General features: G+C 67.3%; 38 protein-coding genes and 1 pseudogene (1 of these 39 running past the window's edge). 24 read left to right on the top strand and 15 right to left on the bottom strand.

Features of this window, described 5'->3' with window-relative positions; translation table 11 throughout:
• Nucleotides 1-95: 95 nt before the first annotated feature.
• The gene (locus EZ216_RS07525) at nucleotides 96-3,569 is read right to left on the bottom strand and encodes a transglutaminase family protein (RefSeq protein ID WP_135249068.1); all 3,474 of its coding nucleotides are present in this window, start codon (nucleotides 3,567-3,569) and stop codon (nucleotides 96-98) included.
• A gap of 77 nt (nucleotides 3,570-3,646) precedes the next feature.
• On the opposite strand from EZ216_RS07525, the gene EZ216_RS07520 reads away from it, so the two are divergent.
• The 5 genes from EZ216_RS07520 (at nucleotide 3,647) to EZ216_RS07500 (ending at nucleotide 10,471) form a co-directional block, all read left to right on the top strand.
• Entirely contained in the window at nucleotides 3,647-6,043 is a 2,397-nt protein-coding gene (locus EZ216_RS07520; RefSeq protein ID WP_135249067.1) for a DNA internalization-related competence protein ComEC/Rec2, read from the top strand.
• 40 nt (nucleotides 6,044-6,083) lie between these two features.
• Complete coding sequence (locus tag EZ216_RS07515) at nucleotides 6,084-7,580, top strand: circularly permuted type 2 ATP-grasp protein (protein WP_135249066.1); 1,497 nt, start codon at nucleotides 6,084-6,086, stop codon at nucleotides 7,578-7,580.
• A 2-nt stretch (nucleotides 7,581-7,582) separates the two neighbouring features.
• On the top strand, nucleotides 7,583-8,542 hold the full coding sequence (locus EZ216_RS07510; protein WP_135249065.1) for an alpha-E domain-containing protein: 960 nt from the start codon (nucleotides 7,583-7,585) through the stop codon (nucleotides 8,540-8,542).
• A 2-nt stretch (nucleotides 8,543-8,544) separates the two neighbouring features.
• Nucleotides 8,545-10,095, top strand: coding sequence for a tetratricopeptide repeat protein (locus EZ216_RS07505; RefSeq protein WP_135249064.1), 1,551 nt, complete (start codon nucleotides 8,545-8,547; stop codon nucleotides 10,093-10,095).
• A gap of 94 nt (nucleotides 10,096-10,189) precedes the next feature.
• On the top strand, nucleotides 10,190-10,471 hold the full coding sequence (locus EZ216_RS07500; protein WP_135249063.1) for a DUF2059 domain-containing protein: 282 nt from the start codon (nucleotides 10,190-10,192) through the stop codon (nucleotides 10,469-10,471).
• A gap of 4 nt (nucleotides 10,472-10,475) precedes the next feature.
• Here the strand turns inward: EZ216_RS07500 and EZ216_RS07495 are convergent, their stop codons facing one another.
• The 5 genes from EZ216_RS07495 to EZ216_RS07475 all read right to left on the bottom strand — a co-directional run bounded on the left by EZ216_RS07495 (nucleotide 10,476) and on the right by EZ216_RS07475 (nucleotide 16,154).
• Nucleotides 10,476-11,105, bottom strand: a complete 630-nt coding sequence (locus tag EZ216_RS07495; protein WP_135249062.1) for an HD domain-containing protein — start codon at nucleotides 11,103-11,105, stop codon at nucleotides 10,476-10,478.
• The gene (gene mltB, locus EZ216_RS07490) at nucleotides 11,102-12,187 is read right to left on the bottom strand and encodes a lytic murein transglycosylase B (protein WP_135249061.1); all 1,086 of its coding nucleotides are present in this window, start codon (nucleotides 12,185-12,187) and stop codon (nucleotides 11,102-11,104) included. Before mltB ends, EZ216_RS07495 begins: the two co-directional genes overlap by 4 nt.
• Nucleotides 12,184-14,190 carry a transglutaminase TgpA family protein gene (locus EZ216_RS07485; RefSeq protein ID WP_135249060.1) on the bottom strand — a complete coding sequence of 669 codons (2,007 nt, stop codon included), beginning with the start codon at nucleotides 14,188-14,190 and terminating at the stop codon, nucleotides 12,184-12,186. Before EZ216_RS07485 ends, mltB begins: the two co-directional genes overlap by 4 nt.
• Nucleotides 14,184-15,149 (bottom strand): DUF58 domain-containing protein, encoded by a 966-nt coding sequence (locus EZ216_RS07480; RefSeq protein ID WP_135249059.1) that lies wholly within the window; start codon nucleotides 15,147-15,149, stop codon nucleotides 14,184-14,186. The genes EZ216_RS07485 and EZ216_RS07480 overlap by 7 nt, the downstream gene beginning before the upstream one ends.
• An 84-nt stretch (nucleotides 15,150-15,233) precedes the next feature.
• A complete protein-coding gene (locus EZ216_RS07475) occupies nucleotides 15,234-16,154 on the bottom strand; it encodes an AAA family ATPase (protein WP_135249058.1) in 921 nt (306 codons plus the stop codon).
• A gap of 41 nt (nucleotides 16,155-16,195) precedes the next feature.
• Between EZ216_RS07475 and EZ216_RS07470 the strand changes: the two genes are divergently transcribed.
• The 3 genes from EZ216_RS07470 to EZ216_RS07460 all read left to right on the top strand — a co-directional run bounded on the left by EZ216_RS07470 (nucleotide 16,196) and on the right by EZ216_RS07460 (nucleotide 19,329).
• A complete protein-coding gene (locus tag EZ216_RS07470; protein ID WP_135249057.1) occupies nucleotides 16,196-17,155 on the top strand; it encodes a histone deacetylase family protein in 960 nt (319 codons plus the stop codon).
• Between the two features lie 111 nt (nucleotides 17,156-17,266).
• The gene (locus tag EZ216_RS07465; RefSeq protein ID WP_135249056.1) at nucleotides 17,267-18,049 is read left to right on the top strand and encodes an enoyl-CoA hydratase; all 783 of its coding nucleotides are present in this window, start codon (nucleotides 17,267-17,269) and stop codon (nucleotides 18,047-18,049) included.
• Nucleotides 18,050-18,060: 11 nt separating this feature from the next.
• Nucleotides 18,061-19,329: a mechanosensitive ion channel family protein gene (locus EZ216_RS07460; RefSeq protein ID WP_135249055.1), complete on the top strand. Its 1,269-nt coding sequence runs from the start codon at nucleotides 18,061-18,063 to the stop codon at nucleotides 19,327-19,329.
• Here EZ216_RS07460 and EZ216_RS07455 read toward each other — a convergent pair.
• The 4 genes from EZ216_RS07455 to EZ216_RS07440 form a co-directional block, all read right to left on the bottom strand.
• On the bottom strand, nucleotides 19,302-20,033 hold the full coding sequence (locus tag EZ216_RS07455) for an ABC transporter ATP-binding protein (RefSeq protein ID WP_135249054.1): 732 nt from the start codon (nucleotides 20,031-20,033) through the stop codon (nucleotides 19,302-19,304). The two genes, EZ216_RS07460 and EZ216_RS07455, sit on opposite strands and share 28 nt — an antisense overlap.
• Entirely contained in the window at nucleotides 20,030-21,841 is a 1,812-nt protein-coding gene (locus EZ216_RS07450; protein ID WP_135249053.1) for a branched-chain amino acid ABC transporter ATP-binding protein/permease, read from the bottom strand. The genes EZ216_RS07455 and EZ216_RS07450 overlap by 4 nt, the downstream gene beginning before the upstream one ends.
• Complete coding sequence (locus EZ216_RS07445) at nucleotides 21,838-22,893, bottom strand: branched-chain amino acid ABC transporter permease (RefSeq protein ID WP_135249052.1); 1,056 nt, start codon at nucleotides 22,891-22,893, stop codon at nucleotides 21,838-21,840. The genes EZ216_RS07450 and EZ216_RS07445 overlap by 4 nt, the downstream gene beginning before the upstream one ends.
• Nucleotides 22,894-22,962: 69 nt before the next feature.
• Nucleotides 22,963-24,108, bottom strand: coding sequence for an ABC transporter substrate-binding protein (locus EZ216_RS07440; protein WP_135249051.1), 1,146 nt, complete (start codon nucleotides 24,106-24,108; stop codon nucleotides 22,963-22,965).
• A gap of 266 nt (nucleotides 24,109-24,374) precedes the next feature.
• On the opposite strand from EZ216_RS07440, the gene EZ216_RS07435 reads away from it, so the two are divergent.
• The 5 genes from EZ216_RS07435 (at nucleotide 24,375) to EZ216_RS07420 (ending at nucleotide 29,055) form a co-directional block, all read left to right on the top strand.
• Complete coding sequence (locus EZ216_RS07435; RefSeq protein WP_135249050.1) at nucleotides 24,375-25,124, top strand: electron transfer flavoprotein subunit beta/FixA family protein; 750 nt, start codon at nucleotides 24,375-24,377, stop codon at nucleotides 25,122-25,124.
• Between the two features lie 94 nt (nucleotides 25,125-25,218).
• Nucleotides 25,219-26,151 carry an electron transfer flavoprotein subunit alpha/FixB family protein gene (locus tag EZ216_RS07430; RefSeq protein WP_135249049.1) on the top strand — a complete coding sequence of 311 codons (933 nt, stop codon included), beginning with the start codon at nucleotides 25,219-25,221 and terminating at the stop codon, nucleotides 26,149-26,151.
• Between the two features lie 11 nt (nucleotides 26,152-26,162).
• Nucleotides 26,163-26,306, top strand: a complete 144-nt coding sequence (locus EZ216_RS21605) for a hypothetical protein (protein WP_205959626.1) — start codon at nucleotides 26,163-26,165, stop codon at nucleotides 26,304-26,306.
• Nucleotides 26,303-28,093, top strand: coding sequence for an acyl-CoA dehydrogenase (locus EZ216_RS07425; RefSeq protein WP_135249048.1), 1,791 nt, complete (start codon nucleotides 26,303-26,305; stop codon nucleotides 28,091-28,093). The genes EZ216_RS21605 and EZ216_RS07425 overlap by 4 nt, the downstream gene beginning before the upstream one ends.
• A gap of 2 nt (nucleotides 28,094-28,095) precedes the next feature.
• Complete coding sequence (locus tag EZ216_RS07420) at nucleotides 28,096-29,055, top strand: NAD(P)H-dependent flavin oxidoreductase (protein WP_135249047.1); 960 nt, start codon at nucleotides 28,096-28,098, stop codon at nucleotides 29,053-29,055.
• 139 nt (nucleotides 29,056-29,194) lie between these two features.
• On the opposite strand, the gene EZ216_RS07415 is transcribed toward EZ216_RS07420, so the two are convergent.
• Genes EZ216_RS07415 through EZ216_RS07405 form a run of 3 tightly spaced genes read right to left on the bottom strand, consistent with a single transcriptional unit; the run spans nucleotide 29,195 to nucleotide 32,178 of the window.
• Nucleotides 29,195-30,205, bottom strand: a complete 1,011-nt coding sequence (locus EZ216_RS07415) for a cytochrome d ubiquinol oxidase subunit II (RefSeq protein WP_135249046.1) — start codon at nucleotides 30,203-30,205, stop codon at nucleotides 29,195-29,197.
• 11 nt (nucleotides 30,206-30,216) lie between these two features.
• Complete coding sequence (locus tag EZ216_RS07410; RefSeq protein ID WP_135249045.1) at nucleotides 30,217-31,599, bottom strand: cytochrome ubiquinol oxidase subunit I; 1,383 nt, start codon at nucleotides 31,597-31,599, stop codon at nucleotides 30,217-30,219.
• Between the two features lie 3 nt (nucleotides 31,600-31,602).
• The gene (locus EZ216_RS07405) at nucleotides 31,603-32,178 is read right to left on the bottom strand and encodes a GbsR/MarR family transcriptional regulator (protein ID WP_135249044.1); all 576 of its coding nucleotides are present in this window, start codon (nucleotides 32,176-32,178) and stop codon (nucleotides 31,603-31,605) included.
• Between the two features lie 92 nt (nucleotides 32,179-32,270).
• On the opposite strand from EZ216_RS07405, the pseudogene EZ216_RS07400 reads away from it, so the two are divergent.
• The 5 genes and pseudogenes from EZ216_RS07400 to EZ216_RS07380 all read left to right on the top strand — a co-directional run.
• Nucleotides 32,271-32,516 (top strand): annotated as a pseudogene (locus tag EZ216_RS07400) (PA0069 family radical SAM protein); the annotation flags it as partial.
• A gap of 254 nt (nucleotides 32,517-32,770) precedes the next feature.
• Nucleotides 32,771-33,445 carry a hypothetical protein gene (locus EZ216_RS07395; protein ID WP_135249042.1) on the top strand — a complete coding sequence of 225 codons (675 nt, stop codon included), beginning with the start codon at nucleotides 32,771-32,773 and terminating at the stop codon, nucleotides 33,443-33,445.
• 341 nt (nucleotides 33,446-33,786) lie between these two features.
• Nucleotides 33,787-34,218 (top strand): HU family DNA-binding protein, encoded by a 432-nt coding sequence (locus EZ216_RS07390; RefSeq protein WP_135249143.1) that lies wholly within the window; start codon nucleotides 33,787-33,789, stop codon nucleotides 34,216-34,218.
• Between the two features lie 164 nt (nucleotides 34,219-34,382).
• The gene (locus EZ216_RS07385) at nucleotides 34,383-35,258 is read left to right on the top strand and encodes a hypothetical protein (protein ID WP_135249041.1); all 876 of its coding nucleotides are present in this window, start codon (nucleotides 34,383-34,385) and stop codon (nucleotides 35,256-35,258) included.
• Nucleotides 35,259-35,347: 89 nt separating this feature from the next.
• A complete protein-coding gene (locus EZ216_RS07380) occupies nucleotides 35,348-35,977 on the top strand; it encodes a hypothetical protein (protein ID WP_135249040.1) in 630 nt (209 codons plus the stop codon).
• 11 nt (nucleotides 35,978-35,988) lie between these two features.
• Here the strand turns inward: EZ216_RS07380 and EZ216_RS07375 are convergent, their stop codons facing one another.
• Nucleotides 35,989-36,468, bottom strand: a complete 480-nt coding sequence (locus tag EZ216_RS07375; protein WP_205959625.1) for a helix-turn-helix domain-containing protein — start codon at nucleotides 36,466-36,468, stop codon at nucleotides 35,989-35,991.
• Nucleotides 36,469-36,547: 79 nt separating this feature from the next.
• On the opposite strand from EZ216_RS07375, the gene EZ216_RS07370 reads away from it, so the two are divergent.
• Both EZ216_RS07370 and EZ216_RS07365 read left to right on the top strand, forming a co-directional pair.
• A complete protein-coding gene (locus EZ216_RS07370; RefSeq protein ID WP_135249039.1) occupies nucleotides 36,548-37,006 on the top strand; it encodes a hypothetical protein in 459 nt (152 codons plus the stop codon).
• A gap of 285 nt (nucleotides 37,007-37,291) precedes the next feature.
• Entirely contained in the window at nucleotides 37,292-37,489 is a 198-nt protein-coding gene (locus tag EZ216_RS07365; protein WP_135249038.1) for a hypothetical protein, read from the top strand.
• A 191-nt stretch (nucleotides 37,490-37,680) separates the two neighbouring features.
• On the opposite strand, the gene EZ216_RS07360 is transcribed toward EZ216_RS07365, so the two are convergent.
• On the bottom strand, nucleotides 37,681-39,585 hold the full coding sequence (locus tag EZ216_RS07360) for a hypothetical protein (RefSeq protein ID WP_205959624.1): 1,905 nt from the start codon (nucleotides 39,583-39,585) through the stop codon (nucleotides 37,681-37,683).
• 125 nt (nucleotides 39,586-39,710) lie between these two features.
• Here EZ216_RS07360 and EZ216_RS07355 point away from each other — a divergent pair, with 125 nt between their 5' ends.
• The 4 genes from EZ216_RS07355 to EZ216_RS07340 all read left to right on the top strand — a co-directional run.
• Entirely contained in the window at nucleotides 39,711-41,066 is a 1,356-nt protein-coding gene (locus EZ216_RS07355) for an AlbA family DNA-binding domain-containing protein (RefSeq protein ID WP_135249037.1), read from the top strand.
• Between the two features lie 192 nt (nucleotides 41,067-41,258).
• The gene (locus EZ216_RS07350) at nucleotides 41,259-41,591 is read left to right on the top strand and encodes a hypothetical protein (RefSeq protein WP_135249036.1); all 333 of its coding nucleotides are present in this window, start codon (nucleotides 41,259-41,261) and stop codon (nucleotides 41,589-41,591) included.
• Entirely contained in the window at nucleotides 41,555-42,094 is a 540-nt protein-coding gene (locus EZ216_RS07345; RefSeq protein WP_239024287.1) for an HAD domain-containing protein, read from the top strand. The genes EZ216_RS07350 and EZ216_RS07345 overlap by 37 nt, the downstream gene beginning before the upstream one ends.
• A 581-nt stretch (nucleotides 42,095-42,675) precedes the next feature.
• Nucleotides 42,676-44,238: the 5' portion of a KAP family P-loop NTPase fold protein gene (locus EZ216_RS07340; RefSeq protein WP_167772844.1), read on the top strand. It continues 24 nt past the right edge of the window; only the first 1,563 of its 1,587 coding nucleotides appear in the window; the start codon lies at nucleotides 42,676-42,678; the stop codon falls past the right edge of the window.

The following is a 44,238-nucleotide window of genomic DNA, read 5'->3' as shown; positions in this document are numbered from 1 at the left end:
GTCTCCCAGCGCCTTCCCTCCATCTCCTCCCAGCGCCAGCCTTCAAACCCGCTTCCCGATTCCGGACAGCAGTGCGCCTTCGCGGGATTGACGCATCAAATTTTCGGCGGCGTCCGCAAATCCAGCGTAAACGGAAACTCCCGGCTCGCCGCCACATCGATCGTCGCCGCCGGCACCTGCAGCTTCCCGGGCGTGTGCCCCATCCGGAAGAACCGCGCGAGGCGGCGGCTCTCCGCTTCGTACGCATTCACGGGGAAGGCGACGTAGTTGCGGCCGCCCGGGTGCGCCACGTGGTACTGGCAACCGCCCAGCGAACGGTTCATCCACGTGTCCACGATGTCGAACGTCAGCGGAGCGTGCACGCCGATGGTCGGGTGCAGCGCCGAAGGCGGGTTCCAGGCGCGGTAGCGAACGCCGGCCACGTATTCGCCGGCGGTGCCGGTGGGCTGCAGCGGCATGGCCTTGCCGTTCACGGTGACGACGTAGCGGCTTTCGTTCAGGCCGCTGACGTGCACTTCCAGCCGTTCCAGCGACGAGTCGACGTACCGCACGGTGCCGCCGATGGCGCCTTCCTCGCCCATCACGTGCCAGGGCTCCAGCGCGTTGCGCAAGGTGAGCTCGATGCCCGCGGCCTGCACCTGGCCGACCAGCGGGAAGCGGAACTCGAAATGCGGTGCGAACCATGCCGGGTCGAATTCGTAGCCCGCATCCCGCATCTCCTCCAGCACGTCGTGCAGGTCGGCTTGCACGAAAGAAGGCAGCAGCCAGCGGTCGTGCAGTTGCGTGCCCCAGCGCGTGGCGGGCGCCTTGTACGGCGCGTTCCAGAACCGCGCGATCAGCGCGCGCAGCAACAGTTGCTGCACGATGCTCATGCGCGCGTGCGGCGGCATCTCGAACGCGCGCAGCTCCAGCAGGCCCAGGCGGCCGGTGGTGGAGTCGGGCGAGTACAGCTTGTCGATGCAGAACTCGCTGCGGTGCGTGTTGCCGGTGACGTCGATCAGCACGTTGCGCAGCATGCGGTCCACCAGCCACGGCGGCATGTCCTGGCCGTGGACCTCGCGGTTGCGCTCGATCTCGCGAACCGCGATCTCCAGTTCGTACAGCTGGTCGTTGCGCGCCTCGTCGACGCGCGGAGCCTGCGAGGTCGGGCCGATGAACAGGCCCGAGAACAGGTACGAGAGGGAAGGGTGGTTGTGCCAGTACAGCAGCAGGCTGGCCAGCAGCTCGGGCCGGCGCAGGAAGGGCGAGTCGGCCGGCGTGGCGCCGCCCATCACGAAGTGGTTGCCGCCGCCCGTGCCGGTGTGGCGGCCGTCGGTCATGAACTTCTCGGCCGACAGGCGCGTTTCGAAAGCGGCCTCGTACAGGAACTCGGTGTGGTCCACCAGCTCGGCCCAGTCGTGAGCGGGATGGATGTTGACCTCGATCACGCCGGGGTCCGGCGTCACCTGCAGCAGCTTCAGGCGCGGGTCGCGCGGCGGCGGATAGCCTTCCAGCACGATCTTCACGCCCAGCGATTTCGCCGAAGCTTCCACGGCGGCGAGCAGGTCGAGGTAGTCGCCGAGATGGGCCAGCGGCGGCATGAAGACGTACAGCACGCCGGATTTCTCGCCGACGCGTTCGGCTTTGGGACCGTTCGCGCGGCGCGGGTCGCGCACTTCCACGCACAGCGCGGTGCGCGTGATCTCGTGCGCCGACTGGAAGCGGCCGGGCGCGCGGGTGGCGAAGTCTCCGGGTTCGGGCTGGCCGGACGTCCGCGCATGGCCGGGCGTTTCGTAACGACCGAGCGGGTCCTGCTGAACACGCGGTGCCTCGGCCGGCCGCGGCACCGCGGCTTGCGCATACCTCGCCTGGTACGCAGCCGCCTGGGGCAGGCCGCTGCGCGGCGCCATCGGGTCCTGCTCGACGAGGTACGGGTAGTCGCTTTTGCTCACCCAGGGCAGCGAATCGAGCGGCAGGCGGTATCCCATGGGCGAATCGCCCGGCACCAGGTACATGCGCTCGTCGCGGAAGAACCAGGGCCCGGTGGACCACACCGGGCCGGCCAAGCGGCCTTCGTTCTGCGGCCCCGCGGCCAGCGGCAGCACGTAGCCGACGGCCGTGTCCAGCTTCTGCTCGAACACGCGGCGTAGGCGCGCGCGTTCCAGTTCGTCGTCCAGGCGCGAGTCGAACGGGTCCACGTTCACCGGCAGCCGGCGCTCGCGCCACAGGTAATAGAAGACGTCTTCGTAGCCGGCCTGGATGTACTTGTCCGTGACGTTCAGGCGCCTGGCCAGTTCGCGGATGAAGCGGCCCGCATCCTCGCTGGTGCAGCGGTGCGGGTCGCGCTCGTCGGCGAAGAGCGAAGGGTCCTGCCAGCAAGGCTGGCCGTCGGCGCGCCAGCAGATGGACAGCGCCCAGCGCGGCAGCTGCTCGCCCGGGTACCACTTGCCCTGGCCGAAGTGCAGGAAGCCGCCCTGGCCATAGCGTTCGCGCAGCCGATGCACCAGTTCGGTGGCGTAGCCGCGCTTGGTGGGGCCCAGCGCGTCGGTGTTCCACTCGGCGGCGTCGCGGTCGGTGGTGGCGACGAAGGTGGGCTCGCCGCCCATGGTCAGGCGCACGTCGCCGGCACGCAGGTCGCGATCCACCTTGTCGCCCAGGCGCAGCACGTCCTGCCACTGCTCGTCGGTGTACGGCTTGGTCACGCGCGGCGATTCGTGGATGCGCGTCACCTGCATCTGGTGGCTGAACTCCACCTCGGCTTCGTCCATCAGGCCTTCGATGGGCGCGGCGCCCGAAGGCTGCGGCGTGCAGGCCAGCGGGATGTGGCCTTCGCCCGCCAGCAGGCCCGAAGTGGGGTCCAGGCCGATCCAGCCGGCGCCGGGCAGGTACACCTCGCACCACGCGTGCAGGTCGGTGAAGTCCACGGCGGTGCCGCTGGGGCCGTCCAGCGCCTTCACGTCGGGCGTCAGCTGAATGAGGTAGCCCGAGACGAAACGCGCGGCCAGCCCCAGGTTGCGCAGCAGCTGCACCAGCAGCCAGCCGGAATCGCGGCAGGATCCGCTGGCGTTCCGCAAGGTCTGCTCCGGCGCCTGCACGCCGGGCTCCATGCGGATGAGGTAGCGGATGTCCTGCTGCAGCTGCTGGTTGACGGCCACCAGGAAATCGATGGTGGACTTCGGCGTGCGGTCGATCTTGTCCAGGTACGCCTTCACCAGCGGCGTGAGCGGGTCGCAGGCGAGGTAGGGCGCCAGCTCCTCGCGCACGGCGGGCTCGTACCGGAAGGGGAACTTCTCCGCGCTCGGCTCCAGGAAGAAGTCGAACGGGTTGTAGACCGCCATTTCCACCACCAGGTCCACCGTGACCTTGAACTCGGTGGTGGGCTCCGGGAACACCAGGCGAGCCTGGTAGTTGGCGAACGGGTCCTGCTGCCAGTTGATGAAGTGCTTCGCCGGCTCCACCCGCAGCGAATAGGACAGCACGTTGCTGCGGCTGTGCGGGGCGGGACGCAGGCGCACCACCTGGGGTCCCAGCCGCACCGGTCGGTCGTACTTGTAGTGGGTGACGTGGTTCAGCGCGGCGTGGATCGACATGGCGGGGCATCCTAGCAATTCCGGGGCCCGCGCAGGGCGCTTGTCGGCGGCGAAGGGGCCCGCGCCGTTAGCCGCGCATGCACAAGCCGGTGACGCCAGGCCAGCGCTGGGCGCCGCTGCTCGCGGGCCTGGTGCTGGGCGCCGCGTTGCAGTTGCGGCAGGCGGAGCTTTGGGCCGCGTGGGCTTACGCGGGGCTGCTGGCGGGCGGCGCCTTGGCGGCCGTCGCGTTGCGGAGCGTGCGCTCGCATGGGGTCGCGTTCGTGGCGGCGGCGGCGATGGCGTTTGCGCTCGCGGGCTGGCGCGCGGCGGTCTTCGCCGCGGATGCGTTGCCTCCCGACATCGAGGGACGCAACCTGCAGGTCACCGGGGTCGTGTCTTCCTTGCCGCAGGCGGGCGAACTGGGCGTGCGTTTCCGGTTCGAGGTGGAAGCGGCGCGCGAAGCGGGCGGTGGGGAGGTGCGCATCCCCCCGGCCCTCTCGCTGGCGTGGGGCACGGGCGCCTGGGCGGCGGGCAGCGGGCCGTTCGAGCTGCAGCGTGCCGCGGGTGACGTGCGGGCGGGCGAGCGCTGGCGTTTCGCGGTGCGGCTGCGCGCGCCGCACGGCAACCTGAACCCGGACGGCTTCGACTACGAGCTGTGGCTGTGGGAGCAGGGGCTGCAGGCGACGGGGTACGTGCGCTCGGGGCCGAACGATCCGCCGCCGCAGCGGTTGGGCGCCACCTGGAACGCTCCCATCGCCCAGGCGCGCCAGCAGGTGCGCGAAGCCATCGTCGCGCGCATCGCCGACCGGCAGGCGGCGGGCATCGTGGCCGCGCTGGTGGTCGGCGACCAGAACGCCATCGACCGGGCCGACTGGGACGTGTTCCGCGCCACCGGCGTCGCGCACCTGATGTCGATCTCGGGCCTGCACGTGACGATGTTCGCGTGGCTGGCCGCGGCCCTCGTGGGCGCGGGCTGGCGCCGCAGCGCGCGCCTGTGCCTGGCCGTGCCGGCGCCGCAGGCCGCGGTCGTCGGCGGGGTGGCGCTGGCCACCGCGTACGCGCTCTTCAGTGGCTGGGGCGTGCCGGCGCAGCGCACGCTGCTGATGCTGGCGTCGATCGCCTGGCTGCGGCTGTCGGGCCGCCGCTGGCCGTGGCCCGTGTCCTGGCTGTTCGCCTGCGCGGTGGTCGTGACGGCCGATCCCTGGTCGCTGCTGCAGGCGGGCTTCTGGTTGAGCTTCGTCGCGGTGGGCGTGCTGTTCGCCACCGATGCGGGCGCGGCGCCCGTGGGCTGGGTGCAGCGGGGCACGCGGCTGCTGCGCGAGCAGGCGGTGGTCACGGTGGCGTTGGCGCCGCTGACGCTGCTGCTTTTCGGGCAGGTGTCGGTCGTGGGGCTGGCCGCCAACCTCGCCGCCATCCCGTGGGTCACGCTGGTGGTGACGCCGCTGGCGATGGCCGGCGTGGCGTGGCCGCCGGTCTGGGACCTCGCGTCGTTGGCTGTGCAGGGACTCACCTGGATGCTGCAGGCACTGGCGGCGATGCCGTGGGCGGTGTGGGTCGCGCCGACGCCTCCCTTGTGGGCGGCCGCGACGGGCCTGGCCGGTGGATTGCTGCTCGCGATGCGCCTGCCCTGGCCGGTGCGCTCGCTGGGCGTTCCGCTGCTGCTGCCGGTGCTGCTCTGGCAATTGCCGCGGCCCGCGCCGGGCGAGTTCGACCTGCTGGCCGCCGACATCGGCCAGGGCAACGCGGTGCTGGTGCGCACGGCCACCCACGCGCTGCTCTACGACACCGGCCCGCGCCTCAGCCCGGACAGCGACGCCGGCCAGCGCGTGCTGGTGCCGCTGTTGCGTTCGATCGGCGAGCGGCTGGACCGGGTGGTGGTGAGCCATCGCGACAGTGACCACACGGGTGGCGCGGCGTCGGTGCTGGCGGCGCAGCCTTCGGCGGCGCTGGAGGGCTCGCTCGAAAGCAGCCATCCGCTGCGCGCCATCCGCGGCATGCAAGCCTGCCTGGCGGGCAGGCGCTGGTCCTGGGACGGCGTGGACTTCGAGTACCTGCACCCCACGGCCGCCGATGTCGCGGCGGCGACGCGCCCGAACGCGGTGAGCTGCGTCCTGCGCATCTCCAATGCCCGGCGGTCCGTGCTGCTCACCGGCGACATCGAGCAGCCGCAGGAAGCGGCCTTGCTGGCGCGCGGCACGCTGGCGCCGGTGGACGTGCTCCTCGTACCGCACCATGGCAGCAAGACGTCGTCCTCCGAAGCCTTCCTCGACGCGGTACGCCCGCACTGGGCCCTGGTGCAGGCCGGCTGGCGCAACCGCTTCGGCCACCCGGCGCCGGTGGTGGTGGAACGCTACGCCGCCCGGCAGGTGCAGTTGGTGGACTCGCCCCATTGCGGCGCCGCGGGCTGGTCGTCCGCCGACCCGGACCACGTGCGCTGCGAGCGCGAGGTTTCCCGGCGCTACTGGCACCACCTTTTGCCGCCGCCGGATCCCTGAACAGGGCCCGGTTATTGCTATCCTGTGGCCGGAGCCCCCCATGCAGAAATTCGACGAGATGTTCCGGCAACTGCCCGATTCGGGCCCGTTGCAGTTCCAGACCCAGACCCTGGGCGGCATGACGCAGTCGCAAGGGCAGGGCGTGCGCGACCATTACCAGCGCTACGCGTCCTGGCTGGGGCGCCAGCCGCAGGACGCGATGGCGGCGCGGCGCGAAGAGGCGGAGATGATCTTCCGCCGCGTGGGCATCACCTTCGCCGTGTACGGCGCCAAGGACGAGGACGGCAGCGGCACCGAGCGGCTGATCCCCTTCGACCTCATCCCCCGCATCATCCCGGCCCGCGAGTGGGCGGACATGGAACGCGGCCTGGTGCAGCGCGTGACGGCGCTCAACCGCTTCCTGCACGACGTGTACCACGAGCAGGAGATCCTGAAGGCCGGCGTCATCCCTTCCGAACAGGTACTGAACAACGCGCAGTTCCGCAAGGAGATGATGGGCGTGTACACGCCGCACCACGTGTACTCGCACATCGCGGGCGTGGACATCGTGCGGGCGCCCGATGCGCAAGGCAACGGCGAGTACTACGTGCTGGAAGACAACCTGCGCGTGCCCAGCGGCGTGAGCTACATGCTGGAAGACCGCAAGATGATGATGCGGCTGTTCCCGGACCTGTTCAGCCAGCACCGCGTGGCGCCCGTCGCGCACTACCCCGACCTGCTGCTGGAGACGCTGCGCGCCAGCGCGCAGCCCGGCGCGCCCGATCCCACGGTGGTGGTGCTCACGCCCGGCATGTACAACAGCGCGTACTTCGAGCATGCGTTCCTCGCGCAGCAGATGGGCGTGGAACTGGTCGAAGGCCAGGACCTGTTCGTCAAGGACCGCTACGTGTACATGCGCACCACGCGCGGCCCGCGCCGCGTGGACGTCATCTACCGCCGCGTGGACGACGACTTCCTGGACCCCAAGGTGTTCCGGCCGAATTCGACGCTCGGCTGCCCGGGCCTGATCGACGCGTATGCCGCCGGCAACGTCACCATCTGCAATGCGGTGGGCACCGGCGTGGCGGACGACAAGTCCATCTATCCGTACGTGCCCCAGATGATCGAGTTCTACCTGGGCGAGAAGCCGATCCTGAAGAACGTGCCCACGTACATGTGCCGCAACGCGGACGACTGCAAGTACGTGCTGGACAACCTGAAGGACCTGGTGGTCAAGGAAGTGCACGGCGCCGGCGGCTACGGCATGCTGGTGGGCCCCGCGGCCACGAAGCAGGAGATCGAGGATTTCCGCAAGGCGGTGGAAGCCAATCCCAGCGGCTACATCGCGCAGCCCACGCTCAGCCTGTCGTCCTGCCCCACGTTCGTGGACAGGGGCATCGCGCCGCGCCACATCGACCTGCGGCCCTTCGTGCTGTCGGGCAAGCAGGTGCAGATGGTGCCGGGCGGCCTGACGCGCGTGGCGCTGAAGGAAGGCTCGCTGGTCGTCAACTCGTCCCAGGGTGGCGGCACCAAGGACACCTGGGTGCTGGAGGTCTGATCATGTTGAGCCGCACCGCCGATCACCTGTTCTGGATGGCCCGTTACACCGAGCGGGCCGAAAACACCGCTCGCATGCTGGACGTCAACTACCAGACGTCGCTGCTGCCGCAGTCCGCCGCCGTCGCGCAGGTGGGCTGGCAGGGGCTGCTGTCCATCAGCGAACTCTTTCCCTCCTTCACCGCCAAGCACGGCGAGATCCAGGCTTCGCGGGTGATGGAATTCATGGTGAAGGACGAGACCAACCCCTCGTCCATCGTCTCGTGCCTGCGCGCCGCGCGCGAGAACGCGCGCGCCGTGCGGGGCACGCTCACCACCGAAGCGTGGGAGACCATCAACCAGACCTGGCTGGAGGTCAACCGCATGCTGCGCCAGGGCGAGTTCGAGCGCGATCCCGGCCAGTTCTTCGAGTGGGTGAAGTTCCGCTCGCACCTGTCGCGCGGCGTGACCGTGGGCACCATGCTGATGGACGAGGCGCTGTACTTCATGCGCCTGGGCACCTTCCTCGAGCGGGCCGACAACACGGCGCGGCTGGTGGACGTGAAGTTCCACGCGGTGCAGAGCGATTTTTTCGGCACGGCCACCGAGCAGGACCAGGAGTACGACTTCTATCACTGGAGCGCCATCCTGCGCAGCGTGTCCGGCTTCGAGATCTACCGCAAGGTCTACCGCGACGTCATCAAGCCCGAGCGCGTGGCCGACCTGCTGATCCTGCGGCCGGACATGCCGCGTTCGCTGCACGCCAGCATGAACGAGGTGGTGGCCAACCTGCAGATGGTCGCCAACGAACAGTCGTTGGAAACGCAGCGCCGCGCCGGCAAGCTGCGCGCCGACCTGCAGTACGGCAACATCGAGGAGATCCTGGCCACCGGGCTGCACGCCTTCCTCACGCAGTTCCTCGACCGGGTGAACGAGCTGGGCGGGCGCATCAGCCGCGACTTCCTCGTGCCCGCCACCCTCTGACGATGCTGGAGCCGGCCTGGGCGCACCTGCGCGGCGGGCGCTGGTCGGAGGCGCAGGCCGCTTTCCGGCAAGCCCTGGCACAGGATGCCGGCTCCGTTCCGGCGCGCATGGGCCTGGCGCGCGCGGCGTCCGCATCCGGTGACTGGCTCACCGCCGCAGCCTGGCTGAGCGACGCCTGTCGCCTGGTGCCGCGCGACCGTGAGCCTGCGGTGTCCCTGGGCGAGCTGCTGATCGCGCAGCGCCAGTTCGGCCAGGCGGTTGCCGTGTACCGGCGCCTGTACGACGACCTGGACGACCGCGACCGCGCGACCTTGCTGCACCTGGGCTACTCGCTGGAGCAGACCTTCGAGCTCGATGAAGCCATCGAGCGCTACACCGAAGCGGCGATGCGCGAACCGGGCTTCCTGGAAGCGCACGTCAACCTGGCCGGCGTGCTGTGGCGAGTGGGCCGCTTCGACGACGCATTGGCCCACGCCAGGACGGCCGTGCAGCTCGGGCCCAACCACCCGCATGCCGTGCGCATGCTGGGCATGGCGCTGCTGAACCTGAACCGCGTGGACGAAGCGGAACTGCAGTCGCGCCGCGCGCTGAGCCTGGCGCCCGACCTGGCCGCCGCGCAGTTCGACCTCGCGTCCTGCCTGCTGCTGGCGGGCCGGCTGGACGAAGGCTGGGAGTGGTACGGGAAGCGCTGGAACGATCCCGCGCGCCTGCGCCGCCCGCCGTTCTACGACGCGGCGCTGGAATGGCGCGGGCCTTCGCAATCGCTGCAAGGCCAGTCGGTCGTGGTCTACGCCGAGCAGGGCATGGGCGACGCGATCCAGCTGCTGCGCTACGTGCCGAAGCTGCAGCGACTGGGCGCGCGGGTGGTCTGCGCGGTGCACACGGCGCTGGTGCCGCTGGTGGAGTACAGCTTCGGCGTCGAATGCCTGACGCCGGAGCGCGGCACGCAAGTGGACCTGCATGCCGCGCTGCTCGACCTGCCGCTTCGGTTTCGAACCACGCTGGACGACGTCCCATCTCCCGGCGCTTACTTGCAGGCGCCGCCGCAGCACGTGGCGAAGTGGCGCCACAGGATCGCACCGTCACCCAAGCTCAAGGTCGGCCTGGCCTGGAGCGGCTGGACGCGCCAGGTGAACAACCGCAACCGCGCCATCGCGTTGAGCGAACTGCAGCCATTGCTGGACCTGGAAGGCGTGCAATGGTTCAGTCTGCAGAAGGGCGATGCGGGCAGCTTCACCGACACGGAGACGTCGAAGCTGGTGGACCTGACCGGCGAATGGAACGACTTCGCCGACAGCGCCGCGATGCTGGGCGAGCTGGACCTGGTGATCACGGTGGACACCGTCGTCGCGCACCTGGCCGGCGCGGTCGGGCGGGAGTGCTGGGTGATGCTGCCGCCCAACCCGGATTTCCGCTGGCTGCTCGACCGCGACGACTCGCCCTGGTATGCGTCGCTGCGGCTGTTCCGGCGCGGGTTCGAAGCGGACGGGCGGGCGCGGCAGGTGGCCGCGGTGCGCGACGCGCTGGCCGCGCGTGTGGCCCGCGCGACTTGATCCGCGATTCCTGCCGCGGGGCGCCGCGTGCGCACTTGCCGGGGCGCGCCGGTGCCGGGATGATCTCGCCCATTCTTGCAAGGAGAGTTTTCCGATGCGCCGCGCCATCCTGGCCTTGACCCTGTCCGCCGTTTTCGCCTGTGCCCATGCCGCGCCCGCCAGCGCCGATTCCGTGGAGAAGCTGCTGGCCGCTTCCGGCGTGGAGGCCGGAGTGAATGGCCTGATCGCGTTCTACGGCAGCCCAGCTGCCCGCAAACTGCCGGCGCTGCAGCAGAAGCTCGCCAGCATCATGCAGGCCCACTCCCAGAAGCTGCAGGCCCGCCTGAAGCAGGTGGTGGAGCAGACGCTGGGCGACGCCAAGCCCGCCGCCAAGTGACCTTTCAGGCGGCCGTGAGCTTTTCGAGCGAGCGGCGCAGGTTGCCGCGCGCCTTGTCTTCCAGCGCGGCACGGAACGCTTCGGTGCGATAGATCGCCGGCCGCTGCAGGAAGCTTTGCAGCACGGCGCGCCGGCGTTCGCGGAACGCAGCATCCGGCACGTGCGCGTACTCCTTGCGGATTTGCTGCTCGTACTCGTCGAAGCGCGCGGGCGCCGCGCCCAGGATCGACAGGTCGATGTCCAGCAGCAGGTCGGTGTCGGGATCGCCGGCGGGCACGCCATGTCCCTGGGTCGCCATCACCAGCGCGCGCACGCGCTGCGCGACCTCGTCGGCGCAGCCCGCGGCGCGGATGCTGGCGGCAGCCCACTCGGCGCTGCGCTCCTCGTTGTCGTCGCGCTCTGGGTCGTACACCGCGTCGTGGAACCACAGCGCCAGCTCCACTTCCGCGGGCCGGCGCGCCAGCATGGCCGCCGCCTCGAAATTGGCCAGGCATTCGCGCAGGTGCTGCAGCGTGTGGTAGTGCCGCCGGCGCTCGCCCCAGGCGGCCACCAGCTGGTTCATCAGGCCGCCGCTGGCCTGCGCCGCGCCCAGTTCGCCCCACAGGCGCTGCCAGGAAGAAAGGGTGAAATTCAAGAGCCGCCCCGCTGCATGGCTTCGCGCACCTCGCGGCCCAGCTCGATGACCGCCATCGCGTAGTAGCTGGACCAGTTGTAGCGCGTGATCACGTAGAAGTTTTCGGTGCCGGCCACGTAGGTCGGCGGGTCGCTGCCGTTCTGCAGTTCGATCAGGGCGAGCGGGCCTTCGTGGTTGACCGCGTCGCCTTCCAGCAAGGCGCCCTTGGCCAGGAACGACGGCACGCTGAAGGTGGGCAGGATGTCGGGCGCGAGCAGCGCGTCCTTGTCCAGCCTTTCCAGGTCGAAAGTCACCGGGTAGTAAGTGGGCATGCCCGGCTTCCAGCCGAACGCCTTGAAGTAGTTGGCGACGGAGCCGATCACGTCGGCGGGGCTGCGCCACAGGTCGATGCGGCCGTCGCCGTCGAAGTCCACCGCCCAGCGCGCCCAGCTGCTGGGCATGAACTGCGGCATGCCCATCGCGCCCGCGTAGCTGCCCAGCGCGCGGCCCGGGTCGACGCCCATCTGCTTCTGCAGCGCGAGGAACTGCTCCAGTTCGTTGCGGAAGAATTTCGTGCGCTCGTCGGCGCGCGGATGCGAAGGGGGAAAGTCGAAAGCCAGCGTGGCCAGCGCATCCAGCACGCGGAAGTTGCCCATCTGCTGGCCGTAGATGGTTTCCACGCCGACGATGCCGACCACGATCTCGGGCGGCACGCCGTACTCGGCTTCCGCGCGTTCCAGCGTGGCGCGGTTGTCCTGCCAGAACCGCACGCCGGCCTGGATGCGCACGGGGTCGATGAAGCGCGAGCGGTACGCGGCCCAGTTCTTGGGCGTGCCCGTGGGCGCCGGCTGCATCAGGCGGACGACGACGGGCAGCATGCGGGCCTGGGCGATGGCGGCGCGCGTCCAGGCCGGGTCGAGCGACTGGCGCTGCGCGACTTCGTCGGCGAACTGCATCGCGTCGTCGCGGCCGGCGTAGGGCGTCCCCTGACGCGCGGGTGCAGCCACCTTGACCTTCGGCGGCGGGGCATGCCGGGCGGGCGGAGCTGCGAACGCGAGCGGCGCGGCGAGCGCCACCGCGAGAAGGCGGGCGGATCGGATCATCGGAAAGCGGGCCAGGACAGGCGGTTCAGTTCACGCTGCAGCGAGGGCAGCGGCACGGGCGCTCGCGGTGCGTAGCGCTGCGCTTCCAGGCGCAGCAGCCAGTCTGCCAGCGCGGCGCCCTCGGCGCCGAAACGGTTGGTGACGGCCTGCGCCATCTGGCGCGGGCCCGCGCTGGCGGGCAATTGCACGCCGGCGTCGACGAGCTTGTGGCGCACGCGCGCGAGAAGGCGCAGCCACGGGTCTTGCCGGCTGCGTTCCCATTGCGCCCAGGCCGCGCCGGCCAGCGCCACCAGCACCACGATGCCGATCAGCACGTAGCTCAGGTCCTGCCAGCTGGGCGACTCGAAGCCCAGGTTGCGCAGCAGGTCCAGCTGCTTGCTTTGCGTGTAGTTCAGCACCCACTGGTTCCAGCGGTTGTTCACGGCTTCCCAGGCTTGCCGCAGCTGCGCCAGCGCGCCGGGGCTGACGTTGCCCAGGGCGGTCGTGAACGCGTTCTGCGGCGGACGCAGCCTTTGCAGCGAGCCGGTGCGCGACGGCGCGACCATGGACGTGGGGTCCACGCGCACCCAGCCGCGTCCCGCCAGCCACACCTCGGTCCACGCGTGCGCGTCGCTGTTGCGCAGCGTCCACCAGCCGTCCACCGCGTTGAGTTCGCCGCCCTGGTAGCCGGTGACGATGCGCGCCGGGATGTCCATGCCCCGCATCAGCACCGCGAAAGCCGAGGCGATGTGCTCGCAGAAGCCTTGCTTGCGGTCGAACCAGAACTCGTCGGCCGTGTGGTCGCCGTACACCCCCGGCTCCAGCGTGTACGTGTAGCCGCCGGTGCGCAGCCGCTCCAGCGCCGCCTGCACCAGCGCGGGCTTGTTCGCGGGACCGCCGGGCACGCTGCGCATCAGCTCGGCGGCCAGGGCCTGCGTGCGCGGGTTGTACGAAGCGGGCAGCTCGCGGTACTGCGGCGGGGGAGGGCGGCCTCCGGCGCCGGCGCGGTAGTCCACGGCGCTGGTGACCGTGTAGCGCAGCAGGTCGGTGACTGGGCGCGGCGAGATCCACTGCAGTTCGCCGCCGCTGAAGGCGTCCACGCCGGGGCCGGTGGGCGGCGACACGGCGGCGTCCATCACCAGCAGCCAGGGCCGGTTGTTCGGCTCCAGCGTCACGGTGTAGCGCACCGGCTCGCCGATCGGTTGCAGGTCGGTGGGCGGCAGCAGTGCCGCGGAGTAGGCGGCCATGCGCTGCATGAGGGGGCGCCACTCGCGGCCGTCGAACTGCGACAGCACCGGGCCGCGGAAATACAGCTCGGCCGCGGGCGGCACGCCGCCTTCGAACTTCACCCGCATCGCGATGCTGTCGTCCAGCGCAAGCTGCGCCACGGTGCCCGGCTGCATGGTGGACGAAAGACCGCTGCGGCCGGTCATGCCGTCGCTGGGGATGCCCCACAGCGGTGCCAGGCGCGGGAACAGCATGAACAGCACCACCATGATGGGCGCGCCCAGCAGCGCCATCGTGCCCGCGGTGCGCGCGGCATACGCGAGCGGCGGCTTGCCCACCGGCATGTGTGCGTTCACCAGCGCCGTCAGCAGCCCCAGCAGGCCCACCAGCATCGCCGCCGCGGTCAGCAGGGACTGCGAATTGAAGAAGTTGGTGAGCATGGTGAAGAAGCCGAGGAAGAACACCACGAACGCGTCGCGCCGCGCGCGCAGCTCCAGGGTCTTCAGGGCCAGCAGCACCACGATGAGCGTCACGCCCGCGTCGCGGCCGAGCACCGTGCGGTGCGAGATGAACGTGGCCGCGACGGTGGCGGCCAGCAGCGCCAGCACCCAGCGCGTGCCTGGCAGGGGCGCGTTGCGCACCGCCAGCACGCCGCGCCACAGGAGCAGCGCCGCGGTGAGCGCGCTGCACCACCACGGCAGCTGCGGCACCTGCGGCAGCACCACCCAGGCGATGACCCCCAGCAGGAACAGCGTGTCGCGCGTGTCGCGCGGCAGGGAGCGCAACCAGGTCAGCACAGCGCCAGCGCCTCCAGGCAACGGCGGCGGTGCGCTTCGCCGCTTTCGGGCCGGATCTCGACGCCGGGCAGGCGCAGGCCGTAGTCCAGGCCCAGCTTGTCGGCCTGCACCACCCAGGCCGCCAGGCGCGCGATGCGAGCCTCGCTGTCGTTGGGGCCGCAGCGGCTGAAGTCCAGCCACAGCTCGCGGCGCTGCGACTGCTGCGTGTCGCGGCTGACCAGCTCGTCGGACTTGGCGGCCTTCTTCCACACCACCAGCTTCAGCGGGTCGCCCCGGCGGTAGCCGCGCACGCCGTCGAACTCGCCCGCGTTCTGCACGCGCGAAGGGCCGGCGGTGCCGGGCCGCGGCTCGCCTTCGGGCAGCGGCGGCGGAAGCGGCTCGGGCGAGGGGTACACCAGCACCTGCGCGGCGGGCCGCCACACGGTCCACACGCGGAAGGTTCCCAGCGGAAAGCGCGTCTCCGCCGTCAGCGGCGGCACGTGGTGCAGGCCGCGGCGCTGCGGCTGGAAGGCGACGGAGACGGTGGCCGTGGATTGCCGCGGTACGTCGGTCCACGCCCAGCGGTCGTCGTGGTCGGCGTCCAGCACGGCCAGGCCGATGCCGAAGCGCGGCGACTTGCGTTCGTTGGTCAGCAGGATGCGCAGCGGCGCGTTCTGGCCGGCGAACACGGGATCGGGCGGCGACAGCGCCAGGGTCAGCCCGCGCAGCGTGGCGTGGCACACGTGCATGCCCACCACCGCGCTGCCCGCCAGCAGGAAGGTGAGCAGGTAGCCCAGGTTGAGCTGGTAGTTGATGGATGCGACCAGCAGCACCAGCAGCGTGGCCGCCAGCATCAGGCCGGGACGCGTGGGCAGGATGTAGACGTTGCGCTGCGTGAGCGTGAGGGTGTCCGACAGCGGCAGCCGCGCCTGCCACCAGGCGCGGAAGCGGCGCCGGATTTGCGCGAGCGGGTTCAGCATGACGAATGACGAATGACTCGGCTGCTGCGCAGCCGGGATGACTCTGTCATTCGTCATCGACGCCGAAGGCGAAGTCATTTGTCATCAGGGCAGTGCAACGGCTTCCATCATCGCCCGCACCTGCTCCACCGGCCCGCGGCCGGCGTCGCCCACCGGCACCAGGCGGTGCGCGATAGTCTGCGGCAGCACGGCCTGAACGTCGTCGGGCGCGACGTAGTCGCGGCCGGACAGCAGCGCCTGCGCCTTGGCCGCGCGCACCAGCGCGATGCCCGCGCGCGGCGACAGGCCCTGCAGGAACCAGCGGCCCGAGCGCGTGGCCGCCACCAGGTCCTGCACGTAGTTGAGCAGCGGCTCCGCCGCATGCACCTGCAGCACCTGGCGCTGCAGCCAGTCCAGGTCGATAGGCGTGAGCGTGTTGCGCATGCCCACCACCATGTCGCGGCGGTCCGCGCCGGCCAGCAGCTGCCGCTCGGCCTCGCGATCGGGGTAGCCCAGCGAGATGCGCATCAGGAAGCGGTCCAGCTGCGATTCGGGCAGCGCGAAGGTGCCCAGCTGGTCGTGCGGGTTCTGCGTGGCGATGACGAAGAACGGCGTGGGCAGCGCGCGCGTCTCGCCTTCCACCGTGACCTGCTTTTCCTCCATCGCTTCCAGCAGCGCGCTTTGCGTCTTGGGGCTGGCGCGGTTGATCTCGTCGGCCAGCAGCACCTGGGCGAAGATGGGGCCGGGGTGGAAGACGAACGCTTCTTTGCCGCGCTCGTACACCGACACGCCCGAGAGGTCGCTGGGCATCAGGTCGGCCGTGAACTGCACGCGCGAGAAATGCAGGCCGAACGCCCGTGCGAGCGCGTGCGCCAGCGTCGTCTTGCCCACGCCCGGCACGTCCTCGATCAGCAGGTGGCCGCCGGCGAGCAGGCACGCCACGCAATCGCGCACCTGGCCGGGTTTGCCCACGATCACCGTGTTAAGCTGGTCCAGCAGCGCCTTGAGTTTTTGTTGTGCTTCCATCAGGGGCATGACGTTAATCGAATTTTCGTGCCCGCCATCCCATGAGTGCGAACAAGACCGGGTATTTCAGCCACCCGTCGTGCCGCAAGCACGAGATGGGCCCCGGCCACCCGGAATGCCCGGAGCGGCTGGACGCGATCGACGACCGCCTGCTGGTCACCGGTGTCGCCGACGCGCTGGACCGCCGCCAGGCGCCGGCTGCCTCCCCGGCCGATCTGGAACTGGCGCACGACAAGCTGCACGTGGCCGCCATGCGGGGACTGAAGGAGGAACTGGCCGAGCAGGTGGCTGCCGGCGGCAGCGCCTACGCCCAGATCGACCCCGACACCGCGCTGAACGCCCACACCTGGGACGCCGCGCTGCATGCCGCGGGCGCCTCGCTGGCCGCGGTGGACGCGGTCATGGCGGGCGAGCTGGAGAACGCCTTCTGCGCCGTCCGCCCGCCCGGCCACCACGCCTGCCGCGACCACGCGATGGGGTTCTGCTTCTTCAACAACGTCGCCGTCGCCGCGCGCTATGCGCTCGACCGGCATGGGCTGCAACGCGTGGCCATCGTCGACTTCGACGTGCACCACGGCAACGGCACCGAGGACATCCTGGCGGGCGATCCGCGCGTGCTGATGGTGGGCTTCTTCCAGCACCCGTTCTACCCGTACAGCGGCGATCCGCCGGCGGCGGCCAACATGGCCAACTTTCCGGTGCCCGCGTACACGCGCGGCATGGCGATCCGCGAAATGATCGAGATGTTCTGGATGCCCAAGCTGGAAGAGTTCCAGCCCGAGATGGTGTTCATCAGCGCCGGCTTCGACGCGCACCGCGAGGACGACCTGGGCCAGCTGGGCCTGACCGAGCAGGACTACGCCTGGATCACCGGCCGCATCAAGGGCGTGGCCCGGCGTTTCTCGAAAGGCCGCATCGTTTCCACCCTGGAAGGCGGCTACAACCTGGACGCGCTGGGCCGCAGCGTCGAAGCGCATGTGCGCGTGCTGGCAGATTTGTGAGATGACAAATGACCTTGCCTTCGGCGTCGATGACAAATGAAGTCATCCCGGCCGCGCAGCGGCCAAGTCATTTGTCATTCGTCATTCGCCCTCGCGAGTGGAGGAAAGCTGATGAGTGACAACGATGCCCCCCTGCTGGTGAGCCGCGACGCGCGCGGCGTCGCCACGCTGACCATGAACCGCCCCGCGAACTTCAACGCGCTGGGCGAGGAGATGCTCGACGCGCTGCAGTCGGCGTTCGACCGCCTGGCCGGCGACGACCAGTTGCGCGCCGTGGTGATCGCCGCGGCCGGCAAGGCTTTCTGCCCCGGCCACAACCTGAAGGAAATGATCGCGCGGCCCGAGCTGGCCTACTACCAGCAGTTGTTCAACCGCTGCAGCCGCGTGATGCTGGCCATCCAGAAACTGCCGGTGCCGGTGATCGCGCGCGTGCACGGCATCGCCACCGCGGCAGGCTGCCAACTGGTGGCGCAGTGCGACCTGGCCGTGGCGTCCACCGACGCGAAGTTCGCCGTCAGCGGCGTGAACTTCGGCCTGTTCTGCGCCACGCCCAGCGTGCCGCTGTTGCGCAACGTCGCGCCCAAGCAGGCGATGGAGATGCTGGTCACCGGCGACTTCATCTCGGCCGACGAGGCGAAGCAGCGCGGCCTGGTCAATCGCGCCGTGGCGCCGGACCGGCTGGACGCCGAAGTCGAATCGCTGGTCGCCAGCATCCTGGCCAAGCCGCGCAAGGCGCTGGCCATGGGCAAGGACCTGTTCTACCGCCAGCGCGAGCTGGGCACCGAGGCTGCGTACCAGCTGGCTTCGCAGACCATGGCGGTGAACATGATCGACGGCTGCGCGCAGGAAGGCGTCGCCGCCTTCACCGAGAAACGCAAGCCGAACTGGTCCTGACCGCCGCGCGAATGAATCCGATCGAGAAACTGCTGCACGACCTGCAGCATCCGGGCATGCCCGTCGAAGTGGCCGTGCTGCTGGGCTGCCTGCTGGCCGCCTTCGGGCTCTGTCACGTGGTGGGGCGCCGGCACCGGCCCGATTCCGTCTGGTTCGGCCGCGGCATCGTGGACGGGCTGGCTTTCCCGCTGGTGGCGCTGGGCCTGACCTATGCCGCGGTGAAGATCGTCGCCGTGTGGCAGCCCGTGGTGCTGCTGAAGCTGGCCGTGCCGGTGCTGGTGTCGCTGGCGGGCATCCGCTTCATCGCTCGCGTGCTGGCCATCGCTTTCCCGCATTCGGCGATCGCGCGGCTGGTGGAGCGCGTGTTCTCCTGGCTGGCGTGGATCGCCGCGGTGCTGTGGGTGCTGGGCGTGCTGCCGCAGGTGCGCTCGGAACTGGACGACATCCACCTGGCCATCGGCAAGTCGCACATCAGCGTGCTGACGCTCATCGACGGCACGCTGTCGGCGGGCGTCATGCTGCTGGCCGCGCTGTGGATCTCGGCCGTGCTGGAAAAGCGCGTGCTGAACCAGGCGGTGCACGATCTGTCGCTGCGCAAGGTGGCTTCCAACGTCGTGCGCTCCGCGCTGCTGCTGGTGGGCGCGCTGTTCGTGCTGTCCGCCGTGGGCGTGGACCTGACGGCACTGTCGGTGCTGGGCGGCGCGCTGGGCGTCGGCCTGGGCTTCGGCCTGCAGAAGCTGGCGTCCAACTACGTCAGCGGCTTCGTCATCCTGTTCGAGCGCAGCCTGCGCATCGGCGACGTGGTGAAGGTGGACTCGTTCGAGGGCACGGTGGTCGACATCAAGACCCGCTACACGCTGATCCGGTCGGTGAACGGCCGCGAGTCCATCGTGCCGAACGAAAAGCTCATCACCGAGCGCATCGAGAACCTGACGCTCATCGACCCGAAGATGCTGCTGACCACCGACGTCGGCGTCGGCTACGACAGCGACGTCGGCCAGGTGATGCGCCTGCTGGTGGAGGCGGCCGCCAGCGCCGACGGCGTGATGCAGGACCCCGCGCCGGTGGCGCGGCTGGTGAAGTTCGGCGCCGACGCGCTGGAGTTCCACGTGCAGTACTGGATCCGCAACCCCACGGCGCAGGCCAACGTGCGGTCGCAGGTGAACCTGGCGCTGCTGGCGTCACTGCGCGCCGCGGGCATCGACATCCCGTACCCGCAGCGCGTGGTGCAGGTGCGCGGGCCGGTGGCCCTTCAGCCGCCCGAGCCCAGCCCCAGGTAGGTCGCGGCCACGCGCGGGTCGTGCATCAGCTCGGCGGCCGGGCCTTGCAGCGTGATGCGGCCGGTCTCCAGCACGTAGCCGTGGTCGGCCACCTGCAGCGCGGCGCGCGCGTTCTGTTCCACCAGCAGGATGCCCACGCCGCTGTCGCGCAGGCCCGAAATGATGCGGAAGATCTCGCGCACCACCAGCGGCGCCAGCCCCAGGCTGGGCTCGTCCAGCATCAGCAGCTTCGGCCGGGCCATGAGCGCGCGGCCGATGGCCAGCATCTGGCGCTCGCCGCCCGACAGCGTGCCGGCCAGCTGGCGCCGGCGTTCCTCCAGGCGCGGGAACAGGCGGAAGACCTCGGCCTGCGTGGCCTGCACGCCGCCTTCGCGCACGTCGGGGCGCACCCAGGCGCCCAGGCGCAGGTTGTCTTCCACGGTCATGGTGGCGAACAGCTCGCGCTTCTCGGGCACCAGGCTCATGCCGCGCCGCACGCGGGCTTCGATGGTGCCGCGCTCGTCGGCGCCGAGGAATTGCACGCTGCCTTGCGCGGCGGGCAGCACGCCCATGATGGCGTTGAGCAGGGTGGACTTGCCGGCGCCGTTGGGGCCGATGACCGTGACGATGCGGCCGGGGCCGACGTCCAGCGCGGCGCCGTCCAGCGCGCGCACCTGGCCGTAGTCGACGCAGAAATCGCTGACGCGAAGGATGGGCGCGTTCATTCCACGCTCCCCAGGTAAGCCTCGATCACCTTCGGGTCGCGCCGCACCTCGGCGGGCACGCCTTCGCAGATGCGGGTGCCGAAGTCCATCACCACCAGGCGGTCGACCAGGCCCATCACGAAATCCATGTCGTGTTCCACCAGCAGGATGCTCACGCCTTCACTGCGCAGCTGCCGCAGCAGCGCGGCCAGCGCCTGCTTTTCCTGGTGACGCAAGCCGGCGGCGGGTTCGTCCAGCAGCAGCAGGGCGGGGTCGGCGCACAGCGCGCGGGCGATCTCCAGGATGCGCTGCTGGCCCAGCGCCAGGCTGCCGGCTTCGCGCAGCGCGAGGCCGCCCAGGCCCACGCGATCGAGCTGCGCCTGGGCTTCGGCGAGAAGGCTGGCTTCTTCCTTGCGGTTGGTGCGCAGCACCGCCGGCACCCAGCCGTGGTGGCCGCGCAGATGCGCGCCGATGGCGACGTTCTCCAGCACGCTCATGGTCTTGAGCAGGCGCACGTGCTGGAAGGTGCGCGCCATGCCTTCGCGCGCCAGGGTGCGCGAAGCCTGGCCGTCGACGCGCCGGCCGAGGAAATGCACCTCGCCGCGCGTGAGCGGCAGCACGCCGCTCACCAGGTTGAACATCGTGCTCTTGCCGGCACCGTTCGGGCCGATCAGGCCAAGGATCTCGCCGGCCTTCAGCGTGAAGCTGACGTCGTTGACGGCGACCAGGCCGCCGAATTCCTTGCGCGCAGCCTTCACCTCGAGCACCACCTGGCCGGCCGCGGGCTGCGCGCGGCGCGGCAGCGGTTGCGCCAGATGGCGCACGCGCGCGCCGGTGGGCTCGGGCAATAGCGGGTGGTCCTTGCCGCGCCGGCGGCCGTGCACCGCGCGCAGCAGCAGCGGCCACAGCCCGCCGGGCGCGCGCTGCAGCAGCAGGATCAGCAGCGCGCCCAGAACGATGACTTCGAAGTTGCCGGTCTGCCCCAGCAGGCGCGGCAGGATGTCCTGCAGCCAGTCGCCCAGCACGGTGACGAGCACCGCGCCGGTGAGCGCGCCCCACACGGAGGACGCGCCACCGACCACCGCCATGAACAGATAACCGATGCTGGCGTTGATGCCGAAAGGCGTGGGGTTCACCGCGCGCTGCAGGTGCGCATACAGCCAGCCCGAGACCGCGGCGAGAACCGCGGCCAGCACGAAGGCGAGCAGGCGCATGCGGGCGGTGTGCACGCCCGACGATTCCGCCATGACCACGCCGCCGCGCAGCGCGCGGATGGCGCGGCCGGTGCGCGAGTCCAGCAGGTTCAGCACCGCGAGCACGCACAGTGCCACCGCGCCCCAGATCAGCAGGTACAGCCCGCGGCCCGATTCCACCTGCCAGCGGCCGATGGCGATGGGCGGGATGCCGGTGATGCCGTCGAACTTGCGCAGCACTTCCAGGTTGCCGAACAGGTAGAACAGGCTCAGTCCCCAGGCGATGGTGCCCAGCGGCAGGTAGTGGCCGGACAGCCTCATGGTGATCACACCGAGGGCGGATGCGCACAGCACCACGACGGCCAGGCCCGCGACGAGGCCCAGCCATGGCGAAGCATCGAACTGCGTGGTGAGCACGGCGGTGGCATAGGCGCCCAGGCCCACGAACGCGGCCTGGCCGAACGAAGTCATGCCGGCGATGCCGGTCAGCAGCACCAGGCCGAGCGCCACGAGCGCGGCCAGGCCGATGTAGTTGGCCAGCGTGATCCAGAACTCGGGCACGGGTGCGAAGGCCGCGAGGGCCATGCACGCCGCCCAGACCAGCAACCCGAGGCGGGCGGTGCGGGGCGTCTTCATTCCTCTTCGTCCTCCAGCAGGCCGTGGCCGGCGAGCGAACGCCAGGCGAGCACGGGGACGATGAGCGTGAAGACCAGCACTTCCTTGTACGCGCTGGCGGCGAACGAGGCGTAGGCCTCGATCAATCCGACCAGCAGTGCACCCGCGGCGGCGACCGGGTAGCTGGCGAGGCCGCCGATGATGGCCGCGACGAAACCTTTCAGCCCGATGAGGAAGCCCGAGTCGTAGTACAGCGTGGTCACCGGTCCGATCAGCACGCCCGAGAACGCGCCGATCAGGCCGGCGAGCAGGAAAGCCAGCTGGCCGGTGCGCGCGACCTCGATGCCCATGAGCTGGGCGCCGAGGCGGTTGACGGCGGTGGCCTGCAGCGCCTTGCCCGGCAGCGTGCGGGCGAAGAAAAGCGACAGCGCCGCCATGATCAGCAGCGAAGCGCCGATGACCGACAGGCCTTGGCCGGTGAGCATCAGCGGACCCACTTCGATGCGCAGGTCGGAGAAGGACTGCGAGCGCACGCCTTCCGCGCCGAACATCACCAGGCCCAGGCCCAGCAGCATGAAGTGGGCGGCGACCGAGACGATCAGCAGCACCAGCACGCTGGCGTTCGCCAGCGGCTCATACGCCAGGCGGTACATCATGGGACCCAGCGGCGCCACGATGGCCAGCGTCAGCGCGGCCTGCGCGGGCAGCGGCAGCGACTGCAGCGGCAGGAACCAGGTGAGCGCCAGGATGGCCAGCGGCAGCACCAGGTTCGCGAGCAGGGAACGCACGAGCTGCCCGGGCGCCTGCTGCGCGCGGCGGGGGCCGAACGCGCCCCACAGGTCCTTCGCGAGGACGGCGAGCCCGGTGATGGCGAGCAGCCAGGCGGTGGCGGGGCGCTGCCCGGCCTGCATCGCGGCGATGGTGAGCGCGCCGTACGCGACCAGCTCACCCTGCGGGATGAAGATGACGCGCGTGACCGCGAACACCAGCACCAGGCCGACGGCGAGCAGCGCGTAGACCGCGCCGGTGGTGATGCCGTCCTGGGCCAGGATCAGCGCTATCGATGCGTCCATGAAGGCTCAACGTGACAACGGGCGCTGCCTGCACGGCAGCGCCCGCTGCTGGGGAAGGAAAGCGCGAGCTTACTGCGCCAGTTTCCAGGTGCCGTTCTGGATGACGACCATCACGCGCGCGCGCTGGTCGAAGCCCATGTGGTCGGTCTTGCTCATGTTCATCACGCCGTGCGTGGTGACCAGTTCCTTGATGCCTTCCAGCGAGTCGCGCAGCGCGCGGCGGAACTCCTTGGTGCCGGGCTGGGCCTTCTTCAGCGCCTCGGGCACGGCGCGCTGCAGCATCAGGTAGGTGTTCCACGCGTGGGCCGAGAACGAGTTGGCCGTGCCCGGCGGGTACTTGCTGTCGTGCAGCTTGATGAAGTCGAGCGAGACCTTCTTGATCGGGTTGCTGTCGGGCAGCTGCCTGGCCACCACGAACGGGCCGGCGGGCAGGAAGGCGCCCTCGATGTCCTTGCCGCCCACGCGCAGGAAGTCGTCGTTGATCACGCCGTCGGTGAAGTAGATCTTGCCCTTGTAGCCGCGCTCCTTGAGCGCCTTGGCGGGCAGGGCGGCCGGCGTGCCCGAAGCCGCGATCATGATCGCGTCGGGGTTGGCAGCGACCAGCTTGAGCACCTGGCCCGTGACGCTGGTGTCGGTGCGCGCGTAGCGCTCCGAAGCCACCACGGTGATCTTGCGCACCGGCGCGAGCTTGCCGAACTCGCTGATCACGCCTTCGCCGTACGCGTCGTTGAAGCCGATCAGGCCGACGGTCTTGATGTTGTTGTTGGCCATGTGCTCGGACATGGCGGTCATCATGTGGGCGTCGTTCTGCGGCGTCTTGAAGACCCAGAAGCGCTTGGCGTCGACGGGGTCGACGATGCGCAGCGACGAGGCGATGGCGATCATCGGCGTCTCGGACTCGGCGGCGACGTCGATCATGGCCAGGCTGTTGGGCGTGATGGACGAGCCGAGGATCACGTCGACCTTGTCCTCCGACACGAACTTGCGGGTGTTCTTCACCGCGGCCACCGGGTCGGACGCGTCGTCCAGCACGATGTAATCGACCTTCTTGCCCGCGATCTCGCGCGGCATGATGGCGAACACGTTGCGCTCGGGGATGCCCAGCGACGCGGCCGGGCCGGTGCTGGAGATGCTGACGCCCACCTTGATCTGGGCCAGGGCCGGCAGCGCCGCCAGGCCGAAGGCCGCGGCCAGCAGGAGCTTCTTTGCAGTCATGGGAAACCTCGTTCGTATGCGACGCCGCACTGTACGGTCGCGCCCGCCCCGCACTGGTCCAGACTTTCCCGAATTCGCCGACCGTACGGTCGGCTCAATGTCATCCCAAGGACAAAAGAACTTGCGGATGAGCCCGCGCTGCCTCGGCGCCTGCCTATAATCAAAAACGAACGACCGTTCTTTTTTCTCCGGCATCTTCGCCATTGGCGGCATAGAATTTCCGGTTTACGTAAACGTCAACTCGCCCCCTTTTAGGAGCTCCCCTGATGAAGGTTCTCGTCCCGGTGAAGCGGGTGGTGGACTACAACGTGAAGGTCCGCGTCAAGTCGGACAACACGGGTGTGGACATCGCCAACGTGAAGATGAGCATGAACCCGTTCGACGAGATCGCGGTCGAAGAGGCGGTCCGCCTGAAGGAGAAGGGCGTGGCCACCGAGGTCATCGCCGTTTCGTGCGGCGTGCAGCAGTGCCAGGAAACCCTGCGCACCGCCATGGCCATCGGCGCCGACCGCGGCATCCTGGTGCAGACCGACGAGGAACTGCAGCCGCTGGCCGTCGCCAAGCTGCTGAAGGCGCTGGTCGACAAGGAGCAGCCCGGCCTCATCATCCTGGGCAAGCAGGCCATCGACGACGACGCCAACCAGACCGGCCAGATGCTGGCCGCGCTGGCCGACCTGCCGCAAGCCACCTTCGCTTCCAAGGTGGAAGTGGAAGGCGACAAGGCCAAGGTCACGCGCGAAGTGGACGGCGGCCTGGAGACCATCTCCATCTCGCTGCCGGCGGTGGTGACCACCGACCTGCGCCTGAACGAGCCGCGCTACGTCACGCTGCCCAACATCATGAAGGCCAAGAAGAAGACGCTGGACACGGTGACCCCCGCCGACCTGGGCGTCGACGCCAAGCCGCGCCTGAAGACGCTGAAGGTGTCGGAGCCGCCCAAGCGCGGCGCGGGCGTGAAGGTGCCGGACGTCGCGACGCTGGTGAGCAAGCTGAAGAACGAAGCCAAAGTGATCTGAATGACGAATGACCGCGCGCTTCGCTGCGCATGACGAATGACCGTCATTCGTCATTGAGCGAAGCGAAGTCATTCGTCATCGAACAAGGAACAACATGACCGCCCTCGTCATCGCCGAACACGACAACGCGTCCATCAAGGCCGCGACCCTCAACACCGTCACCGCGGCCAAGGCCTGCGGCGGCGACGTCCACGTGCTCGTGGCCGGCCACAACGCGGGCGAAGCCGCCAAGGCCGCCGCGCAGATCGCGGGCGTGGCCAAGGTGATCCACGCCGACGGCGAACCGCTGGCACACGGCCTGGCCGAGAACGTGGCCGCGCAGGTGCTGGCCATCGCCGGCAACTACAGCCACATCCTGTTCCCGGCCACCGCCGGCGGCAAGAACGTCGCGCCGCGCGTGGCGGCCAAGCTGGATGTCGCGCAGATCAGCGACATCACCAAGGTCGATTCGCCCGACACCTTCGAGCGTCCCATCTACGCCGGCAACGCCATCGCCACGGTGCAGAGCGCCGACGCGGTGAAGGTGATCACCGTGCGCACCACGGGCTTCGACGCCGCTGCCGCCACGGGTGGCAGCGCGGCCGTCGAAACCACCGGCGCTTCCGCCGACAGCGGCAAGAGCAGCTTCGTCGGTCAGGAGATCGCCAAGAGCGACCGTCCCGAGCTGACTGCCGCCAAGATCGTCGTCTCGGGCGGCCGCGCGCTGGGCTCGGCCGAGAAGTTCCAGGAAGTGATGACGCCGCTGGCCGACAAGCTGGGCGCCGCCATCGGCGCTTCGCGTGCCGCGGTGGACGCGGGCTATGCGCCCAACGACCTGCAGGTCGGCCAGACCGGCAAGATCGTCGCGCCGCAGCTGTACGTGGCCGCCGGCATCTCGGGCGCCATCCAGCACCTGGCCGGCATGAAGGACTCCAAGGTGATCGTCGCGATCAACAAGGACCCCGAAGCGCCGATCTTCAGCGTGGCCGACTACGGGCTCGAGGCCGACCTGTTCCAGGCCGTGCCGGAACTCGTGAAGGCGCTTTGAGCGCATGACAAATGACGCGGCTGCGCCGCATGACCTCGACGTTCCGTCTCGATGACGAAATGACGGGGGTATGCGGCGCAGCCGCGTCATTGACGCCGCGCAGCGGCGAGGTCATTGAGCGAAGCGAAGTCATTCGTCATCTGGAGACACCATGAGCTACCGCGCCCCCGTCAAGGACATGCTGTTCGACATCCGCCACCTGGCGGGCATCGACGAGATCGCGAAGCTGCCCGGCTTCGAGGAAGCCGGCTTCGACACCGCCCAGGCCGTGCTCGAAGAGTGCGCGAAGTTCAACCAGGAAGTCGTCGCGCCGCTGAACGTGGCCGGCGACGAGAACCCGTCCAGCTGGAAGGACGGCCAGGTCACCACCACGCCGGGCTTCCAGGACGCGTACAAGCAATACGCCGAAGGCGGCTGGCAGGGCCTGCAGCACCCGGCGGACTTCGGCGGCCAGGGCCTGCCCAAGACCATCGGCGCGGCCTGCGTCGAGATGCTGAACTCGGCCAACCTCAGCTTCGCGCTGTGCCCGCTGCTGACCGACGGCGCCATCGAGGCGCTGCTGACCGCGGGCTCCGACGAACTGAAGGCCACCTACCTCGAGAAGCTGGTGAGCGGCGAGTGGACCGGCACCATGAACCTCACCGAGCCGCAGGCCGGCAGCGACCTGGCGCTGGTGCGCACGCGCGCCGAGCCGCAGCCCGACGGCACGTACAAGGTCTTCGGCACCAAGATCTTCATCACCTACGGCGAGCACGACCTCACGAAGAACATCGTGCACCTGGTGCTGGCGCGCGTGCAGGGCGCGCCCGAAGGCGTGAAGGGCATCAGCCTGTTCGTCGTGCCCAAGTTCCTGGTGAACCAGGACGGCACGCTGGGCGCACGCAACGACGTGCACTGCGTGAGCATCGAGCACAAGCTGGGCATCAAGGCCTCGCCCACCGCGGTGCTGCAGTACGGCGACCACGGCGGCGCCATCGGCTACCTCGTGGGCCAGGAGAACCGCGGCCTGGAGTACATGTTCATCATGATGAACGCCGCCCGCTACGCGGTGGGCGTGCAGGGCATCTCGGTGGCCGAGCGCGCGTACCAGAAGGCCGTGGAGTACGCGAAGGACCGCGTGCAGTCGCGGCCGGTGGACGGCTCCATCGCCGCCAGCGCGCCCATCATCCACCACCCCGACGTCAAGCGCATGCTGATGACCATGCGCGCGCTGACCGAAGGCTGCCGCGCGATGGCCACCGCGGCCGCGGCGGCGTACGACGCCGCGCACCACCATCCCGACGCGGAAGTGCGCAAGCAGAACCAGGCTTTCTACGAGTTCATGGTGCCGCTGGTGAAGGGCTACAGCACCGAGATGAGCCTGGAAGTCACCTCGCTGGGCGTGCAGGTGCACGGCGGCATGGGCTTCATCGAGGAGACCGGCGCGGCGCAGTATTACCGCGACGCGCGCATCCTGCCCATCTACGAAGGCACGACCGCCATCCAGGCCAACGACCTGGTGGGCCGCAAGACGGCGCGCGACGGCGGCCAGATGGCCCGCGCCATCGCGGCACAGGTGGAGAAGACCGAAGGCGAACTGGCCAAGCGCAACTCCGTCGCCGCCAAGGCGGTGCTCAAGCGCCTGTCCGCCGCGCGCAAGGCCTTCACCGATGCCGTGGACTTCATCGCCTCGCAATCCAAGGGCAACCCCAACGCCGCTTTCGCGGGCTCGGTGCCTTACCTGCTGCTGGCGGGCAACCTGGTGGCGGGCTGGCAACTGGCGCGATCGCTGCTGGTGGCCGAGGACCTGGCGGCCAAGGGCGAGGACAAGGCTTTCATGGAAGCCAAGATCGCCACCGCCCGCTTCTATGCCGAGCACATCCTGGCCCGTGCCTCGGGCCAGCGGGACGCCATCGTCGAAGGCGCCGAGAGCGTCACCGCCCTGTCGCTGGAGGCTTTCTGAGCATGCGCCAACTGCCCGCCGCCCTGAGCAAGCTCGCGCTGCCCGTCATCGGCTCGCCGCTCTTCATCATCAGCAACCCCAAGCTCGTCATCGAGCAGTGCAAGGCCGGCATCGTCGGCTCGATGCCGGCGCTGAACGCGCGCCCGGCGTCGCAGCTGGACGAGTGGCTGCACGAAATCACGGAAACGCTGGCCGCCCACAACCGCGCGCACCCGGACAAGCCGGCCGCGCCTTTCGCCATCAACCAGATCGTGCACAAGAGCAATGACCGGCTCGAGCACGACATGGAGATGGCGGTGAAGTACAAGGTGCCGGTGATCATCACGTCGCTGGGCGCGCGCACCGACGTCAACGATGCCATCCATTCGTACGGCGGCATCGTGCTGCACGACATCATCAACAACACCTTCGCGCACAAGGCGGTGGAGAAGGGCGCCGACGGCCTGATCGCGGTGGCGGCCGGCGCCGGCGGCCACGCGGGCGTGAAGAGCCCGTTCGCGCTGATCCAGGAGATCCGCCAGTGGTTCGACGGCCCGCTGGCGCTGTCCGGCTCCATCTCCACCGGCGGCGCCGTGCTGGCCGCGCAGGCGATGGGCGCCGACTTCGCGTACATCGGCTCGGCCTTCATCGCCACGCAGGAGGCGCGCGCCACCGATGCCTACAAGCAGGCCATCGTCGACGGCAGCAGCGACGACATCGTGTACTCCAGCCTGTTCACCGGCGTGCACGGCAACTACCTGGCGCCGTCCATCCGCAACGCGGGCCTGGACCCGGCCAACCTGCCGGAGAGCGACCCGAGCAAGATGAATTTCGGCGGCGGCGACAGCGCCAAGAAAGCCTGGAAGGACATCTGGGGCTGCGGCCAGGGCATAGCCGCCGTCACCTCCGTGAGCAGCACAGCCGACTACGTCGCGAAGCTGAAGCGCGAGTACGAGGACGCGAAGCGGCGGTTGGTGGCCTGAGGAATACGGACTCCCTTACGCGAAGTTCGCAGAGGGAGCGCAGAGGACGCAGAGCAAGCAAAGAAGACTTGTAAGGTTTTCCCTCTGCGATCTCTGCGTCACCTCCGCGGACTCTGCGTAAAGGAGTCCGCTCCCGTTTTCATTCCGCCCCGTAACTCAGCGCCGTCGCTCGTCCCCAGAACACCCGGTACATGAAGATCGTGTAGACCACGATCGCCGGCAGCGTGATCGCCACGCCGATGAAGATGACCACCAGCGACTTGTGCGCGCTGGCGGCCTGCCAGACGGTCATGCGGTCGATCACGATGTACGGGAACAGGCTGTACGCCAGGCCCAGGAAAGCCATCACGAAGATCAGCACGGTGCTGGCGAAAACGATCCAGCCGTAACCCGCCTGCACGATCTCGCGCTTGTTCGCCACGTGCCACGTCGCGTACAGCGCGGCGGCGCAGGCCACCGGGATGGGCAGCAGCCCGATCAGCGCCGGCAGCGTGAACCAGCGGTTGAACACGGTGGGGCTCACGGCCGGCGTCGACAGCGAGATGGCCAGCAGCGCCAGCCCCATCGGCCAGAACACCTTGCGCGACCAGCGCACCGCCTTGGCCTGCAGCTCGTCGCCGGTCTTCATGATCAGCCAGCCCGCGCCCAGCATCGCGTACGCGGTGGGCAGCGTCAGCGCGATCAGCGCGGCAAAAGCCAGCGACCAGGGGCCCATGTCAAAGCCCGTGAGATAGCTGCCCAGCATCCAGCCTTGCGCCATGGCGGCCATCAGCGAGCCGAGGGCGAAGAGGCGGTTCCACAGCGCCTTGCGCGCGGCGTGCGCCTTGACGCGGAAGTCGAACGACACGCCGCGCAGGATCAGCCCGATCAGCATCACCGCCACCGGCAGGTACAGGTGCGTGAGCACCAGGCTGTGCGCGCGCGGGAAAGCCACCAGCAGCACGCCCACGCCCAGCACCAGCCAGGTTTCGTTGGCGTCCCAGAACGGGCCGATGCTGGAAACCATCACGTCCTTCTCGTCGTCCCGCGCGAAAGGCAGCAGCAGGCCGACGCCGAGGTCGTAGCCGTCCAGCACCACGTAGGCGAGCAGCGACAAACCCATCACCGCCATGAACACCAGCGGCAGCAGGGTAGGCCAGTTGTATTCCATGGTGCGCTCCTTCAGGCGGGGCCGCCGATGGGCATGGCGGTCTTCGGGCTTTGCGGCGTTTCGGCGGTCGGCTGCGCGGGGTGCGTGCTCATGTACGCCAGCACGAAGACATACGCGAGCAGCAGGAACACGTAGACGAACAAGTACGCGAGCAGCGTGGACAGCACCATCCCGGGCGGATGGTCCGCCACCACGTCGGCCGTGCGCAGCACGCCGTACACGATGAAAGGCTGGCGCCCGATCTCGGTGACCCACCAGCCCGCCAGCGTGGCCACCCAGCCGGCGAAGGTCATGCCGGCCAGCACCCACAACTGGGGGCGCGACCAGGGCAGCGCCGAATCCCGCTTGCGGTGCCGCCACAGCGCGAGCGCGCACCACCAGGAGACGGCCAGCATCAGCACGCCCATGCCGACCATCACTCGGAAGCTCCAGAACACCGGCGCCACGGGTGGGTGCGCGTTCGGGAATTCGTTCAGGCCCTTGAGTTCCGCTTCCGGGTCATGCGCGAGGATGACGCTGGCGAGGCCCGGCACCTGGATGGCGTAGTCGGTGCGGCCTTCCTTTTCGTTGGGCCAGCCGAACAGCGTCAGCGGCGCATGCTTCTCCGTGTGCCAGATGCCTTCGATGGCGGCGATCTTGGCCGGCTGGTGCTGCAGCGTGTTCAGGCCGTGCATGTCGCCGGCCACGATCTGCAGCGGCACCGCGATGGCCGCCACCGTCACCGCGGTGCGCAGCGCCTTCGCGGTGCCGCCGTTCTGCGCCTGGCGCAGGTACTGCCAGGCGGACAGGCCCGCGATCAGGAACGAAGCCGTGATGGTCGACGCCAGCAGCTTGTGCGCCAGGCGGAACGGGAATGAGGGGTTGAAGACGATGGACACCCAGCTGTCCGCGTGCATCACGCCGTCGATGATCTTGTAGCCCGCCGGCGTCTGCATCCACGAGTTCAGGCTGAGGATCCAGAACGCCGACAGCGTGGTGCCGCCCGCCACCATCAGCGAAGCGAGCAGGTGCACCCGGTCCGACACGCGCGAGCGGCCGAACAGCATGATCCCGAGGAAGGTCGCTTCCAGGAAGAAAGCCGTCAGCACTTCATAGCCGAGCAGCGGGCCGGCGATGTTGCCGGCCTTCTCCATGAAGCCCGGCCAGTTGGTGCCGAACTGGAAGCTCATGGTGATGCCCGACACCACGCCCAGCGCGAAGGTGAGGGCGAACACCTTGGTCCACAGGTAGTAGGCCTCTTCCCAGTGCCTGGCTTCCTCGGTGCCGTGCGCGCGGTTGTTGCGCATGCGGAAGTACACCAGGAACCAGGCCAGCGCGATGTTGATGGTCGGGAACAGGATGTGGAAGCTGATGTTGGCAGCGAACTGCATGCGCGAAAGCAGCAGGGTGTCCATGCGTCACTCCTTCGTGCGGCCGGCCGATTTGCCGGTCATGCGGTCCTTGAACTCGAGCACCTTGGTCACCGTGGCGCCCATCCCCATCAGCTGCATCGCCGTTTCGGGCGCGAGCTTCTGCACGTCGTCGAACCAGGTCATCAGGCGGTCGATCAGGCCGTGCATCTGGCGCATGCGCTCCTGCGCGTGGCGGTCGGCTTCGTTCACCGGGTCCTGCAGCAGCGCCATGCGAAGCATCGACAGCGTGGGCTCGATCTCGCGCCGGCGCCTTTCCTCGGCCAGCACGCGGAAGATCTCCCACACGTCCTGCGGCGCTTCGAAGTATTCGCGCCGGTCGCCGGGCTGGTGTTTCAGCCGCACCAGCCGCCACGACTGCAGCTCCTTCAGGCCCATGCTCACGTTGGAGCGCGAGAACTCCAGCGCTTCGGCGATCTCGTCGGCGTTCAGCGAGCGCTCGCTGATGAAGATCAGCGCATAGATCTGGCCGACCGTGCGGTTGATGCCCCAGCGGCTGCCCATCTCACCGAAGTGGGACACGAACTCCCGCGAGAGCGGTGGCAGGTGGTCTTGCAGTGACATGGAGCAATTCTGCCTGAGTTTTCAGAAAGTTTTGAAAATTCAGGATTCATTGATGAGTGCATGACGTTGGATGCTGTATGAAAATACAGTTCATGGAGTATCAGCGAGTCCCCGTCGAGGCGATCAAGGGCCGGGGCACGGCCACCCGCCATCCGCACCGGTTCGAGCGCGATGCCCGCGAGGCTTTCGACGATGGCTGGGAGGGCGAAGACGAGGATGGCGCGCTGCCGCCGAAGACCGAAGTGATCTGGGAAACGCCCAAGTCCGTGCTGGGCGACGTCGATTCGCCCGACGTGTACTTCGAGCGTTCGCTCAACCCGTACCGCGGTTGCGAGCACGTTATGTGGCTTAAGAATCCACTCCACCTGGCGAGCTGATTCTTCGGTTTCTTTCTATCCGGCTGTTCCTTGGTCAGGCGGGGTGGAACAGCCGCCTTAGCGGCTGTGGAACCTCGCAATGCAGCTTCCGTTAGACGCACACTGCCGGCCCTAGCATGGCCTCTCCTAGGGCTGCCCTCGAAGCTTCACTGGCCTGGTCCCGGGAAATTTGGCGGCCTTGATTTTTCGCACAATGTGCGCGCACAATGTGCGCCATGCAGCAGAACGAGCAAGAGCAGCGCCGGTGGCGATTGACCGCCGTCATCGACCGGCACTTCGGGCGTGACAACGACCTTATAGCCAGCGTCATCCGTGAGAAGACGGGCGGGAAGGTGTCTGAGCGCACCGTCCAGGCATGGCTCATAACGCCGGGCCGCAAGAGCAGCCGCAACTGCCCGGAATGGGCGGTCAAGGCACTGGAGGACTACGTCGCTGACCCTGCAAACAGCGAGAGCCTTAAGCGCTACGCGGCAAGGCGGGAGGTTGCGGCATCCGAGGAGTGGAAGTCGCCGCTCGCGTGGAGCGACCGAGTTCGCCGCGAGAAGGCAGTCGACCTGGCCACTACGACCTTGGAAGTCGAGGCCAGACGGCAACGTGCCTGGCAGGAGGCCGGCGGAGCGCAGATAGGCACGATGTCGTTCGAGCTGGAGCGCCGGTTGGACGCGGAACTCCATTCACACAGGCGAGTGCTCTCGGCGCTAAACCAAGCGATGCGCACCGCTACCAACTTCGATGAATTCAAGGCGAAGTTCGACGAGGAGGTCAGAGGGGCGGAGCTCCAAGACTTCTTCGTGGGTGAGGCTCGACGCGCCATTGAGAGTGGCTCGGAGGAGTTCGCCATGCCTGACGCGGTCATTGAGCAGCCAAGTACTGGCAAAGCGCACACCTAACAACGGGCGAAGCAGTCGCGTTCGAACCAGGCGTCCCTTCAACTTGGGGAGTCCAAGTGCTGGTCGAGCCGCTAGGCTGCGTGCATGCAAAGTGAGCCCCTTGCCTGGCGGGGACTGCAAAGCAGTCGATTCAACCTGCGCGAACGCGCGCTACGTTGGCGCCGCCGACAAAGTCAGCTCTTGGCGAGGCGGGCGCTGTTGGCGGCGGCTGGAGCGGCATTGGTGCCAAGCCTGAGGAAGTGACGCGGCGCTCGAGCCGCATGCAAGTTCTTGCGCGCAAGCACCGCCATAGAATCCAGCCCACCTCAGATGTCCTGAGGTCAAAGCAACTCGAGAAAACAATGGCAACTGCAAAGAAGTCCAAGCCCACCGTCAAGAAGACTGCCGTGCGCGCCGGCGCGAAGTCCAAAGCCGCTCCCAAGGCCGCCAAGTCCGCCAAGCCGGCAGCTGCACCGATGAAGCCAATCAAGGAAGCCTTCAACAAGACTGGGCTCACCTCCCATTTGGCCGAGACGTCTGGCGTTGAGCCCAAGGCTGTCAAGGCTGTCATGGCTGCCCTGGAAGCAACCGTTCTTGCGTCCGTGAACAAGAAGGGCGCCGGCGCTTTCGTGCTGCCCGGCCTACTGAAGGTGACGGCGACCGCCGTGCCGGCCAAGAAGGAGCGCAAGGGTATCAATCCCTTCACGAAGGAAGAGACCATCTTCAAGGCCAAGCCCGCCACGACCAAACTGAAGGTGCGGCCGCTGAAGAAGCTCAAGGACGCAGCGCTCTAAGGCGCCGATGTCAGATGGAACGGCCGCTTCGTGCGGCCGTTTTGCATGGCATACGACCGCGGCGTGTCGTTGCGAAACCCTCAATCAGGTAGCCGCAAGCGGTACAAGGTGGACTGCGTCGAGAAGGCCGCGCATCATCTCGGCGACAGGAGCTTATAAAGTCAATGAGAGTGCCTGCGTTTGGTGAGGAGGAACTTTTCATCCACCGCTTTCCGCAGGACATGCCTCCTGGCGAGCAGCTTGCTGTCACCCTGAATGACCTGAGGGGCGGGCTCCTGAACGTTCGTGGCCTGGAGGTGACCCTTCCCAAGAAACCTTCGCAGCCTCGCCAAAAGCGCTTCACCAGACTTGAGCTGGATTTCCCGTTCAAGGTGGCTGCCCAGGAACTCCACATCAATCTGACAACATCCGAGGTGAGCGTCTTCGGGCGAATTCACTCCTCGCTTTTCTTGGCGTCGCAGTCCCTCACGCCCTCGAGTTCCACACTGACCACGTACTACGAGCGCGGGAGCAAGGAGAAAGTCCTGCATGCGTACTACCAAGGGTCGGGACCTGCGTGCATGCGAATTGAGAAGGTGCTGAGGGACTACGACCAGCTGTACTGCATCGACACCAACAGCATGACGCTCCAGAACGGGCATCGCGTTGCCGTGACGACAGCCATCCACTCGGTCGCCAAGAAGATGGGCGACAACGCGACCTTCATCAGCTCAGACATGTACTACCAGGACACCGCCATCGACCCGGTCGGCAATCCGGAGCTGGCAGGCATTTGGACGTTCCTGCGCAACCTGAAGGCGCGCACCCAAGGCCAACCTGCGATGAAGACGCTGCTCATCACGGACACGGAGTACGGCAAGGTAAAGGGCTGGAACCAGCGAACGATTCCGTTCTTCGGCGAGGAGGTGCTGCCTGAGGGCTTCGACATCTTCTACGCGACGTCTGATGCTGGAACTGATGAATTCATGCCCAACCGACTAATGAAGGCATGCGACAACCTCTCCACGCAAGTCCTCAGGCAGCTCTACGCCGGCAAGTGAAGGTGCCAGTTCACGACCAGAGCGGGCGCATCGAGGCTGCAGCCAGATAAAAAGGCTCGCCTACACGGGTGTCCATCAAGAGGCACCCCATGCAATCTGACTTCCCGGCGGTCGACGAGCTCTCAGCGTCCAAGACGCGCATCCACTTCAACCTAGGCACCATCGGCCGCATCGAGAGCCATCAGGTCGGCCGTCTCGGCCCCTCGGTGCTGCCAACGCAAGCCTTCTACGGCGCGCTTGTTGACCGCAATCCCGGCTTGCCCAGGCCAGGGCGCGACTTGGAGGCCAAGCTGCTGCGGGTGCCAGGCGGCTTGCCGCTAGTCCTCCTTGGCGCGCTGCACCACGGCTGCATGGCGTACTACGGCATCTTCGACCCGCAGGAGCGGACAGTTCGTTCGAGCTTGGCGTTTGCCTGCAGCAAGGGCCGCCTGGAGCTTGGCTTCGCGGTACCCGGTAAAACGTTCTGGACGGCGATGTTCCTCGATGCGCCGGTTCAAGAACGGCTGACGGCGCTACTCGCCAAGCATGGCTCCCAGCATGGCCGCAGCTCCTCGCGCGACCAGTCTTGGCGAGACCAACTTGGGCTGCTTCTCCTCGGCTTGCCGTCGCTCCTTGCCGAGGCCGAGCCGGAGGCGGTCGGGTGCGCTCACCACTCAGTCATCTTGTTCTCCGGTGACCGAGCGGCGCACCGAGCGCGCTTGGAGCGAGGCTGGCCCTGAAAGCAGGCTGACTAGCCGCCGGTAAGCAGCTGCTCGACCGTCGTTCCTAGAGCTCCCGCAAGCCTGGCCAGGGTATTGAGCGCTGGATTGCGGGTGCCAGTTTCGATGGCTGCGATGACGGACCTGGGGACGCCGCTGGCGGCTGCCAGCTCCTCTTGGCTCAATCCGTGGCCTAGCCGCACGCACACGAGGTTAGCGGGCAGGACCTCTGCAGCCAGCACTGCTGCGCTCTGGCGTGGCGCCAGGTGTGGGCCAACCAAGGAGCTGGTCTGCACCCCCAGGCCGGTCGCCAAGGCTTCCAAGGTGCCGAGGGAGACGCCTGGGAAGGAGCCGTCCTGAATCCGCTGGATGGTGCGCCGGTCGACCTGACTTTGCTGGCTGAGCACCCTCGTGCTCCAGTTCGAGCGCGCCCGCGCCTCCCGCAAATTGGCGGCAAGCGCCTCCAGGAGGGTCTCTAAATTGGCAGCTTCGGGGTGCTTCTGGCTCGGCACCCCTGAAGTGTTTTAGCGGCGAAACTCGGGGTGGCGGCGTTTGAGAGACAATTGCGCCACTATTTTTTAGGAGGTGCCTGTGTTCGTGACCCTGCCGCAGTTTCATCATCCGGTCCTGGATGCCGCGGCCTCCGGCCAGCAGCACTGGAGTGCCGTGGTCGCATCGTTCCCGCTCCAGCCCTGGTGGTACCTGTTCGTCTACGAGGCCAAGTACCTTGACACTCGCATCAACAACACCATGCTGGTCAGCTGGGAGGAGTTGCTGATACGGGTTCTGGGGTCCGTCCCCGCAACGGACCATAGAGCTCTCTACCGCGTCGAACTTGGTGAGGCCGGGGACTTGGTGTTCAAGAGTGTTCAGGCGCTCTGGGCGCCGTCCTCGTCCGAGGCTGAAGCTTGCGTTGGAGCGGTGTTCCGCTTCGACGGGAATTCGGAGTTGCTCGGGGCGGACTTGCGACCAGTCTCAGAGCTCGAGCGGAGGTCGGTTGTGTTCTGGGCAGGACCGCGCACCAGCGAGAGTGGCCCAGAGATGCGTTGACTGGTCTGACGGGTGGAAATCTTGCCTCGAGGCAAACCGAGGGTTTGTCCAAACGATTCAGAAAGGTTGCGCCAGCGGATTAACAAAGCCTGAGGTCTTCGTCGTGCGAGGTCCAGTCGGCCGGTTATCGCGATAGGCGAGGCCGGGAGCTTAGTCAGCGGAACACTCGCGAAGGCTTCATCGCGCGTCTTCTTCACTCCCCCTTCGGAGAGGTCTCAGCTCCACCTTAGAAGAGGCGGCTGGTGACTGCCGTTGCGCCCAAACTCCAGAGGCCAAGGAGCAATCATGGACCAACCAATCCGGGCCAAGCGTGGTTTCGCCGCGCTCACTGCAGAAGCGATGCGCGCAATCGCCTCCAAAGGCGGCAAGGCAGCTCATGCATCAGGCCGTGCTCATGTCTTCACCACGGCGGAAGCGAAGTCCGCTGCTCGCAAGAGCGTCGAGGCGCGCAGCCGGCGCGCGCTAGCGTCTCAGGCGCCATAGGCGGTCTGGCGATGCGAGGCGGGCCTGCGGCGAAAGCTTCTCAGAACTAGCGTCGATGGGAATTCGACCGTGACGCCATCTGCTCTCGCCGGGGAGAGGTTTCTCGCCCACGCAGTTCTGAGAGCTCGGCCCCCTCACTTCCGACCTGCTCGGACTGGTCGTGGCGGCGTATGCCCTGAGGCGCATGTTCGCTAGCCCTCGATTTGAGAAGCCAGTCTGCGCAGCTTGGCAGCAACCCACGCGGCGAAGCCCCGGCGGGCGGCTTCAGCTGGCTGGTCAAGCTCTTGGTGCGCACTGGCACCCACACGCGCTCTCAATGCTTCCGCGGTTGCCTCGACGACCTGTGGCTCCTGCGGCGCCTGCGCTGTGGCAGCGTCTGCGGCAACTTGCGGTTCTTCTGGGGGCGGTAGCAGCACTGAAGTCCAAGACACGGCCGCTTGCGCATCCAGGTTCAGCTCCATTTGAGACAGCCGCGCATTCCCCGGCTCGATTTCGACGGCAAGGGAAACCCACCTGCGAAACGCGTCGAGACTTCCTTCGCCTCTGAACCTTTCGGATAGGTCAAGAGCCATCGCCGCTTCGATTAGCCTTGTCGAGCGAAGTCCGCTACGGCTTCGGCGACGGAAGTACGCTTCCAAGCACTCCTGGTGTTCAATCAACGTCCAAGGCGGCTGTTGCTGCGTGAGGCAGTGTGCGATGAGCGCCTCCGAAGAGGGAGCAGCTAGTTCCTCTTCGATGAGCGACGTCACAGCGGCTCTGGGCTGCACTGAGGCGGTCTCATGCACGTGAGCGTTCCACAGGACCATCAGCGCCAAGTACGGGCGACGCAGCTCGCGCCTGATGCCCGGGATGAACTCGTTGGCCGCGTTAAGTACGTCCCGCATGTCGGTCAGAGCCGCACCAGGCTCGCGCAGCATCACGCTTGTAAGTTGCTGCAGAAAACCCTGCAGCTTGTCCTTGCCCGCCCCGGTGATGTCGCCTTGGGCGGCACCCACCCAGTACTGCGGCGCCAAGGGATACAGGCCAATACCATGCCGCTCCAGCCTGTAGTCATAGGCCTCTCGCTCGAGAGTCTCATGCTGCATGACAAAGGACGTGATGACGTGGCGCATCAGTCGAGTAAGGCCCGCGACGGTGAAGTACTGCTTGTTGTCCTCCCGCACAACTTCGCCGGGCAAGTGGCCCACCGTCAGCATGTGGGGCAGAGGCTTGAGTGAGTGCACATACTTTGAACGCAGGGTGTAGGCCTCGCGCAGGCAATCTTCGATGTCATATCTGCCCGCAGGATTCTCGACGCCGGTCGCCTCGCCGCGGAAGAACGACGGTTGCGTGTAGGCCAGCGTGAACTCTCGAAAGCGCTTGGCAAGCGCGACATGCTCAATGGACAGAAGCGCGTCCCGAACTCGCCGCGCGATTTCTGGCGGCGACCCTTCGAGCGCGGCGTCCATGGCCACCCGCTTTCTGTCCTCGAGTGAATGCCATTCCGCCTGGTGGCCATCGAATTCCTGCGCCATTGACTCGACTGAGGCAACTATGAGGGTGTAGGCCAGTTCCAAGTCGTCGGCGACCCTGTGCAGGGCGGTGACGTACGTGCGTATCGCGCGCATGACGCCAAGGAACTTAAGGCGCGGCAAGCCAATCAGCTTCGTGACGAACGCCTGCAGGAACTCAACGTCGGATGGCTGCAGGTAAATGTCGGCGTCGAATGTGCGCTTGAGAAACCGGCCAGGCGGCCAGCCGGTCACAACGCCCGGCTGGTTCGAAGTAAGACGCTGGACCAGCACATAGTCCGGACTGCAAATGCAGTTCAGAGCGAAGGAGCAGACGGTAGCGAAGTCCAGCGTGTAGGGCAGGGCGGTGCTGCTAACGAGGACGCCGCGCGTACCGTCAGGCTCCAGCTCGATGTGCTCGACAAACTCGTAGGCCACCGCCTTGACCCCGGGGCGGCTGGAAGAAGGCGGCAGCAGCCGCCCGGTGGCCACAGGCACCACGTTCATGCCGTACGGGAACACGGCGTTGGTGTAGACGGTGCCACGGAGGTCATTGGATAAACCTGGCTCCCGTGTGAAAAGCCGCCCAGTCGCGATTTGCAGCATTGCGCTCTCCTTCTTGTGGCATTCTGCTTTTGCGGGCGGAATCAGAGCTTCACGCACTCATGGTCGCCTAGGCAACGCCGCCGTCCGCAAGGTTGCGTCAAACTATCCGACAGCTCCGGCACCCCATGAATCCAACCTACCACCAGGAAATCTTCCCGCAGCAGCTCAAACGAGAGCTGCAGGTGTGGATGGGAAAAGCCTTTGAGCGCAGAACTGTCGTCATCAAAGACCAAAGCACAGGAGGGTGGGTCCTTCTTGGCTGTGTTCTGAGGCCGCTCCCCGACGGGGCGGCCCCGGAGAATGCACGTCTTGACTACGGCACGAGCGTACTGGCTGCAGACTGGATTGCCGCCGCGGACATCCGAGAGTTCCTCGGCGACGTCGCCAACAAGCTCTGTGACATCACCGGGAAGGTCGTGACCTCGACCTTTCGAGGCCAATGTGAGCGACACCACGTCCGGGTGCGCAACTACTGGATGGAGAGCCCCGGCATCGTGTACGGCTGGTCGGCCACAGAGCAGCCGAACCCGCCTACGCAGCCTCTCCTCCAGCTCATGGCCCCGTTCTACCCGGACGTGCATGAAGCAGCCAAGGACTGGCTGCAGCTTAGGGAGTATTCCGGTCAATCGGATGGCCGCAGGGGCAGCATCATGCTGCTGCTGCCAGAGACCCGTGCCTTCATCGAATCTCACAGCTGGTCAGAGGATGACGAGCACCTGCGCCTGGTAGTGGCTGGAAGCGTCGCGCAGACCGACACCATCTCAGTCAAGGGTGCCTACTGGGTCGGCAAGGACATCACGCAACTGCATGAGCGGGTCACCGACGGAGTGGCCACGCTGCCAATTCCACGCGAGGCGGTACGACTGGACCTGCACCTTCTCGGCCCGGATGGCACGGTGTACGAGTTCGAGCAGGAGAGGGTCGACTTCCCGCTGCAGTCCCGATTCCTCGGGTCACGTCATAAAGTGTCTGAAGACCGCATCACGCAGGCGCTGAAAGCCGGTGAAGGCCTCCACACTGAGTTCAAGCCCTTCGTTGCCATACCCCAGAAGAACGGCTCCCTGAACAGCAGCCAGCAAGCGAAGCTGGACGAAGTTCTGGAGAGCGTTGTCGCACTCTCGAACGCCGCCGGTGGAACCGTATTCCTTGGAGTCACCAACGACGTGCGCGTGTCGGGCTTTAAGGCTGACTTTGCCAAGTGGAAAGGTGAGCGCGCGACCAAGGAGCTGGTCGAAAGCTACGCGCGCGAACTGCGGTCGCACATCCGCGACCAGCTGTACCTGCCGGTGGACATCGACGTCACGGTCTCCCAGCTTGACGATGAGTTCCTAGTGTTGATAGAGGTACCTGCCTCTTTGCCCAGGTATGTTTCCCTGAAGAAGGACCCGCGGCTGCTGCGACGGCACGGCGCGAGCAACAGAAGCGTGCCGCCCGAAGAGTGGACTCCCAGGGAGCGCGACATCTTCGGCAATCCACGGTGAGCGCGACCTGAGTCCGGCGAAGCTCTTGTCGGGCTCCCTGCTGCCCGAATCAGGCTTCGTGGGTGGTGGCGGCGTTTGAGATACAATGGCGCCGCTTTCGAGGGAGAGCGAGGGCTGGTTGGAGGCTTCTTGTGGCCTCCAAAAATCCTTGTGTTCCCTCCGAGGCGCGTTGTGCCCCAGCTGCCTTCAGACGTGGACCAAGACGTACCCGCGGACTTTCCGCAAGAGTTCCTCTCGGCTGTGTCAGGTGCCCAGCCCAAGTTGGCGGTGTATCGGACTTCCGACGGCCGCTACATCGACGAATCGGTCGGGCTGCGCGCTGAGCGCTGGGGATGGTGCGTAGACCTGCTTGAGCAGCTTGTCGACTACGTGCATGCTCATGTGGTGCCCATGACGCCGGCCGCATATACCGAGAAGGTGTGCGCTAGCGTGATGCGCGCCAGGTTCCGGCAAACCCGTGGCATCTCTCTTGCCGAGGCCGATTGGCTATGCATGAAGCTTCGAGAACGCCTTCAAGACCAGTGAGCCAGGCCAGAGTTGTCATCGCGGACGCGGATGGAGTGTTGCACCCAGCTGACGTTCGCCTCGACCAAGGGCGCCTGCCTGTGTTCGGACCGGGCTTGGACGGCCACTACCTTTTCGAGAACGCCTCCCTGCTGGCAGACCTGCTCGCGCCCCACCCGGACGTGCGCATCCTGCTCTCAACGTCATGGGTTCAGGTCTTCGGCTATCAGCAGACGGTCACGATGCTGCCGCAGGTGCTGCGCACGCGCGTGATTGGCAGCTGCTTCGACCCGGCGCGGCACGGACCTGGCTACTCGCAGGTCGCCCGCGGCTATCAGGTGCTGGAGGAGGTGCGGCGGCGAGGCCTCACCCGCTGGGTCGCCCTCGACGATGACGCCAGAGGGTGGCCCGAGGAAATTGCGGACCGGCTTATCTTGACCAACCCAGTGCTTGGTATCGCAGGTCCCTGCCGCGAGCAGCTGGAGCGCTGGCTGACTGAGACCGTGCCGTCAGCCGGTCGCTGAAAGGAATCGAAGTGCCCGGTCGGCAGGCTTGACGCTGCCGCCCTGGTGCCCCAAGCTCGCCTCAACAAGGCGCCTTGGGGAGATTGGGATTGGGTACAGACTTCATCAAGAATAAACGGGGGATGGAGCCCTCGGATTCAGCGAATGACCGGCCGTCTTTCTCGCAGCCGCTGCCGAAAGACACAAAGCAGCCAGCACCTGATGCAGTTGAGCGCCAAGCTAGGCGGCAGGTGCTCGACGAGTACGCGCAGCAGTTTCGAGACGATGACAGGCCGCTGCCGAAATCCACTGTGAAAGAGCCTCCAAAGCGTCCCCGACCGGCTCCGGCGCAGTCAGGCGCACCAAGAACGTCCTCGGCCCAGTCGTCGGGCGTTGACGAGCGCTTGCTCGACACACACGGCCGCCTGCCTGACTTCGAAAACACGCGAGACGCCGACCCAGGAGAGTTAGTCTCATTCAATAGCAACTTTTCAGCACCACCGACCAATCCTCACGAGACTGAGGATGCCTTCTCGGGCGCGTCACGCACATCGGGGACTGCAGCGCCCGATACTCGCAGCTCCACGCCGGACTCCAGTTCAGTGGAAGTTGAGGAGGAGGAAGAAGAAGGCGAGGAGCTTGCGGGGCAGGTCAGCGTCGTGCGTGAAGCTGCGCAGGCTGAGACGATTGCCGTCAACGATGCCCTCGACCGTGCAGCACTGACAAAGGCGGTGGCAGACCTGCTGACCACTCGCACCGACAAGCATCCCCTGGCCATGGCCCTCTTCGGGGCGTGGGGCGCCGGCAAGTCGTCCTTCATCGACTTTGTGAAGAAAGAGGTCGCCAGCAGGACCGAGGCGCCGTTTCGGTTCGCCGAGTTCAACGCCTGGCGCAATGAACGAGTGGACAACATTGGCGCTGCCTTGGCTCAGGCTGTGGTCGAGTCCGTTGTCGCCGAGCGCAGCTTCTTTGAACAAATGGCACTCGCGCTTCGATTGGCCAAGCGGCGCAACGCGCGCCTGCGCAAGGCTCTCGCGAAGGATGCCGCTGGCTTGAAAGCCTGGACGACGTCTACATGGGAGTGGCTTAAGTTCACGCTAGCCTATTTCGCCTTCCCCCTGGCTGTAGGCGCAATCGCGCTCGCCTTCTTCCTCCAGACCGAGGCGTACAAGGTGGTTGCTGGAGCTGTCGGAAGTGCGGTGACTGGCCTGGTCGCTCTCTTCTCCGTGAAGAGTGCTCTGTCCAACGAACTACTGAACTGGTTCAAGAAGCTGGCCAAGGACCAGAAGTTCAGCCTTTCAGTCCTGCCCGACTACCGTGAGAAGCTAGGCTCGTTCCATGAGATGGGGCGGACGCTGGAGGACCTGTGCGCGCTGACGCTCTCCAACCCGAACGATGGTCGCGCGGACTTCCTCCTGCTTGTTATCGACGACCTCGACCGCTGCTCTCCCGACACCATCAAGCAGGTCTTCGACGCGGTGCGCCTGGTGGCCAACATCCCTCAGGTGGTTGTCCTGGTTGCGCTTGACGAGCGCATTGCTTATTCCGCTGTCGCCAAGCACTACGCTGAGTACGGCTTCTCTGACCGTGAGACGGCCCAGGTCGCGCGGGACTACATGTCTAAGGTCTTCAACGTCTTCGTGTCGCTGCCTGGAGCGCAGAAGAAGGTCATCGAAAACTACGTGCGCACTCGTCTCTTTGACGTGCCTGCGGACTTTCCCGGCACCACGACGACTGCGCTGCCGCCCACCCCGGAAACACCAGCTGCGCGCCGGCAGCGCGTACGGAGCAGCAGCGCGCTCGAGGCGCAGACATTCAGTGAACTTGTCTCCGCTTTCGAGATGAGCAATCCGCGCGAGCTATGGCGGCTGCGGCAGACTTGGTCGCTGCTCAAGGGATTTGCATTGCCGGAGCAAGCAAGCGACGAGGTGGTACGCGCGTGGATGCAACACATGTTCTTCCGCGAGACGTTCCTGCGTGGAACGGCCGAGCAGCGTCGGAACGGTAAGCCAATCCTCGAGAAGCTGATAAGCGGCACTGCCGATTCGTCCGAGAGGCTCTGGACGCCGGCACTGACGCGAACGGCGAGGGACATCGGAGCTGGATTCGATGTCCGTGACGCCGCCGTGATGTCAGTCTTGCTCCCCGCAGCTCCGGCTGACATC

It is taken from the genome of Ramlibacter humi, assembly GCF_004681975.1.
Lineage (GTDB): Bacteria > Pseudomonadota > Gammaproteobacteria > Burkholderiales > Burkholderiaceae_C > Ramlibacter > Ramlibacter humi.
Note: the sequence above shows the minus strand (reverse complement) of the source record. Positions and strands in the feature narration are given on the sequence as shown.

Coding starts and splice junctions, on each gene's coding strand:
- EZ216_RS07525 (WP_135249068.1), bottom strand. CDS start 3,569: ATGTCGATCCACGCCGCGCTGAACCACGTCACCCACTACAAGTACGAC.
- EZ216_RS07520 (WP_135249067.1), top strand. CDS start 3,647: ATGCACAAGCCGGTGACGCCAGGCCAGCGCTGGGCGCCGCTGCTCGCG.
- EZ216_RS07515 (WP_135249066.1), top strand. CDS start 6,084: ATGCAGAAATTCGACGAGATGTTCCGGCAACTGCCCGATTCGGGCCCG.
- EZ216_RS07510 (WP_135249065.1), top strand. CDS start 7,583: ATGTTGAGCCGCACCGCCGATCACCTGTTCTGGATGGCCCGTTACACC.
- EZ216_RS07505 (WP_135249064.1), top strand. CDS start 8,545: ATGCTGGAGCCGGCCTGGGCGCACCTGCGCGGCGGGCGCTGGTCGGAG.
- EZ216_RS07500 (WP_135249063.1), top strand. CDS start 10,190: ATGCGCCGCGCCATCCTGGCCTTGACCCTGTCCGCCGTTTTCGCCTGT.
- mltB (WP_135249061.1), bottom strand. CDS start 12,187: ATGATCCGATCCGCCCGCCTTCTCGCGGTGGCGCTCGCCGCGCCGCTC.
- EZ216_RS07480 (WP_135249059.1), bottom strand. CDS start 15,149: ATGCTGAACCCGCTCGCGCAAATCCGGCGCCGCTTCCGCGCCTGGTGG.
- EZ216_RS07475 (WP_135249058.1), bottom strand. CDS start 16,154: ATGGAAGCACAACAAAAACTCAAGGCGCTGCTGGACCAGCTTAACACG.
- EZ216_RS07470 (WP_135249057.1), top strand. CDS start 16,196: ATGAGTGCGAACAAGACCGGGTATTTCAGCCACCCGTCGTGCCGCAAG.
- EZ216_RS07465 (WP_135249056.1), top strand. CDS start 17,267: ATGAGTGACAACGATGCCCCCCTGCTGGTGAGCCGCGACGCGCGCGGC.
- EZ216_RS07460 (WP_135249055.1), top strand. CDS start 18,061: ATGAATCCGATCGAGAAACTGCTGCACGACCTGCAGCATCCGGGCATG.
- EZ216_RS07455 (WP_135249054.1), bottom strand. CDS start 20,033: ATGAACGCGCCCATCCTTCGCGTCAGCGATTTCTGCGTCGACTACGGC.
- EZ216_RS07450 (WP_135249053.1), bottom strand. CDS start 21,841: ATGAAGACGCCCCGCACCGCCCGCCTCGGGTTGCTGGTCTGGGCGGCG.
- EZ216_RS07445 (WP_135249052.1), bottom strand. CDS start 22,893: ATGGACGCATCGATAGCGCTGATCCTGGCCCAGGACGGCATCACCACC.
- EZ216_RS07440 (WP_135249051.1), bottom strand. CDS start 24,108: ATGACTGCAAAGAAGCTCCTGCTGGCCGCGGCCTTCGGCCTGGCGGCG.
- EZ216_RS07435 (WP_135249050.1), top strand. CDS start 24,375: ATGAAGGTTCTCGTCCCGGTGAAGCGGGTGGTGGACTACAACGTGAAG.
- EZ216_RS07430 (WP_135249049.1), top strand. CDS start 25,219: ATGACCGCCCTCGTCATCGCCGAACACGACAACGCGTCCATCAAGGCC.
- EZ216_RS21605 (WP_205959626.1), top strand. CDS start 26,163: ATGACGCGGCTGCGCCGCATGACCTCGACGTTCCGTCTCGATGACGAA.
- EZ216_RS07425 (WP_135249048.1), top strand. CDS start 26,303: ATGAGCTACCGCGCCCCCGTCAAGGACATGCTGTTCGACATCCGCCAC.
- EZ216_RS07420 (WP_135249047.1), top strand. CDS start 28,096: ATGCGCCAACTGCCCGCCGCCCTGAGCAAGCTCGCGCTGCCCGTCATC.
- EZ216_RS07415 (WP_135249046.1), bottom strand. CDS start 30,205: ATGGAATACAACTGGCCTACCCTGCTGCCGCTGGTGTTCATGGCGGTG.
- EZ216_RS07410 (WP_135249045.1), bottom strand. CDS start 31,599: ATGGACACCCTGCTGCTTTCGCGCATGCAGTTCGCTGCCAACATCAGC.
- EZ216_RS07405 (WP_135249044.1), bottom strand. CDS start 32,178: ATGTCACTGCAAGACCACCTGCCACCGCTCTCGCGGGAGTTCGTGTCC.
- EZ216_RS07395 (WP_135249042.1), top strand. CDS start 32,771: ATGCAGCAGAACGAGCAAGAGCAGCGCCGGTGGCGATTGACCGCCGTC.
- EZ216_RS07390 (WP_135249143.1), top strand. CDS start 33,787: ATGGCAACTGCAAAGAAGTCCAAGCCCACCGTCAAGAAGACTGCCGTG.
- EZ216_RS07385 (WP_135249041.1), top strand. CDS start 34,383: ATGAGAGTGCCTGCGTTTGGTGAGGAGGAACTTTTCATCCACCGCTTT.
- EZ216_RS07380 (WP_135249040.1), top strand. CDS start 35,348: ATGCAATCTGACTTCCCGGCGGTCGACGAGCTCTCAGCGTCCAAGACG.
- EZ216_RS07365 (WP_135249038.1), top strand. CDS start 37,292: ATGGACCAACCAATCCGGGCCAAGCGTGGTTTCGCCGCGCTCACTGCA.
- EZ216_RS07360 (WP_205959624.1), bottom strand. CDS start 39,585: ATGCTGCAAATCGCGACTGGGCGGCTTTTCACACGGGAGCCAGGTTTA.
- EZ216_RS07355 (WP_135249037.1), top strand. CDS start 39,711: ATGAATCCAACCTACCACCAGGAAATCTTCCCGCAGCAGCTCAAACGA.
- EZ216_RS07345 (WP_239024287.1), top strand. CDS start 41,555: ATGCATGAAGCTTCGAGAACGCCTTCAAGACCAGTGAGCCAGGCCAGA.